Here is a 56,178-nt window from a genome sequence, read left to right on the forward strand (position 1 = left end):
CCAGTTGCGCCAGTTGCGCCAGTAGCACCAGTTGCACCTCTTGGGCCTCTAGGACCTCTTGGGCCATGACCATGACCATGACCACGTGGGCCATCGTTAGGGGCGCAATCGTTATTGTTGGAACCGCTGCTGCTATTGCTGCCGCTGCTGCTATTGCCGTTCAGCAATTGCTGGATAAGCTGGTTCAGTTGATTCAGGGCATTGTTGGTGGTGTTGCCAGAACCATTGGAACTGCCATTGCCACCAGTGGATGGATTATTCTGGCTGTTTTGGCCACCTTGGCTATTTTGATTTCCCATGCTGTTAAGCAGGGAGACCAGAATGTTCAGAACACTTCCGATAACTTGCTGAAGCTGCTGGTTGTTACCATTCAAGGCAGAACCAGAGGACGAATTGTGACTGCTTGAACTTCCCTGACAAGTGTTACAGGACGATCCTGTCCCGTGCACCGTCGAGGTGTTGTTGTTGATTCCGTATAAGGACATTATTTGATGCTCCTTCGTTTCATTTGAAGATACGGCCGAAGTCATTTCAGCCGGTTTTTTCATCTACTGGCGGTGCACATGACCATTAACGGTGCTCAGGCGTGCGTTCCAGAATCCTTTCAGGAACAGAAGTCATGAGAGCCTCCAGCAAGACAAAATCGTTGTATGAGCAGTGATATTTTTGGGGGTTTGCAGCTCATTTAAGTTGCATTGGAGTATGGGGCAGGCTTTTCTGGCTTGTTTCCCTGTCAGGGATGAGTGAGCTGTAACACCTTACAAACGGTTCGTAAGGTATTCCCCTTCCACTTGTCTGAAAGCCAATAGGGGATTTTGCCAGCACTGCGGATAATGGCTGGCATGACTAATAACAGGCGACTGACGCTATGCAGCTTCCTCACAGTATTAATATGGATGATGAACTGACCCAGGCCGTTTGGCGTTTCAATTTCAGACCTGACACGTACCTGCACTCAAGTTGGCTGTCGGCGATGGAAGAGGGTGCAGTGCTTGCCGCTATTGGCGGGACGCAACGCGGCGCTGGCAGGTTGGCACAGCATCTGCTCACCCGTTTGGGGGTCGCGGAAAATGTTTTTTTTGATTTTCGCAGCCCCCTTGCCCAGATTGCCTTGTGGAATGGGGAAGACATTGCCCGTCTGGCAGAACAGATTGGTGCAACCCTGTATTGCTCCCTGGTAAAACGGGTGATTGCTCGTGATGACATCATACGTTTACGGCATGAACTGGGTGAGGATTTGTATGCCTTCATGCACCAGCGTGCCCCCGCTCTGACCCACAAACTGGGCAAGCTGCCGGTGTTGCCACGCAACTTGCCCCTGCGCCAGCGTATCATCCTGACGGGTTTGTTATGCCTGCACTCTGCATTCAGTCGATTTCCTGCTGCCTTCTGGAAACGTTTGATGTTCAAGCTGGATCGGGACTGGTATATCCAGTGGAAGCGTTATGCCAAACAGGGTGTTGTTCTGGAAGCCGTTTCTGGGGAATGCGCTGTGCTGGCGCAGAAAGTTGCCATCGAAATCAAAATGAGTGTCGGACATGACGGGAAAATTCTTTTCAGTTAAATCGCTCGGCTCACCGCTGGGTGCTGACCAGCGCGTGGTGAAAGCGGCTGATTACGAGCAACTGGTGCAATACGAAACGCTGTTGCAGCAGTTGCAGGAACGCCACCAACACAGTGAAAAGGTTATGTCGGCGGCAATGGGCAAGTCCATCCAACGCGGTATGGCGCAAGGCATGGAACGTGCCAATCAGAAAGCGGCAGAGCAGATGCTGCTGTTTACGGCAGCGATGGATGATTACCTGCAACGGGTTGAGCAGGAACTGGTGGAAGTGGTCATTTCTGCTGTGCGGCGTGTTTTTCACAGCTTTGACGATGCCACGTTGGTGCAGCAAGTGGTGCAGTCGGGGATGGAAATGGTGAAGGGCAGCCGCAAGTTACATATCAGGGTACACCCTACCGTGCAGGTGGAGGTGGAACAGCGGCTGGAGGCTGTCCGGCAACGTTTTGCCCATCTGGAAGTGATTGGTGATGGCGACCTGAATGAGACAGACTGTATCCTGGAATCCGACATCGGTATTGTCAATGCCGGTTTGTGGGCGCAACTGGAGGTTATTGAGCAGACTCTGCGGGGGTTGGTTGCGCCTCCTGTTTGATAATGATTTCCTTCATTTTTTCCAGCTTGAGGTTGGCGGCACGTGATTGCTGTCGTGCCTGCTCCACCTGTTTTTCGGCATCCGTCACCGCTTGCTGGGCCTTTTGCAGTTCCTGACGCAGGTGTTCTTCCTGCAAGCGCAACTGTTCGAGCGTTTCCTGATAGGAATGCCAGGAGGTGGTAGCAAATGGTTTGCTTTGCAGGTCGGCAAACAGGCTTTCCTGCTGTTGTAAACGCCAGCGCTGGAACTGGTATAGGGTGGTTGCCTGTTTGTCCAGTTCGGTTTGCCAGTTTGTCAGGTTATGGCGAGTGGCTTGCAGTTCGACAAAGCGCTGTTCCATGCGCCGCTGACGGAGTGCTTGCAGTTTTTCCAGACTCATCGGTTGTTACCCGCTTAGTTGCATTAACAGTTGTACTGTCTGGTCGAGTGTCATGTAGTCGTCAGGGGCTTGTTTGAGGAAAACCTTGATCGCGTCCATTTTGCGGATGGCTTCGTCTGCCAGCGGGTCGGAACCGTGCTGGTATTCCCCGACACGCAGCAAAAACTCAACTTCCTTGTATTTGGTGAGCAGGTTGCGCAGGTGAGAAGCGGCGGTGCGGTGTTGTGGCGAAGTCAGGCGCGGCATGATCCGGCTCAGGCTTGCCAGTACATCAATCGCCGGATAATGGTTGGCGGAAGCCAGATCGCGTGAGAGTACGATGTGCCCATCCAGTAGCGAACGTACTTCATCGGCAATCGGGTCATTCATGTCGTCGCCTTCGATCAGGACGGTATAGAACGCCGTGATCGAACCTCGGCTGGAATTGCCTGCGCGTTCCACCAGTTTGGGCAGTTCGGAAAAGACTGAGGGTGGATAACCGCGCCGGGCAGGGGCTTCCCCGGCTGCCAGACCAATTTCACGCTGGGCGCGGGCGAAACGGGTGAGTGAATCCATCAGCAGCAGTACCTGTTTGCCCTGATCGCGGAAGTATTCAGCGACCGCAGTGGCAACATAGGCAGCCTTAAGGCGTTCGATGGCGGGGCGGTCGGAGGTGGCAACCACCAGAATGGTTTTTTCCATACCCTCTTCACCGAGGGATTCTTCAATGAACTCGAGCACTTCGCGTCCACGTTCGCCAATCAGGGCGGCGACGTACACATCCGCATCCGCATGTTTGACCAACATACTGAGCAGGGAGCTTTTGCCCACGCCAGCACCGGCGAAAATGCCGATCCGTTGCCCAACACCGCACGTGACCAGACTATCCAGTGAGCGTATGCCTAGCGACAAAGGTTCCATCACTCGTCCGCGTGCCAGTGGGTCTGGCGGGTTGGCGTAAATCGGGTAACGTTCTTTCAGTAACGGTAACACGCGCTCGGCATCTTCCTGGATGTTGCCCATCCCATCCAGTACGTGGCCTTTGAGGGCTTCGCCGACCGGGACTTCCAGCACTTTGCCGGTAGCGGATACCTGAGTATGGGCAGAAACGCCCTGCATGTCCCCAATGGGAGCCAGCAAGGCAATATTCTGCTCAAAGCCGATAACTTCAGCCGGAATTTCGCGCAGTTCGCCGGGGTTGCGCAACATACACAATTCGCCCAGTTTGACACGCGGCACAATCGCTCGTACCACTGTGCCAGTGACTTGCACAATACGCCCGTGCAAGACCAGCGGTTGGCAGTTTTCCACAGCAAAGCGTAACCGCTGTGTGGATGGCAAGCGGGCAGGCAGTTGTTCAAGGGGCAGGCCGGGAATGTTCATGTCAGGCGAATCTCCCCGGCTGGTTGCAGGGATACGTTTGCGGTCAGTTCCTGCGGTGACATGACCGGGATGTCAGCAAATTCAGCCGCAATATGACGGCGCAAATGGCGGCGCAAGTCCAGACCGGTCAGGATCACGGGGCGGGCAGGCAGTTGCTTGTCTTGCTGCGCGGCTTCCAGTTCCCGCAACTGGCGGGAAAGGTTTTGGGTGGTTTCTGGGGTAAAGGCGAAAAACACACCGCCGGGGCTTTGCCGCAGGCTGGTTTGCAACAGTTTTTCTGTTTCCGGTGCCAGCATGTAAACAGGCAGGATGCCCGTGCCGTTGGTAAAGGTGTAGGAAAGCTGGCGTTTCAGGCTGATGCGTACCCGTTCTGCCAGCATTCCCAGATCTTTTTCGGTTTCGCCATATTCTGCCAGTGTTTCCAGAATCTGCCGCAGGTCGCGGATGGAAACGCCTTCGCTGAGCAGGCGGCGCATGATGTCAACGGACTTGCTGGTGGATACAACCCGCTGGGCTTCACGTACCAATTCCAGATAACCAGCTTGTTCCAGTTTGCTGTACAGAGCGTGGAGTTCCTGTATGCCGATGAATTCAGCAGAATGTCGGTGTAATACAAACAGCAAGTGACGGGTAATGGTCTGGATGTTGTCCGGTGCGGTTTGCCCGGTGGACACCAGATTACCGTTATCTGACTGTCCAGTTGTGGTATTGCCCGGCAGGCTGGCAGGTTTGAGCTGGCCCTGGGCAACCGGGATGCCGCGCACGGAAATGCGGTAAGTATCAGGTGCAAGCTGGCTGGTCAGGCGCAGGCTGATACCGGGCAGAGGAACGCCAAGATTCAGATACAGGTTGCGGCGGGTACTGGTGAATTCCTGATTGAGTGCTTCCAGTGAAAACAGGGTTTTAACCTGTTCAGGCAGTTCAACCAGCGCTGGGGATAGCGGCTGCATGTCTTCCTGTAAGCGCTTGTTTTCCATCTGTGCCAGTTGAGCCGTTGCAGGGGCGTGGCTTTCGTTGGCGATCAGGGTGGTTACTTCGGCAGCAGCAAACTCCTGACGTGTCTGTGCCTTGCGCAGGGTTATGCCGGTAAAAGCCAGCAGACTGCCCAAAAACAGGAACACGGTGGTGGGGAAACCGGGTACTGCCCCCATGGCAGCCACAATGGCGGCGGCTGCCAGCAGGGCACTGGGTTGCGCGAGTATCTGTTTACCGATGTCGCTACCGAGGTTGCTGTCATCATCAATGGTCACGCGGGTAACGATAATACCGGCAGTGATGGAAATGAACAGGGCAGGAATTTGTGTGACCAGACCGTCACCAATGGTGAGGATGGAATACAGTTGCACCGCAGAACCCATGTCCATGCCGTTTTGCATCGTCCCGATCGACAGGCCACCGACGATGTTGACGATGATGATGATCAGACCGGCAATGGCATCACCCTTGACGAATTTCATCGCGCCATCCATCGAGCCATACAACTGGCTTTCCTTTTCTAAGCGTTCACGCCGGTGGCGGGCTTCTGCCAGCGTAATGACGCCCGCCCGCATGTCGCTGTCGATGCTCATCTGTTTGCCGGGCATGGCATCCAGCGAGAAACGGGCGCTCACTTCCGAAATGCGTTCCGAACCCTTGGTGATGACGATGAACTGGACGATGGTAATGATCAGGAATACCACTAGACCGACCACCAGATTGCCACCTACCACAAATTCGCCGAAGGTCTGGATGATCTTGCCTGCATCAGCGTGCAACAGGATCAGGCGGGTTGAAGCAATGCTCAATGACAGGCGGAACAGGGTGGTCAGCAACAAGACAGATGGAAATGCTGAAAACGACAGTGGTGAAGGAATGTAGATGGCCATCATCAGCAGCAGGATGGAGATGCCAATGTTCAATCCCAGCAGTATGTCCAATACTAGGGTGGGGATGGGCAGTACCATCATGAAAATGATGGCAACCAGCAGGATGGCAAGGGCTATGTCGCCGCGCTGTGCCAGACGGCTGGAAAAGTCCTGTAAAGCGGTAGCTTGCATTCAGGCTTCCTCGTTAGGGTTTGACTGGCGTGACGTAGAGTGTCCGGTCGCTCAGGGCAATGATTTTTACCTGTTTGTCAGCCGTGCAATCCATGCCTGACAGTTGCCATGTCTGGTTATCCAGACGGATTTCACCTTTGCCATCGGTAATGGGGGTGGTCAGGGTAATGATTTGCCCGATGAGCTGTTTGCCAGGGTATTCGGTAAACGGCTTCTTCAGGGCGCGGTAAATGTCGGCAAGGTACGGAGCCAGCAGTACGGCAACAATCACCAGCGGAATTTGCCATCGCCACAACCCGTCAGGGTTCAGCAACAGTAACAGGCCGGTGAAGCCTGCACCCATTCCCAGCCATTTGTCCCACTCATCCATGAAACGCTTTTTATATTGGGCAACCGACTGGTTGCGTTGCTTGATGCGTTGGGTTGCCTGAAAAATGGCGTAATGCAACTGTGCCTGCGGATTGGATTGTCTAAAACCCTTCCACATGCCTTGCAGGCGGGCACGTGGAGAGCTGTCTTGATTTTGTTGTTCCATAATACAGCCATTATAGGTGCGAGGGGGAACAGGCTACAGGACACCTATCGCGTAATTGCTTGCGTTTGTCTTGTCAGGGCGATTTGGCAGTTTTACGCAAGGCGTCAGCAATTTTCGGGATGGTGGATTCAGGGATGTACTGGTCAATCTTGCCTTCGTCCGCCAGTTTTTGTGCCAGAGTCGGGTCGCTGACGATGGGGACATGTTCTTTCTGGGCAATTTCAGCCATTTTGCGTGCCATGTTGCCTTTGCCGATGGCAACGATGATGGGCAGCGGTGTTTTGTCCTGCTCGTAATGGATAGCGATTGCCAGTCCCATGTCCAGCACCAGCAGGCGTGAGGTGCGGATACGTTTCTGGATGTCCTGTTCCGCCATTTCCCGGCGGATGCCTTGGCGTGCGCCGCGTACATGCGGGTCGCCGAACTGTTCCTTGAATTCCCGCTTGATCTCTTCCTTGGTCATGCGTTGCTGTTTCATGAACTGGGCACGCTGGAACAGGTAGTCAAGTACCGCCAGTGCAATCAGCACTGGCAACAGGTACAGGATCAGCCTGCCGAGCATGTATTCGGTGATGTCCTGCTGGCAAGCCACATGGCATTGTTCGATGGCGTGCAGCAGTTCTTTCATGCCCATACGCAGCACAATCAGCAACACCAGGCCAACAATCAGGGTTTTGGCGAGTGACAGCAGGGTTTGCACCACTTGGCGCATGGAAAAAATCCGCTTGGCTCCTTCTGCCGGATTAATCTTTTCCGGTTTGGGCATGATGGGGTCGAGGGAAAACAGGAAACCAAACTGAAGGATATTGCCCAGAATTCCGGCAATCACCAGAAACATGGAAAACGGGATGGCCCAGGTGAACAGGGCGTCCACTAGGATGGTTTCGATGGCGGCAGGCAGTGTCTGATGGAAGTCCTTGCCCAGCAGTTGTGGTGTTACCAACAGCATGGCCTTGAAGGATTCCACCATCGAGTCCCAGCTTAGCCACAGGTAGAGTGTGGCAAACAGCAGCGTCAGGGTGGCAGGGATGTCATTGCCGCGCGGTACTTGCCCCCGCTTGCGGGCTTCGCGGAGCTTTTGCGGGGTGGCATTCTCGGTTTTTTCGCTGGAATCACTCATCGCATCAGCTTATCCAGCAAGGTCAGGCTATTGCCTAGTTGCAGGAACTGCCCCTGGATGTATTGGGCAATGAACAGGACATACAGAGCCAGCACAAAGAAGGTCACACCGGATTTGACCGGCATGGCCTGCATGAAAATGTTCATTTGCGGCAGGAAGCGCCCGATCAGCCCCGCACCAATGTCTATCAGCAGAGTGATGCCGATCAGCGGGCCTGCAATCAGCACGGCGATATACAGCAATGCATCCAGTTGTTGCAGGAAAAAGCTGACGACTTCCTGATTGATGACCGGAAAAAAATTCGGGATAGGCCAGGTCTGGTAGCTGAGGAACAGGCTTTCCAGCAGCAGCAGGAAAGCACCGGATGCAAACAGCAAAGCAATCATCAGGTTGGCCAGCAGACTGCCGATCGGGGAGGTCATGTCCTCGGTTGGTTGGGAAAAAAACACCGCACTCATGGCACCCCGTTGGGAGTCCATCAGGAATCCGGCAGCCTTCACTGCCCAAAACGGGATGCTCATGGCGTAGCCCAGCATGAAACCCAGTACACATTCCTTGACCACCAGCGTCAGGATGGTCAGGAGGTCGAGTTCGATGGGGCGGGTCTGCTCATAAGTCAGGGGTAGCAGGAACAGGGCAAGAATGATGACAATCCCGTTGCGTAACTGGGCAGGCAGAATGGAGGACGTGAGTGCTGGCAACAGGGCGAATGCCACAATCACACGCGGGATGGTTAATCCCCATGCAATCAGCCAGTACTGGATGTCGAGTGGGTTCATCTAGCGATACCGGATGAGCGGAATCTGTTCAAACAGGTTGTTGGTAAAGGTCATCAGCTCTGGCCCCAGCCAGCGCACAGTGGCAGCTAGGGCAAAAATGATGGCAACCAGCTTGAAGCCATGTGGCAAGGTCTGTTCCTGGATGGAAGTCAGTGCTTGCAACAGGCCGATGATCAGGCCGACGATAGTGGCAGCAGCAATGGCAGGCAGTGACAGGTACAACACCAGCTCCATCGCTTGCGAAGTCAGGTGGACGATTTGCTGGGTGTCGTTCATGGCTGGTAACTCAGGATAAGCCCGTGCAGCAGGCGTGACCAGCCATCGACCAGTACAAACAGCAGCAGCTTGAAGGGCAGGGAAATTGTCATGGGCGACACCATGATCATCCCCATGGAAATCAGGATGTTGGACACGATCAGGTCAATCACGATAAACGGCAGGAACAGCAAAAATCCCACCTGGAAAGCGGTCGTCAGCTCGCTGACCATGAATGCCGGGGTCAGCACCAACAGATGGTCGGTGGTCATGTCTTTGGCGTATTTTTCCGGCCAGAGTTTGTGGGCAGTCCGACTGAAAAACTCGCGCTCACTTTCACTGGAATGCTGGGTAAGGAACTTGCGTAAGGGGTCGCTGCTGGCTTTGAGGGCTTCTGGCAGTTGCGGATTCTGGATGTCGCTGATCTTGATCTGGTAGCCGTTGAAAATTTCATGTGTTTCCATTGCCACCGGCGCCATGATGTAAATCGACAGGATGATGGCGATGCCACTGATGGCAAGGTTAGGCGGCTCCTGTTGCAGGCCGAGCGCACTGCGCACCAGATGCATGACAATGACCAGTTTGATGAAGGAACTGGTCATGATGGCAATGAATGGCGCTAGCCCCAGAATGACAAAAGCTATCGCCAGTATGATGGGATTGGCAAAAGTGGTTTCCACGGTTTAGCCGCCTTTGCCTTGTTTACCAAACAGTTTGAGGATGCGTACCCCGACTCGCCCGTTGATGTCTACCAGCTCGCCGCTACCGACCAGTCGGTTGTGAGAGCGGATTTGCACCAGTTCCGGCAGGGACGCGGACAGTTCCAGAATATGACCGGGGCGCAATTGCCGTACTTCGTTGAATGAGAGGGTCTTTTCCCCAAGGTCGAAGGACAGTTGCACGGGAAGCTGGGCAATATGGTTGATATTGGTTTTGGTTTCGTTGTCTGACATGGCATTCCACTCGCTTGTTATGGTTAGTGCATTTTTATCGGTAGAGGTGAAACGGGCTGAACAGCCAACACCGGAATCAAGGCGCAGGCGGATGATGCCGTATTCGTGGAAAGCGGCATCCGGCAACAGCAGGATGTCCGCCAACTGCAACTGGTTGATTTCCGCCATGCTGAAAGACTGGCGGCTGATCTCGAAATGGACGCTGGTGGTGTGGGCATCCCAGTCCTCGTTTTCTGTTGAAGGCCATGCCCGCAGGCGTTCCTGCAAATGTGGGTACAGTTGCGGGTCAATCACCAGCAGGCCGCTAATGCTGGCATGGACTGTTTGGGTTGCAGGATCGGTTTCCTGCATCTCGAAACCGAATGGCAGGGTGTATAGCGGGGTATTCGGTTCGGCAAACAGCGATTGCAGGCTGATGCGTAGTTGCAGGGCGCGTTCTGCCTGTTCCAGCAAGGGAGCCTGACTGCTCTCGATCACGCTAAGAGCAAGGTTTTCAGGCAGTTTTTCCAACATGCCATCTGGCAGCAGTTGGCGGATGCGTTCTGGTTGTGGCCAGGCAGACAGCCATAATCCAGCGGTGGTATTGCCCAGACTGATGGTCAGACCGATAGGGCATTGTGCCAGGGTCTGGATGGAGCCAGGCAGCAGACGGAGGCTGATCAGCTTGCCGTTTGCCAACGCAAAGCTGTGAGCCTGTGTCTTGTTCATTAACAGGTTATTAAGCCGCACAGACGGCACATCCAGCTTGGGGATGGGTAGCGGCTTTAGTGCGGCCTGCGAGTTTTTTATTATGACTGACATTGGCTCGCCATGCGGTGATAGGGGTTTCATGCGTAAATGTTAAGGGTTAATGCTGTCAGGTTCGAGCTTGTCTAGACAAGTGGGGGGTAATGCCTGATAACCCGTGTGAGGTGTTTTACAGGGGGAATTTCCGGTTTTTCATGGACTTGTTTTGATTTTTCCCGCTGGGTGGTCTTTTCCATACGCTTGTCTTGTTGCCGCTGGTAGTGCTCGCCTGAGTCGCTACATTAACAGCATGTATCGCTGAGGATTTTGACACGATGAGCTGGAAAGCTGCCTTGCTGGGTGCGGTTATGTGCGCCGTTGTTTCCCTGCCCTTGTCTGCGGCATCACTGCCGTGGGAGGGCGGTGTTTATTCGCATTTTTCCGATCAGGAGCCATTGAGTGAGGTGCTGAAAACCCTCGCTGCGTCACAGGATACGCCCATAGTGGTCAGCCCTGCGGTCAAGGAAATCGTCAGTCTGAAACTGAAAGAAGTCACGCCCAAAGCCATGTTTGACGAACTGGTGCGGACATATGGCCTGATCTGGTATTACGACAAGGAGTCCTTGTACGTCTACAAGGAAGAGGAAGCCCAGACGGCTTCGGTTAGTCTCAAGAATCGCTCGCCGGAAGAATTTACCGCCACCCTGAAGCGGCTAGAAGTGCTGGATGAACGCTTCAAGTGGAATGTCTCCGAAATCGACAATCTGGTCTACTTCACTGGGCCTGAGCGCTTCATCAGTTCGGTGCTGGAACTGGCGCAGGTAACGGATACCCAGCGTCTGGCGCGGCAACGGGTATACCGCTGGACAGACCGTAACGGTGTCACCAATTTCAGTTCCGAGCAGCCTGTCAGTGCCAAGGCGGAGGAAATCGACGTTCAGGCTGAAAAAAAGCTGCCAGGGTTTGAAGTGGTTGATGTGGTTAAAAAATCAGGAAAATAAAGCATGACAGTACATCAGACCGTGTTTATTTTACGTGTCCTGCGTGGCACGAATGCCGGGGCGGCTGTACGGCTCAAGACAGGTTCGCTGGTTATCGGGCGCTCCATGAGCAGCGACATTATCTTGTATGACGAAGACATTGCCGACAAGCACGTGCAGCTCACCGTTACGCCCAGCGTTGTCACCCTCAAGCCACTGGTGCAGCCTGTGTTTGTGGGTGGGCAGGAGGTCGGGGTGGATGAAATCAGCTTGCCGCTTGCCCTGCCTGTCCGTGTGGGGAATGCCGAATTTGTGGTGGTGGATAGCCGCGCTGCCAATGACCGGCGTAGTGGTTCGGCATCGGCGACTGCTGCGGTTGGCAAGGTTGCTCCTGTCCATGCAGATGGGCAAGCATCAATATCTGGCGAGTCACAACCAACCGTAGCGCCACCGCTCGTCCGCAAGCCCGCCACCCGTAAACTGGCGCCTTGGCTAGGAATCGGTCTGGGTTTACTGATTCTGGGTAATCTGGTGTTTTTTGCCCCTCGTCTCCAGCCGTTTATGCAGGGAATGGGGCTGGGTTCTTCCAGCGAACAACAGGCTGAAGCCCTGATGCAAAAACTGGGGCAGGAAGACTTTGCCCTGCAACAACTGCCGGATGGTTCCCTGACGCTCAAGGGTTATGTGGATACGGTTGCCCAGCGCAGTGAGCTGATGCGTGAGGTGCAGAAAGCAGGCATCAAAGCCAACATGAGCATTTGGGCACAGGATGAGTTGCTGGATAGCGCTGAAATGATCAGCCGTACCTTGGGTGAGCCAGCCATCCGTCTGCGTGGCGTGCAACACGGTCATCTGCTGGCGGATGGCTTTGTCAGCAGTGACCAGGCATGGGAACGGATCAAAACCAGCATTATGGAAGATGTGACTGGGGTTAAGGACATTGCGGATGACAATATCCAGACGCTGGAGCGTTATCAGGCGACCTTTGCGCAGTTCATCGGTAAAAACGGTCTGTCCAACCGTGTCAAACTTTCTACAGAGAACAACGCGGTTATAGTGAAGGGCGAATTGACTCAAAAGGAAATTGAGCAACTAACAACCTTGCGGGAAGAGTTTATAAAAAGTTATGACGGGACAGTGCCGGATATTCTGCTCAAGGTTCGAGATGTCAGGGATAGCATCAAGCTGGCAATACGTAGCGTCAGTGTTGGCAAAGTTCCTTTCATTGTATCCAAAGAGGGAAAGAAGTATCAGGAAGGCGCCAATCTGGGCGAAAACTACTTCATAAAATCCATCAAGCCCGATTTCATTTTGCTGACCAGTAACGGCGTGGAAATTCCACTGTATTACGGCATTGAGGAGAACAAAAGCCATGTTGCAGATCGAACAAAACTTGAAAAATGATGCATCCGGTATTTACAAGGCAGAGTTGCTGGAACGCCTCGGCCAAGAAGCATCAACAGTCCGCTTTGAGCTGAACCAGGGTGTAGACCCGGTAGAATACGAAAAACTCAACCGCTTGTTGCAGGCATTGGAAGCCAGTGCAGAAGTGGTTGAGCAGGTGTGGTTCCAAAGCCACTAAGGTAAGTGTTAACGGAAGGCATTGAACGCATGTCTGCTCAGGAAATCATGATTCCCTCGCGTTTGGTTTTGAATCGGGAATTTTTCGGAGTTTATGGATGAATCATGTAAGGAGATATGACGATGGGTGATACAGCCGCTACTGGGGCTTCAACCTCGGCTAATTTGATATCTAGCTTTAGCCCTAGCGATATTTTGAGTCAATCTGAAACCCAGGCAAATGAAGCCATGCAGTTTCAGGCAAAGATGAGTGATCTGAACCGCAAGTTTCAGATGCACCGTGCCTTCTATCAGTTCCGGGATGCTATGTCTCAGGCTATCGCAGGCATTATGCAGAGCCAGTCACAACAATTGGGTCGTGCAGGCTAATTTGTCTCATTGATTTACTGTGTTTATGGAGTGATGCCATGGTTATCCATGGCATCCAGTTTGAGGGAGAAAATAATGCAAGTTAATAATGAATTACTCCAGTTACTCTCCGAAGTCAGCTATCTGGCTTGTTTCAAGGGGGATATGCAGCGTTCGCAAGTCATCATGGATGGTGTCGATGCGCTGGGTGGTGAACAGATTCCGGTCAAAATGGGTGTTGCCATCACCAAGGTTTATGCCGGTGATTACGCACAGGCCATTGTGATCCTGCGTGACCAGATTCTGGTGCGCGAACCCGAGCACATGAGTGCCAAATGTTTTCTGGGTATTGCCCTCAGCCAAACCGGCAGTGCTGATGAGGCCAAAAACCTGTTTGAAGAAGTCATTCAACACGGCAATCAGGATGAGAGGACTATTGCCTCGGCATACCTGAATAGTTGAGGTATCTATGTTTGATGTCAGTGCGCTGGTTAATCCTGATGTTATGGCTGGGGGAGCGGTTGCCAAACAACTGCCACCGCCGCCGATGGAGAATATGTTGCGTTTTGAAAGCATCATGAACGGTGGTGGCGATGCGATAACTGATCTGACCGGTGGGCTAAATGCCTTGATGCGTGATACCCCTGTTTTGCAGGTTCAGCCCCAGGAGAGTGATGCCAGCAGCACTGGTTCTGCGGTCATCAAGCAGGTTACTAGCATGGATCAGGCTTACCAGCGCATGTTGGGACAATTTACCAATATGCCGACGTTTAGTGAATTTGTTTCACAGGAACCTGCACAGGCGGCTGCGGGAATGCGTTCCTATCCAGAAGTGAATGCGGGTACAGGTGGCAAGGATGTGGGTAATCAGTTGAAGAAAATGTTTGATGCCGAATACCAGCGCACAACTACCGTAATGGAATACCAGGGTCAGTTGTCCCACTGGCTAACAAATTCGCAGATGCTGATGTCAAAAATCCGCATCATTTCTGCGGCGGTTGGGCAGGCGGCTGATGGTTTCAAAACCCTGTTCCGTGCCGGAGGCCAGTAAATCGCCCCCGGACAGATATTCTTTACACGAGGCGCACGATGACAACCATAACGAAAAAGTTTTGCCAGACAGCCTGTCTGTTGGCAGTCATGCTGCTGGCAGGTTGCAAGACAGAGTTGTACAGCAATCTGGATGAACAGGATTCTAACGCCATGCTGGCTATTCTGCTGGATAACGGCATTGATGCCGCCAAAACAGGTGACAAGAAAGCCGGAACCTATTTCCTGCATGTGGCGGATTCCAGCATTCCACAAGCCATCAATCTGTTGAAAGAACACGGCTACCCCCGTGAAAAAGCCGCGACCATTGGTGAGTTGTTCAAAAAAGATGGTCTGATTTCTTCCCCGCTGGAAGAGCGTGCCCGGTTCATTTTCGCCTTGTCACAAAGTGTACAGGAAACCCTCAGCCAGATTGACGGGGTGCTAATAGCGCGGGTGCATGTGGTATTGCCGGAAAACAATCCGTTGGGTGATCAGATTACGCCGTCTTCTGCCTCGGTATTCATCAAGTACAACCCTGAATACAAGCTGGAAGATATGAAGTCCGACATCAAGCTGATTGTGGAAAAGAGTATTGAAGGCTTGAGCTACGACAAAGTGTCGGTGGTGATGGTTCCGGCGCAATTGCCTGCCCGTTCCAGTCTGTAAGGTGCGTTTAGTAGAGCTTGGCTTCTCTGGCTGGGCGGGTACGGAATAGCTTCAGCGTCCACATGTACTGGTGGATGCCACGTCGGATCAGGTGTTCCAGCTCTGCATTGACCCGCGCCGCATTATCTTGTTCGTCGTTGCCCGGAAAATCAGGCATGGCAGGTTGTAGCACAATCTCGTAGCAGCCATCGTCAGCATTGAAATAGGCCATCACCGGAATGGAAGCCGCCTTGCCCAGTTTGGTTAGACGTGCCGGAGTCGTCAGGGTTGCCTTGGGGATGTTGAAAAAGGGGGTAAAAACCGAATTTTTGAGGCCATGATCTTCATCCGGCATGAAAAATACTAGCCTGCCCGGCTCCAGTACTCTCACCAGTTTCATCATGCCATCGGCACGGGTCATCAGCACATCGGCGTCCCGCCAGCGGCTACGGGCAACTAGCCAGTCAGCCACGGGGTTGGGCAACGGTTTGTAAAAGCCCACCATGCGGTAATGTTGCCCCAACGCTGCACCAGCGAATTCCAGCCAGACGGAATGGGCTGCCTGCAAAATGATGTTTTGTCCGGCGGCGATGGCGTTATCAATATGCTCTTGCCCCTGAATCCTGCAACGTTGGTATAACCAGCGACGTGAGCGGAAGAACAACAAGCTGTAATCCAGCAGGGCATGGGCGTACTCCTGAAAATGCTGCTGTGCCAGTTGCTCGCGTTGTGTCTCCGCCAGATCCGGGAAACACAGGTGCAGGTTGATCTGCACAACCTTGCGCCGCTTGGCGTGATAGGTATAAAACAGTTTGCCCAGTTGCTTACCCAGCCAGCGACGGGTTCGCCATGGCAACCAAGCGAGGATGGCGAACAAACCAATTCCCAGCCAGGCAGGCCAGTGACGTGGCGCAAGCAACTGGCGCGGCAATGCCTGATTCACGGCAGGCGTTCGCAAGCGATATTGTCAGCCTGCATCCGTGCTTCAAACCAATCTGCCGCAGGCTGTACTGCACTGGTTTTACCTTTCAGGCCGAAATCAATCTGGCGGCGGATAGTGGTGCTGGGCAGGCTGGACAGGTGCACATCGGGAAAAGTGCGCAGCAGTTCTTCCATCATCGGGATCAGTTCGCTTTCCAGTGCTTCACGCAACAGCCAGCGTTGTTCCACGGGTGGGGTGGTGTCGAAATGTTGTGAATAAAAGGTGTCCAGTGCCCATTCCACCATCGGCCAAGCCATGTCGGGAAAGCCGGGGACAAAATGGTGGTTGCCAAGCTTGAATCCGGGCATTTGGTTGACCGGGTTGGGCAGCAAGATACTGCCATCCGGCAGTTCACCCATGCGGATACGGTTGGGGTAAGCACCTTCGCCAAAGCGGCCTTCGATCAGGGCAACCGCTTGCGGGTGACGCAGCAAACGCCGCCCGGACGCTGTGGCGGCTGCTTGTCGGGTCAGGTCGTCCGGGGTTGCACCAATGCCACCGAAACTGAACACGATCTCCTTGCGCTGCATGGTTTCGCGCAGGGTTTGCACCAGCAAGTCCCAGTCATCGCCGATCATGCGTACCCATGCCAGTGACAGGCCGCGAGCCTTGAGGAATTCGAGGATTTTGCCCATGTGCTTGTCCTGACGCAGGCCGCTTAGGAGTTCGTCACCGATCAGGATCAGTCCGACTTTCATTTGTTTGCTCCCTTGTCGGTGGCGCGTTGCAGGACTTGTTCTGCCTGTTGTTGCTGTACGGATTCCTGCCAGTCTGCGGCGGTTTCAGGCCAGCCCTGGGTGTGTTGCTGGATGATGTCTGCCAGCGCGTGGATGTGTTTGGTGTTGGTATTGAGTGCCGGGATGTAGTGGTAGTTTTCCCCACCTGCGTGCAGGAAATATTCACGGTTTTCCACCTGGATTTCTTCCAGCGTTTCCAGACAGTCAGCCGCGAAACCTGGGCAGATCACATCCACCTGCTTGATGCCCTGACCTGGCAGGGCTTGCAGGGTTTTGTCGGTATACGGTTGCAGCCATTCGGCCTTGCCAAAACGCGATTGGAAGGTGACGCGGTATTCCTCTGGCTTGAGGTTGAGTTCTGCTGCCAGCAGGCGGGCAGTCTTGTGGCATTCGCAAAAATACGGGTCGCCGAGGGTCAGGTTGCGTTTGGGGATGCCGTGGAATGACATGAGCAGTAATTGACCGCGCGGTTGTGTTTCCCAGTGTTCCAGCACGCTGCTGGCGAGGGCTTCGATGTAGCCGGGGTGGTCGTGGTAATGGTTGACCAGCCGCAGTTCCGGCATCCAGCGCCAGCGTTTGAGTTCGTCAAACACCTTGTCGAAGGTGGTCGCATTAGTGGCGGCACAGTATTGCGGGTACAGCGGCAGGATCAGGATGCGCCGTGCACCGGCTTCCTTGAGCTTGAGCAAGCCGGAAGCAATCGACGGATTGCCGTAACGCATCGCTAGTTCGATTTTGACTGGGCCAGAAAAGCGGATTTCCATTTCTTTCTGCAAGGCTTTCTGCTGTTGCAGGGAAATGGCTAGCAGGGGCGATCCGTCGGCTGTCCACACGCTTTGATACTTTTCCGCACTGGCAGCCGGGCGCTTGTTGAGGATAATGCCGTACAGGATCGGATACCAGACGATACGGGGGATTTCGACCACGCGCGGATCAGACAGGAACTCCTTCAGGTAACGGCGCAGCGATGGTTTGTCGGGCGCATCCGGCGTACCCAGATTGACCAGCAATACGCCAGTACAGGCTGATTTGCCGTGGAAATAGTCTTTGTCGTTGAGAAATCGGCTCATGGTATCATTCCTTTTTTCGGCATGAAGGATAAACCATGTTGCCAGACCTGCAAACACTCGCACAGGCGCTACGTGATATTGCGCGGGAAGAAATCCTGCCGCGCTTTGAGCGTGTGGGTTATTCCCTGAAACAGGATGGCAGTGTGTTGACTGAGGCTGATCTGGCAACTGACCGGCGTGTCCGCGCTTTCCTGCATGAGCACTGGCCTGACATCGCGTTCCTGAGCGAGGAAATGGAGCGGGAAGAGCAGGAACGCTTGCTGCGTGAGTCGGATGCCTTGTGGTGTCTCGACCCGCTGGATGGAACCAGCAATTTCGCGGCAGGCATTCCCCTGTTTGCCTCGTCACTGGCGTTGATCCGGCAGGGTGAGGTGGTGCTGGCGCTGAGTTACGATCCCTTGCGTGATGAAATGTTTACCGCGCAACGCGGGCAGGGGGCGTGGCTGAATGGCAGACGCCTGCAATGCCAGTCAACCGGTTTCAAACTGCGCAATGCGGTTGCAGTGGTTGATTTCAAACGTCTCGGGGATGAACTGAAATGTGCCTTGATGAAACATCCCCCCTACGGTTCGCAACGCAATATCGGTAGTTGCGTGCTGGAATGGGCATGGATGGCAGCCAACCGGGGGCAATTGTACCTGCATGGCGGGATGAAGCTGTGGGATTTGGCAGCGGGTACGCTGATCCTGTCTGAAGCTGGTGGTCATGCTTGTACCTTGCAGGGCGAGCCGGTGTTCAAGGCTGCGATGGAAACACGTTCGGTGGTGGTTTCACCCGACCCGGAACTGTTTGCGGCCTGGTTGCATTATTTGCAGGAACACAGCTAAGCCATGCCCAGCCAGCAAGCGATTGGGGTGTTTGACTCCGGGCTGGGGGGGATTTCGGTCTTGCGGGAAATCCACCGTCTGTTACCCAATGAGCACCTGATTTATGTAGCTGATTCCGGTCACGCGCCGTATGGTGGCAAAACCCCTGACTATATCCGTGAGCGTAGCAAGCGGGTGGCTGATTTCCTGCTGGAGCAGCAGGTCAAGGCGCTGGTAGTGGCCTGCAATACGGCGACTGTCCATGCAGTGGATTATTTGCGGGAGGTATTGCCGATTCCGGTGGTGGGCATTGAGCCTGCGGTCAAACCGGCAGCACGCCTGACCCAGACCGGGGTGGTGGGGGTGCTGGCGACTCAGCAAACAGTGAACAGCCCACGTTTGCACCGTTTGATCCGTGAGTACGCCAGTCACGTACAGGTGATTACCCAAGCGTGTCCCGGTCTGGTCGAACATGTCGAAGCCGGGGATTTCCACAGTGATGCTGTGCGCCAGTTGCTCAAGCACTATACCTTGCCCTTGCTGGATGCGGGGGTGGATACGCTGGTGCTGGGCTGCACCCATTACCCCTTTCTGGCAGAAGCTATCCATGATGTGACCCACGGCAGGATGACGGTGCTGGAAACCAGTACGCCAGTCACGCACCAGCTTATGCGGGTGCTGGAACAGCATGATTTGCGCCAGATGGAAAATCTGGAAGGAGACATCCGCTTTTTTTCCAGCAAGCAGGGCGAGCAACACCATCTGAGTATGCAAGTGTTGTGGCAAAAGCCGCTTGAGCTAGTAGTACTCCCAGCGCCTTATGTCTGAAAAGATGCATTGTGCCCTGCAATATGTCTGATTTCGTACTAGATTAACGGGTTTGTAGTGTACCCGAGGGGCTGCGTTATGCTGAAAAAATATACTGTTTTTGTATCTGCCAGTGTCTTGTGGCTGGTCATGGGGAGTGGTGTCGCCGTACACGCGGAAGACAAGGCGGAAGACAAGGCGGAAAAAGAGGCAGCCGCACCTGCTGCTGCATTGCCTGCCACACCGGATGCGGTGCGTGACGGGGTGGTTTGCCTGCTGCCTGAGCTTTATCACCGCAATCTGAACAGCACCTTCTGGTTGCTGACCAGGCTGAATGATGAAGTCCCGCCGGAAAAGCTCGCCATTACCATGACTTTCCATAACGGTACGGTATCCGGTTATTCCGGCTGCAACAGCTATGCGGGGACATTCGTCAACCCCAACGATACCCTGTTTGGCATCAAGGACATTGAAACCACCCAGCGTAAATGCGAGGAGGCGGTGTGCCCGACCTTTGTGGATGGTGGCAACTGGGAAGAGAAATACCTAGCAGCCTTGCCCAGCATGGCAAAACTGGACAAGAGCGACAATGAGCTGAAGTTGTTTGACGGGGAAGGCAAGCTGGTGATGGTGTTCAGGAGCCTGAAGTAGGGAGAATCCCTACTCCAGACCAGCCGTGTTTACACTACGGCGAATGCCTGTTCCATATCGGCAATGATGTCGTCGATATGCTCGATACCGATGCTCAGGCGGATGGTTTCCGGTGTGACACCTGCCCGCAGTTGCTCTTCCGGGGTGAGCTGGCGGTGAGTGGTTGAGGCGGAATGTGATGCTAGGGTTTTGGCATCACCGATGTTCACTAGACGCTTGATCATCTGCAACTGGTCGTAGAATTTCACGCCTGCTTCAAAGCCCCCCTTGATGCCGAAGGTCATCAGCGCGGCTGGTTTGCCGTTGAAGTATTTCTGCGCCAGCGAGTGATACTGGTCGCCTTCCAGACCGGCAAATTTCACCCATTCCACTTTCTCATGGTTTTTCAGGTAATTAGCAACCGCAAGGGCGTTGTCGCAGTGGCGTTCCATGCGCAGTGCCAGCGTTTCAATCCCTTGCAGAATCAGGAAAGCATTGAAGGGTGAAATGGCAGAACCGGTGTTACGCAGCGGTACGGTACGGGCGCGACCGATGTAGGCGGCAGGCCCCAGTGCTTCGGTGTATACCACGCCGTGGTAGGAAGGTTCCGGCTGGGTCAGGGTAGGGTAACGCTCGGCGTGTTCCGCCCACGGAAATTTGCCGGAATCGACAATGATGCCGCCCAGCGAGTTGCCGTGACCTGCCATGTATTTGGTCAGCGCATGTACTACGATGTCAGCCCCGTATGCGATAGGGTTCATCAGGATTGGGGTGGCAACGGTGCTGTCGACGATGACGGCAACACCATGCCGGTGGGCGGCAGCGGCGATGGCTTCGATGTCGGCGATGTTACCGGCAGGGTTGCCGATGGTTTCGCAGAAAACAGCCTTGGTCTTGGCGTCGATCAGTTTCTCGATGTCTTCCGCGCTGTCACTGGCGGCAAAGCGTACTTCGATGCCCTGTTGCGGCAGCATGTGGGCAAACAGGGTGTAAGTACCGCCGTAGAGTTGCGGGGTGGCAACGATATTGTCGCCGATTTGCGCAATGGTCTGGATGGCGTAAGTAATGGCTGCCATGCCGGAACTCAGTGCCAGGGCAGCGATACCGCCTTCCAGCTCTGCGACACGCTTTTCCAGCACATCTTGGGTCGGGTTCATCAGGCGGGTATAAATGTTGCCGGGAACCGCCAGATTGAACAAATCAGCACCGTGTTGGGCATTGTCGAATTCATACGCAACGGTCTGGTAAATTGGCACGGCAACCGATTTGGTGGTTGGGTCGGTGACATAGCCGCCGTGGATCGAGATGGTTTCTTTTTTCATGGATGCTCCTCCTTAATGGAATGGCAAGATATATCATAGCGTTTGTGATTTTGCATTGTTCGCATTTGTGCGGGTGCATAAACTTGCGCCTCTGAGTTTCAACAGAAAGGAAAAATCATGTCATACGAGTTCAACACTACGCTTCAGGGCGGTTTTGAAGAAGCCATCGAAAAAGTCCGGGCAGTTTTGCTGGAAGAACAGTTGGGCGTTGTCAGCGAAGTCAACGTGCAGGCCATTTTCAAAGCCAAAATGGACAAGGACATCCTGCCTTACCGTATTTTCGGTGCGTGCAACCCCAAGCTGGCATCACAGCTTCTGGAGGTGGAGCCGAATGCAGGCACCTTGCTGCCATGCAATTTCATCATGTATGAAACGGCTCCCGGCAGCGTCGTGGTCAGTTTCATGGATCCTGTCACGGTGCTGGGGCTGGCACAAAGCGATGCAGCACAAGAAGTGGGCAAGGTTGCCAAGGAAAAGCTGTTACGGGTAGTCAGCAAGCTATCGGCTTGATTTGTTTTACCTGGAAGCAACCATTTGCTACGGTTTCGGTAAATCTATCATGACCCAACGACAAAAACTGAGGAAGTACCGCCAATGGCTCTGATCACCTGCCCGGAATGCAACCAGCAAATCAGTTCCCGCGCCCGTTCCTGCCCTGCCTGCGGTTATCCGCTGGCATCGGCGCTGGATAAGCAAGTGACCTCGGTCAAGAAAAAGGCTGGTATCCTGATGACTGTGGTTGCTTTGCCATACACTATCCATGCTGCACTGGGTTCCATGAGTCCGGTGTGGCTGGAATGGCTGGTGCGGGGTTCCGTGGCGGACAGTTTCTGGCAAATTGCCATCCTGACTGCGCCATTGATTGTAGCGGTCATGCTGATTGCCTATGCCTTGCTGGAAGGCTGGATTGAAAATGGTGCCTTCACCACGCTGGTTAGTGCCATATTGCTGGGTGTGGCGGCTTATATCGCTTTCCTGCTGGCGGATTCCCCCCCGCTGCTTGCCCAAGACCCCATGCTGTATGCCTTGACCAATATGGCCCAGGAAGACATGTTCCTGCCCAAAGGCTGGTTGGCAGCGGTGGGCGCGGCACTCTACGCCTTTTTCATGCTGTATGGCTTGTGGAATTTCATTTCTGCCATCCTGATCGGTGGATTTTGCGCCTGGGTGTTGAACAGCAAAATCCACCAGCAACTGTGGGATGAGCGCGACGCCTGAGCGCTTACCCCGGCAGGAAATCCAGCAAACGGCGAATATCCGGCTGGAAGAAAAAGTTGGTGTGGTGCACCTTGTCGCCCTGAAATTTCACCACCTGGGTTTCCGGCAAGCGGAAATGGCGGTTATCGGCAACGCCGGTGGTGGGAACCACCAGATCGTTGGGTGACTCACCAAACAGACCATCCACGAAACGGTTTGCCCCGGTCAGTACTGTGCCACTGGCCTTGATGGCCTCGCGCAATTTGCCAGACACTTCATAATTGGCTTGGAATGCAAAGTAACGGGGAGCCTCGGCTTGTGAATCCGTCAATGCCTTGACGAGTTCACTGTCCGGTTGCTGATCATCCAGACCCGGTACATACGGCAAACCGGCTTCGGCAATTCCTGCCGCGAGCGACAGCAACATGCCGCCGCCAATGGTCAGCAGGCTGTCGGGGAAAATATTGACGTAATTTGCCAACCGTTCCAGCGCCTGCGGAATATTGCCGGGGCGAGCCAAGTCTGTGCCACCGTTCGGGGTTGCCACGAATACAATGCGGTCAATGCGGATTTTCACCGCTGCGGGACGTTGCCAGCCATCCAGCCGTTGTGCCAGAAAGGCATCCGGCAACCGGGTAAAGGCGCGTGACACCAACCCACCCCGGCTGTGACAGATGATGTCGAATGTGTATTCACCCGGATGCTGCTGGAACGCTTCATAAAACTGCCGCACATTGTCTGCCACGCCAATGCTCATGGTGTGATGGTTGAAAGCCAGTACCCGCCCGCCATAACGCTGGTACAGGGTATCGGCAACATCACGGTTGCCTGCTTCCAACAATCCGGCAAATGCACCGGCGGTACTGCTGCTGGTTCCATGCACGAACAGCAGGGCTTTTTTGCCACGAATGCTGTCCCATGCGCCAAACGGTTGCGGCTCGGCCTGCATCAGGCTGCTGAAATCCGCCCCGCCATGCAAGCCCTGAAATGCCCGCGCACTGTTTTCCCACTTCTGGATGGCCCAGTGCCCCAGTTTGCCGGTTTGAGTCCCCAGTAGCTTGCCGACCACAATCTTGACGATCTTGCTGCCGATGAAACCTAGTAAGCCACGTGAGCCTTCCGTGCCTTCCCCGCGAGCCTTGCGCAAGGGAATCTGGTAGCGGTATTGCAGTGGTGAGCCGAAAGCGCGGGTTCCGGTCGCATCGGCTGCCGTTTTTTGCGGGTAATGGAAAGAAATGGTGCCTGCTTCATCGGTATAAATGGCAAATTGCACTTCATCCGGCCTGCCTGCCACCTGCAACTGGATGGCATCGTGGGCAACCGCCTGCCCACCGGCACGGGTTGTACTGCCAAGCTGTGGTTCCGGGGTAGGGGCTTCCAGTATCAGGGTATGGCGGTCTTCCAGCCCGGCTTCTGCAATAGCCTTGTCCAGTGCATCGCGTTCGCCGCTCAGGGCGCGGGTTTGACCGGTTTCGCGCTTTCCGGCATAGCTGCCACGCCCGCGCAGGCCAGGGGCAATCAGGACGATGCCTGCCTCACGCAATTCAATGGGGGTGGGATTTTCCTTCAGGTCAAAAATGTTGCTGCTCATGGTGTTTCCTCGCGGTTGTCTAGTTGTTGGCTGGGCGGAAAAAAACCTTGGCCTGCGGATCGCCATACAGGACATAAGCCAGGAAGGTCAGGTGTTTTTTGTCTTCCCACTGGCGGTGGATGGTTTGCAGGATTTCCCCCAGGGTTGCACCGGGGTTGGCGAAAGCGGCTTGATAAAACTGCTCGGTAATGGCTTTGGCGTGCTCATCGCTGATGGTCCACAACGGGCTGATCACGGCACTGGCTCCGGCTTTGAGGAAAGCCCCCGGAAACCCCGCCATCAGCGATAGGGCTTGCCCGCTGGAGCCAAGCTGGCAGGCATTGAGGAACACCAGTGGATGTTCCTTGCCCAGACCGGTTTCGACTTCATTGGCTGAAATCACCGTGGGGCGCAGGTTGTCAGGGGAATCCTCCATAATCAACTGGCTGCGTAGCGGGTTGTGCTGATCCATCTGCCCGTGGCAGGCGAAATGCACGGCTTGCGCCGAACCAGTTTTGAGGAAATTCAGCACGTCTGCCGATTTCAGCGGCACGGTTTTGGCCTGATACTGCGTGCCCAGCCAGGCCAGCTCATCCTTGACCCACGGCAGGGTGGGGTAAACTGCATCGAAGCCCACGTAATCCGAGCCGCAAGCCACCATTTCCCTGACCGGAATCTGTTGTGACAGGCGCGAAGAACACTCCGCTACCCAGCGCCCGACCGCATGGCGTACCGACAGGAATTCCGCAGCAATGTTTGCACCACGCTGCTGGTCTGCCACCCGCATCAGTTCCCACGGGATAAACGGCTCATCGGTAATGAACAGGATGTTCTGGAACGCTTGGTTGTTGGCTTGCAAGTGGTTATGCAGTGCCCAGTAAGTGGTCTTGAACAGTTCCGGGGTGCTGTCGTAGATGTGTTCGCCTACCCCCTTGATTTCTTCAACCTTGACGCTGTTGAGGGTGGCGCGGGAATACTGCTCAAACAGGTCGTACACAAAATCAGCGGCATTTTCCGGCAGGCTCATGTCCGCAGGCAGGTTGCGGTCAAACTGCATGTGACGTGACAGGCATACCCAGCGATAGCTTCGTTCGCCGGTTTTGTGGATACGTACCAGCAGGTCGGGTGGTTGTGCGCCCTGTTCCAGCAGGATCAGGCTGCGCCAGTGGTTTTCGGCAGGTTTGGGCAAGCGGCGTAACGGCGTTACCGTGTCATCCAGACGCAGATCCAGGTAACGCTGGCCTTCGCCACACCAGCGGTTTTCATAATAAAAGTTGGCGACCACCAGCAGCTTTTCCCGTTCGGGGTAGTTGCCGCTGGCATCCAGTGCCACATCGGGGGCGGTGAAGGTGAAACTGGCGGCTTTGCCAGTACCCGCTGCCTGACTGTATTCAAGCGTGTCCCACAGGCTTTCCTTGCCGCACAACAGGTGGACTGTCAGCTTGAACACAAAATCGGGAGCCGCTGAGGGCAAGCCGACCGTACCGCTGGTTTCCGTGTCAGCCTGGGGTTTGAGGCTGATGCTGAGGGTCAGGCTTTCGCCAACAACGGGAGACTTGCTGGATGGCTCAATGGCGGGAAAAACTTCCTGCATCTTGTTGTCAGGGGGGGACAAGGTTTCAAACCCGTCACCTGCACTGGTGGTATCCGCACCGCTGGCAGAGCCTCCCGAACCGTCACGGGTAATGGAAGGGGAGCCGTAACTGCGGTTGAGGATGTCGCCCGGATTCGTGCTGCGGGTAGGGTGAGAGAGGATGCTGCTGGTCAGTGAGCCCCAGTCGAGTTTGCCGAAATCAACGCCCAACTGTTCCAGAATGGAAGGTTTGGCATGAGTGACGGGGCTAGCGGCAGGCGGTGCAGCAGACTGGGTGGGTTCCCATACACCGCTGGGTTGGTTGTCGCGCACCGCTACCGGGTATTGCGCAGCGTGCCAGTTGCCCCGCCCGTATTCATCTGTCCAGCGCGGCAACTGGATATTGGCGGGAACCACGGGTGCTGAGCCGCTTTCACGCAGTTGTGGCAGGCAATCCAGCAAGTGCGGGAAAGTGCTGCCGGATACTTGCCCAATACATTGCTGGATGCGTTGTAACAGCTCCTGGCTGGTAAACACGTAGAACCAGAAGCGGCCTGTTTCTTGCCGGGGGCGACGTAGCACGATGTAATCGGGTGATTTTCCCAGCAGTTGTAGGGTGATCTGCTCGATAGTCGTGTCTATGTCAAAGGTTGCGATGTTATTGTTCAGACGGACGCCCATGTGAATACTCCCTGCCTCGCTTGTCATCCCTGAGTTATAGCAGAGATTCATACGGTCGGGTTATCGGCGATTAAACAATTCATCTGAACGGTAATCGCGGCGTCTGGGGTCACGGAAATCGGTGTCAATGATGACCCGCAGCCGCCCGTCAGCCAAACGTTTGAAACGGATGTCACGTTTGGCAAAGCCCTGATCAATCGTGCCACGCTTCCAGCCACCGGCAATGTTGTTCGCTCCCACTTCCTGCCATTCACACGCGGTTGGGTGGCAAGCACCGTACAGCTTGATGTAAAACGGTTCGCCGGGTGGGTAAGGCTGGCCATTCAAAATCTGATCCTGACACTGGAAACGCACATCAGCCCGGACAATGCTACGGGTGTTGGCATCTACATTAGCCCATGACCCTTCTTCACCCGGTGTGACACACAAGGCAGCAGCCGGGGCAGCATAAAAGCCTGCAAAACCAAATAACAACAGTGCGTGAGCAATAATACTGGAACGTTTCATGGTGGTTTCTCCCTCTGGTTTCAATTCGCCTCTCGCCAAGGCTTGAAATCAAAGGTACAGCGAAACCCTGCCACGTTCTGTTAAATAGTACCGAAACCCGTTAGCTTATTGCTTGCCTGCCACCGCGTTGCTGCCTGCCCAATCCTGTGACCAGAACGCACCGTTGTGAAAGTAATGCACGTTGTTGCCGCTGATGATGCTGCGATCCCTTTCCGGGTAATGCCAGAAATCTTCCGGGGCTTTTTCGGTAATCAGGGGTGGCAAGCTGCGGATTTTGCGGGCGCTCTGGTCGATTTCAAAACGGTACAACCCGGTTTGGGTATGCCCGTAATAATCGGAAGGTTGCCCACTCATGCCGGGTTGGGGTGTTTCGTGCAACCTGACAGGCAAGGCGACCCGCAAGCTGTTTCCGGCCAAGGTTGTGACCGCATGGTGGTCATGCAGGGCAGCAGAATCCGTGCCCCGTTTGCCGAGGATCAGTTTGTTCACTTCCCGCAAGTTACCGGGATTACTGGTGTCGATCAGTGACAGTTTCAGCCCTTGATACCAAGCTCCCCGGAATTCGCCGTTTGCTGCGGGAATAGCGTCTTTGCCAATCCCTAGCAACAGGTGTTTGCCAACCGGGTGCAAATAATCGGAGAAACCCGGAATTTGCAGTTCCCCGGCAATGTAAGGGTCTTGCGGGTTGCTCATATCCAGCACATACAAGGGGTCGGTGCTCTGGAATGTCACCAGATAAGCACTGTCACCGATGAAACGGGTGGCGTAAAGCTGTTCATCCGGCTTGCCCAGATGGGCAGGGCGTTGGCGGTTGGGCAACTGGGAAACCAGTGTCAGACCGGATTCACCGCCTTCTTTAAGGATGCTGAGAATGGCAGGCGATTTGCCATACGGTGTGGTCAATACCGTGGTCGGGTTGGTAAAAGTGTCATTGTAGGTAATGACCCGCAGCAAACCATCCTGTTCACTTAGACGGAACGGGCGCTGGTCTTCCTTCCAGCCCAGATTGCCGGGAACGTCACCTGTACCGCGATAAGCAATGTCAGTCCCCGCAAAAGCAAACTTGTGGATGCCGGTACTGCTGCGCGAGCCTTGCACCGGGTCATGGTGATAATCGGTAGTTGCCACGTAAAGCGCCTGTGGTGAGGCGTACAGGGTTTCGGTTGAGCCGACAAAGCAGCGGCTGTTGAAACGCAGGCTGTTGGCGTTCAAATCCAGTGCGACGATGCTGACAATTTCATGGCGGGCGTGCTGTTCCTTGCTTTCCTGCTGGTTGATGTAGCAGTTGTCCGGGGCAACCAGTGGCTGGCTGGCAGCACCGTTGAGGCTATAGGTGGGTAACAGGTCGGCGACATTCATGCTTGCCAGTGCCTGTTTGTTTTTCGCCTTGTTTTCCTCGCTGCTGGCGTAGGGAACCCAGCCCAAACCTTCCATGCGCGGATAGCTGCGTAACACTAGGTACAGAGTGTTGTTGACGCGCCGACTGGCAATCAGGCTGCCATCCAGACTGACTTTCAGGGTGGGTTTGGCTGCTGCCGGGTTGCTGACATCCACGTACTGAAGGTCGGTTTTTTCCGGCATCAGCAGGTAGGGGCGTGGCATCCGCAAGGCTGGCATGGTCTGATTGAAACTGGAGCCGATACTCACCAGTTGCTTGTTGCCGGAAGCAAGGTACAAGCCGGTCATGGGGGAAAGTTTCAGGCGATTGACCTCGTTGAGACGGGCACCATCCTCACTGATCTGCATGATACGCAGGGTGTCTTCCACGTATTGGCTATCGTTCGGTACGCCAATGGCATAAAGATAACGCCCGTCGGTTTTGAGCAGGTCAGCTTCGTCAACCCCTTGTTCCTGCAAGTTGGTGGTGGAAAACGCGGGGCTGGCTTCGGCACTACGTGCTGCTCCGGCGGCATTGGGCATCAGGGAGGGCAAGGCAACGGGGCGTGGCTCGGCACTGAGCTTTTCTGTCAGATAGGCATGTAACCCGGCAGCGCTAGCCCGTTTCAGGCCATTGGTGGTGCTGGTATTGTCGCTGAGTGGCGTGACGGACGTGCAGGACACCAGTAGCACTGCCAACCATGCAGGCATTGTGCTCAAAAAATATTTTATCTTCATGATTTGTATGCCTTATTCGCGTTTTGTAGTTTATATTTCTATTACAACAGCAGTTTAGACCATGTAAATGAAAAATCGTTGACTGGTATCAAAGCAAATTGAATCTGCCCAGTAAGCTGCGACAATAGGGCGTTTATCCCTATCAGGAATACAGCAAGCATGTTGTCAGGGCTTTATGTGATCACGGATGGTTCCACCGGCAATACCCTGCTGGAAAAAGTGGAACAGGCACTTCTCGGGGGCGCAGCCCTCATCCAGTATCGCGACAAAACCAGCGATCCGCTGCGGCGGGAACAGGAAGCTGCCGCACTGCGCAGCCTGTGTCAGGCACACAATGCGCTGTTGATCATCAACGATGACATCCATCTGGCGAAAACCGTGCAGGCGGATGGAGTGCATGTCGGCAAGGATGATGCCGCACTGCTGGCTGCCCGCGATTATTTGGGGAAAAAATCCATCATCGGCGTGTCCTGTTACAATCGTCTGGAACTGGCAGAGGTCGCGGCGGCGCAAGGTGCTGATTACGTGGCGTTCGGCAGTTTTTTCCCTTCCCCAACCAAGCCGGAAGCAACCCGTGCCAGTCTGGCTTTGTTGCAAACAGCCCGTGCCCGTCTGAGTCTGCCTATCTGCGCTATTGGCGGCATTACGCTGGCTGAAGCACCTGTGTTGCTGGCAAACGGTGCTGACATGCTGGCAGTCATCACCGATGTGTTGGGAAACCCGGATATTCGCCAGCAAGCCAGCCTTTACCAGCAACAGTTTGTCAGGCAAGCAGGCTGACAGCAAATTGAGAAATGTTGCAAAGCAGCACAGGTTTTTTTATACCTGACTGGACATTAGTGGCTGGCTCATTGAAAATAAGCGATTATTAATATTTGCCAAGGATTCCCGCAGTGACCCGTTCCGAAGCCCTGTTCGAGCAAGCCAAGCAAACCATCCCCGGTGGTGTGAATTCACCCGTGCGGGCTTTCCGTAGCGTAGGGGGAACACCACGTTTCATTGCGCGTGCCCAGGGCGCTTACATGTGGGATGCGGATGGCAACCGCCTGATTGATTACGTCGGTTCCTGGGGGCCAATGGTGGCAGGTCATGCTCACCCGGAAGTGGTAGCCGCCGTGCAGGCAGCAGCCATCAACGGCTTGAGCTACGGCGCACCGACCGAACTCGAAATCACCATGGCAGAAAAAATCTGCGAGATTATGCCTTCCATTGAAATGGTGCGTATGACCAGCTCCGGTACGGAAGCCACCATGTCAGCCATCCGGCTGGCTCGCGGCTTTACCGGTCGCAATTACATGGTCAAGTTTGAGGGCGGTTATCACGGGCATGGCGATTCGTTGCTGGTGAAAGCCGGTTCTGGTGCCTTGACCTTTGGTCAACCCAGCTCGCCCGGTGTACCGGCGGAACTGGCGCAATACACCCTGACGCTGGACTACAACAACAGCGCACAGGTACGCGAAGTGTTTGCCGCACGCGGGCATGAAATTGCCTGCATCATCGTCGAGCCAGTATCCGGCAATATGAACTGCATTCCACCCGTGCCCGGTTTTCTGGAAACCCTGCGTGAAGTCTGTGACCAGTCGGGTTCAGTGCTGATTTTCGATGAGGTCATGACTGGCTTCCGTGTCGCTCTGGGGGGAGTACAAGCAGTTTATGGCATCAAACCTGACCTGACCACGTTGGGCAAGATTATTGGCGGCGGAATGCCGGTCGGCGCATTCGGCGGACGACGCGACATCATGTCCCATCTGTCCCCACTGGGGGCGGTATACCAGGCAGGTACACTGTCTGGCAATCCGATTGCCATGAGCGCCGGTTTGAAGATGCTGGAAATCATTGCGCGTGAGGGGTTTTATGCTGAACTCACTGCAAAGACCACAATGTTCGTCAAGGGGCTGCAACAGGCAGCCGATGCGGCTAGAATACCCTTCACTACGCAACAGGTTGGTGGCATGTTTGGGCTTTTCTTCACCACAGAACAGCGCATTGATACCTATCAGCAAGTGACCGCCTGCAATATTGCCCAATTCAATCGTTTCTTCCACGGAATGCTGAATCGTGGTGTCTACCTCGCACCATCGGCATACGAGGCCGGATTTGTTTCCATGGCGCACAGCGACGCTGATTTGGCGGAAACCATCGCCATTGCTAGTGAGGTTTTTGCCAGTCTGTGATGTAGTTTTTCTGGGGCGACTCCGGCTATAGCGCAGACTTAAATTTGCGCATTTTTATAATTACTAGCTTTTACAAGCGGGAAAACAGGGAATGTACCGTTTATTACAAAAAATCATACTGGCAATGTGTTTGCTGGGGCTTGCGGGGGCGGGGCTTGCCGAAACAGCCTCCTCTTCCATTTATCAGGATGCTGAGCAATCCATTTATCAGGTGCGTGTCATCAGCAAGCAGGGCGGGGAAAAAACCGCGATTGGTTCGGGTTTCATTGTGCTGGAACCCAACATCATTGCGACCAACTATCACGTGGTCAGCATGTTTGTAAATGACCCGGAAGAGTTCGACCTGGATTATCTTTCCACCACTGGCAAAACCGGCAGTCTGGAATTGTTGGCGGTGGATGTGGTTCATGACCTTGCGGTGTTGCGGGCTGATGCACCATTGGGTGCGCCCTTGGAACTGGCCGATGTGCCACCCAAAGGAGCGCGGCTGTACGCGATGGGCAACCCGATGGATCTGGGCTTTGTCATTATCGAGGGCACGAATAACGGTATCCTCAAAAATAGTGATGAAAGCAATATCCTGTTTTCCGGCAGTTTGAATCCCGGCATGAGTGGTGGCCCAACCCTGAATGAGGAGCGGCAAGTGGTCGGGGTCAATGTTGCCACCTCAGGCAATGAAATCAGTTTTCTGGTGCCTGCCCGCCATCTTGGGGTGATTCTGGGGCGGCTCAAACTGACGGGTTTCAAGCCGGATACTGACATCAGTGAACGGATTGCCGAACAGATTCATTCCCATACAGGCAAGTACTTCGAGCGCTTGCTTGATGCCAAATGGAATGTCCGTTCGGTTGGCAAATTCGGGGTTCCTGGCAGTATTGACAATTTCACCCGCTGTTGGGATGAAGTCAGCAAGCCGGACGAAGAGGAATTGCTGCGGATACGGGATACCAGTTGTGCCAATGATGCCGCCATTTACCTGGATGATGGTCTGGAAGTGGGGCAAATTGCCTACGACTACCGCTGGTTTACCAGTGATGCAATGATTTCCCCACGCTTTTACAACAGCTATCAGGAACGCAATGTCAGCGTTTCCAACAGCGAGGCAGACAAAAACGACGTTACCAACTTTGACTGCCACGCCGGTTTCACTCGCATAGCGGAACAGGAGTTCAAGATGACCGTTTGTCGCCGTGACTATCACAACTATGCAGGCTTGAGCGATGTCATGGTGACGGGGGCGATGGTTGGGCACAAGCAGCAAGGGATGATCTTTAACCTGGATCTGAAAGGCGTTGCGTTTGAGCAAGCCATGCAAGTACTCAAACGTATGCTGGGGGAATTCAAATGGCAAAACTGATCCTCGAAATCCAGAAGCGCGGGTTGCACCAGTATCAGCGTCTGGAACAGTTCCCGGTCACGATTGGGCGGGCGCTGGATAATGATGTCATTCTTTCGGATGTTTCCGTTTCTCCCCATCATTTGCGCATCGAGCAGGATGAAGCGGGCGAGTTGTACCTGCACAACCTGTCAAAAGAAAACGGCACACGCATGAATGGGGCTTTGCTAGGTGAACTGCCAGCCCGTTTACCTGTTCCCAGTCGCCTGTTGTTGGGTAGTCGCCGCCTTAACCTGCTGACTTCCGATACGCCGGTTACGCCTACCAATATGCTCAAGTTCGGCAGTTTTTATTCCATCATGGCCAACCCTGTGTGGGTCGGGGTGTTGCTGGTGTTGGCTGTGGTCGGGCTGTTTTCTGAAAATTACCTGCATACCTTTGTGGAACAAGGGGTATGGTATTATCTGAGTGACATCCTGCTCAATCTGGTGGTGATGGCGGTTATTGCCTTGTTTATCGCCGGGGTCAACTGGCTGGTGTCGCACCGCTGGGTGTTCAGTTCGGCGCTGGGAATTGTGGCTTTACTGACTTTGTTGAAATCCCTACTGGGTGTGGTTGGTGATGGGCTGGATTACTTTTTTACCTCCGATACCCCGCAGAATGTGTTGCTGACCTTGTACAATATCCCGCTGGTAACGTTGCTGCTGTATTTCTTTCAACGCTGGGCAAGTTATTTACGCCCTTGGTCTGCTCTTGGTATCGCAATCCTGTTGAGTTTGCCGCTGGTTATTCTGGAGGTGGTCGGTTTAGGTGATGAAGCCAGCTTTGGCGAAGGGTTTTCACCGAATCCGGTTTACAACCAGACCTTGAGTTCATTCAATATCCATGCAGCACCTACCTTGCCGTTGAACGAATTCCTGCAACAAGTGGAAGAGGCCTTGCCGAATAGCGTGGAAAAATAAGCGCAAATAGCTGGTCAGATGTCGCCGTAACGGTGCTGGAGCAATGCCAGTGCCGTCGTGCTGGCAGTCTCTGCACGCAGGATGCGCGGCCCAAGTGATACGGCAACGACGCCAGCCTGTTGGCACTGCGCCACTTCCTCGTCTGTAAATCCGCCTTCCGGCCCAATCAGCAGGGCAAAGGGTGAGGGCAAATCCAGCGGCAGGGCATTGATGCGTGGGAATAACCCAGGAGCAAGAATCAGGCGCGTGCCTGCGAAGGGCTGTTGCAACCATTGTTCCAATGTCAGTGGGGTCAGTACCGGTGGCAAGCAGGTACGCCCGGACTGTTCACAGGCTGCCTGTACCACGCCTTCCCAATGCTGAACCTTTTTATCGGTTTGTTCTTTGCCAATCCTCACCACGCTGTGTTGGGTGATCAGTGGCTGGAGGGTGGCAACACCCAGTTCCACCGCTTTTTGCAGGGCGAAATCCATCTTGTCAGGTTTGACGATGGCCATGACCAGCGTCAGGTGCAATGGGGATTCGCTATTAAGCGGAGAGAAACCTTCAATCAGGGCAGCAGCAGTACGTTTGCCTGCCAAGACAAGCCGCGCTTGATATTCACCACCTTGTGCGTTGAAAAGGATGAGTGATTCGCCTACTTTCAGACGCAAGACCTGCATGGCATGACGGAACGTACCCTCAGGCAGGGTGAATTCCTGTCCGATGCTGAGTGCTTCCGTGACGTAAAAACGGGGGATACGCATCAGGTTGCTAGCTGATTAATGGTTGCGGTTGATCGCAAACCATGCCAGTGATTCCAGTGCTTGCCGGTAGTCGCTATCCGGCAGGCATTGCAGGCTGGCAATCGCCGCTTCGGTTTCACCCTTGGCGCGTTCCAGTGTGTAATCAATCGCCTGGGTGTTGGCAATCGCCTGCATAATGGCATCAATCTGTTCCAGCCCACCCTGTTCGATCGCTTGGCGCAGCAAGGCCGCTGTTGCCGCATCGCTGCGCTGGATGGCAATGATCAATGGCAGGGTTGGTTTGCCTTCTGCAAGATCGTCCCCGACATTTTTGCCCATTTCTTCGGCATCGGCGGTGTAGTCCAGCACATCATCCACTAACTGGAACGCAGTGCCGAGGTGCATCCCGAACCGAGCCATCGCCTGTTCCTTGTCTGCATCCAGCCCGCTCAATACCGCACCCAACTGGCAGGCCGCCTCAAACAGCTTGGCAGTCTTGGAATGGATCACTTCCATGTAACGTTGTTCGGATGTGTCGGGGTCGTGGCAGTTGAGCAGTTGCAGCACTTCGCCTTCCGCAATCGTATTGGTGGTGGTGGAGAGGATTTCCATCACCCGCATACTGCCCACATCCACCATCATTTCAAAGGAACGCGAATACAGGAAGTCGCCAACCAGCACGGCAGCCTGGTTGCCCCACACATTATTGGCGGTTTCCTTGCCCCGGCGCATGTCGGATTCGTCCACCACATCATCGTGCAGCAGGGTGGCGGTATGGATGAACTCCACAATCGCCGCCACGTCCACGTGTTTTTCACCCTGATAACCACAGGCACGGGCAACCAGCAACGCCAACAACGGGCGCAGGCGTTTGCCGCCGCTGCCGATGATGTAGTGGCTTAACTGGTTGATCAGCACGACTTCGGAGTGCAGGCGGCGCTGGATCAGCGCGTTGACAGCCTGCATGTCGGCGTCGGCGAGTTGGCGAATTGCGTTGAAATCCATGATAATGTGGGCTGCTGAAAGTCCCGAATGCTAGGAACAGCACCCCAGCATGTCAAGCGATACCCTCAAGTAGCGTCAATATTTATTTCGCGTTTGCTTTTAGTGCGGGCTACAGGTAGAATCTTGCGGCTCTTTAACAGGACATTTTTGGAGAATCGTAAATCATGTATGCGGTCATCGTAACAGGCGGTAAGCAATACCGCGTCGCTCAAGGCGATACCCTTCTGGTTGAAAAACTGGATGTGGAAGAAGGCGCAAGCATTGATTTCGATAATGTCCTGATGGTCGGGGAAGGTGATTCCGTACAAATCGGCACACCTTACGTTGCAGGCGGTAAGGTGACTGCAAACGTTGTGGCCCAGACTCGCGGCGAAAAAGTGCGGATCATGAAATTCCGCCGCCGTAAGCACCATCAGAAATGTACTGGTCATCGCCAGTACCTGACACAGATCGAAATCACTGGCATTTCAGCGTAAGGGGATACAGCAATGGCACACAAAAAGGCAGGCGGTAGTACCCGCAACGGTCGCGACTCAGAATCCAAACGGCTTGGCGTCAAGCGTTTTGGCGGTCAGTTCGTACTGGCTGGCAACATTCTGGTACGTCAGCGTGGCACCAAATTCCATGCCGGTGAAAACGTCGGTATCGGTAAGGATCACACCCTGTTTGCAAAAGCAGATGGCGTGGTGGTTTTCCAGCAGAAAGGTGCGCAAAACCGCAAGTTTGTCAGCATCCAGCCAGTTGAAGGCTGCTCTGCGTAAGGCAAGCGTCCCATAAGGACACTTTGCGAAAAGCCCCGCTGGTCGGGGCTTTTCGCGTATGTGGGCAACCCGTTTGCCCAAGGTAATGTGATATGCAGTTTGTTGATGAAACAGTAATCCGCGTCAAGGCGGGCGATGGTGGCAATGGTTGCGTCAGCTTCCGCCGCGAAAAATACATCGAGTTCGGCGGGCCGAATGGTGGTGATGGCGGCGATGGCGGCGACGTGTATCTGGTTGCCGAGCGCAATTTGAATACCCTGATTGATTTTCGCCACGAGCGTTATTATGAAGCGCAACGCGGTGAAAACGGTTCTGGCAATAACATGACCGGCAAGCGAGGCGATGACCGCGAAATCCGCGTCCCGATCGGTACGGTGGTGTATGACGAGGAAACCGGCGAACTGATCGGCGATCTGACCCAACCGGAACAGCGGCTGATGGTGGCAAAAGGCGGTTGGCATGGGCTTGGCAACCTGCGCTACAAGAGTTCGGTTAACCGTGCGCCGCGCCAGTCCAAGCCGGGGACGCCGGGTGAATTGCGCGTGTTGCGGCTGGAACTGAAACTGCTGGCGGATGTGGGCTTGCTGGGCTTGCCGAATGCGGGCAAATCCACCCTGATTAGCGCCGTTTCGGCTGCCCGCCCCAAGGTTGCCGATTACCCGTTCACTACCTTGTACCCCAATCTCGGTGTGGTACGGGTTGGTGCATTGCAAAGTTTCGTGATGGCGGATATTCCCGGCCTGATCGAAGGTGCAGCGGAAGGGGCAGGGCTGGGCATCCAGTTCCTGCGCCACCTCGCTCGCACCAGCCTGTTGCTGCATGTGGTGGACGTAGCGCCGATGGCGGAGGAAAATGAGCCAGTGCGAGCCGTGCGCACCATTGAGCAAGAGCTGGAAAAATACAGTGATGAACTCGCCGCTTACCCGCGCTGGCTGGTGCTGAACAAGATCGACATCCTGCCATCGGAAGAACGTGAACCCCGTTGTCAGGAAATCGTTGATGCACTGGGCTGGACAGGGCCGGTATTCCGCATTTCCGCCGCTACCAGCGAAGGCACGCAAGACCTGTGTTTCCACATCATGCAGTATCTGGACGAACATGCAGAACAACAATCACCGCAGTGAATTTCTACCCAAGACCCAGCGTTGGGTGGTCAAAATTGGTAGCGCCTTGCTCACCCGTGATGGTGAGGGGCTAGACCGTGAAGCCCTGGCAGATTGGGCGGGGCAAATGGCGCGTTTGCATAAATCCGGCGTTGAAATCGTGCTGGTGTCTTCCGGTGCAGTCGCCGAAGGTATGAGCCGCATGGGCTGGAAAACCAAGCCCAAAGCCCTGTTTGAGAAGCAGGCTGCCGCTGCCATCGGGCAGATGAGCCTGATCCACGCCTATGAAATGGTGTTCCAACAACACGGTTTCCACTCCGCACAAGTCTTGCTGACCCATGACGATTTGGCTAACCGCCGCCGTTACCTCAATGCCCGCAGTACCCTGACCACCCTGATTGAACTCAAGGTCATTCCGGTGATCAATGAAAATGATACGGTGGCTTTCGAGGAAATCCGTTTGGGTGACAACGATACGCTGGGGGCGTTGGTGGCGAATCTGGTGGAGGCGGATGTGTTGGTCATTTTGACCGACCAATCCGGCTTGTATGACAAAGACCCGCGCAAGTTTGCCGATGCGCAACTGATCAGCGAAGGCCGCGCCAACAACCCCGATTACGTCGAGTTTGCCGGTGGGGCGGGAACCCTGATCGGTAGCGGTGGGATGCGTACCAAGGTGCTGGCAGCGCAGCGGGCTTCGCGTTCCGGCTGTGCCACGGTGATTGCTTCCGGGCGGGAAGCGCTGGTGTTGGAACGCCTGCGTGCTGGCGAGCAGCTAGGCACGTTGTTGCTGCCGGATGCCGCCCCGATTGCTGCCCGCAAGCAGTGGATTGCTGGGCAACTGGCTGCCAAAGGTACGTTGTGGTTGGATAGTGGTGCGGCTGATGCCATTCTCAATACCGGGAAAAGCCTGTTGCCTGTTGGTGTAACTCGTGTGGAAGGTGTGTTTGATCGGGGTGAAGTCGTCAGTTGCGTCAGCGAAGACGGTCGTTTGATTGCCAAGGGTCTGGTCAACTATTCCAGCGAAGAAGCCAACCGTATTAAACGCCAGCCTAGCAAGTCAATTGAGCAGGTATTAGGCTATGTGGATGCCCCGGAGCTGATTCACCGCGATAATCTGGTATTATTGTAAGAAAGAAACCGCTTTAGTCGGATTTTGTTGTCGAATATTTCAAAAGTGCTATATGTTCTGGCACAGAGTGTTTGAGGAACGGTTTTTATGGAAGCTGAGCGCTACAAAATCCAGGTGTCGGTTGAGTCCCATTTTATTGAGAAAGAGTCTGACCCTGATCAGGCAAGGTATGTGTTTGCCTACACAGTGACGATGGTCAATCAGGGGAGTATCGCTGCCAAATTATTAACCCGGCACTGGATCATTTCCGATGCGGATGGGCGTACCCAAGAAGTCAGGGGTGAAGGCGTGGTTGGGGAAAAACCGTATTTGCAGCCGGGGGAGGGTTTCCGTTATACCAGCGGAACCATTCTGGATACCCCGTTGGGTGTGATGCGTGGCACTTACCAGATGTTGGCAGACGATGGCGAGCGCTTTGATGCGGAAATTTCTCCATTTCGTCTGGTTGATCCGCGTATTTTGCATTGATTACCGTTAGTCTACAAAAAAGGCTCGCGCACAGGGTACGCAAGCCTAGGGTGCGGTATCACCATCCCTATGAATACCCGCGCAACTGGCATTTCAGCCAATTGCAGTTAAGTGTAGAACAGCATGGAAAAATTTCAACTTCGCCGCTTGTCTGGATGCTGCTGGACAAGCCAGTAAGTCGGTGATTATATTCAGACAAAAGATTTGTTGGATGATTATGATAAAAAGAGTGTAGTACGGTGTTGATCCGTATTTTTTCCAGTAAGTCAAATATCAATAAAAATAATGTGATAATAATGAATACACCCAAGTATCCTCGTCACGCAAAAAGTATGTTGGTACTGTCCGCGCTGTGCGGTGCAGGCTTGTGTGCCCAGTCAGCAGAGGCGGCTGTTTATACCTATGTGGATAAACAAGGAACCCGTTGGCTGACCAATACCCCAAAAAAAGGTAACAAATACAAACTGGTTGCCAAATACGGTGCTCCCCAGAAAAACAAGCCGGTCAAAAATGCGTATGTGCCACCTGCACCTGGGGCAGTTTTTGCGCCGATGCCCACATCTTTGCCCGTGACTGGTGTCAGTCGCAGCCATTGCGGTGGGCAAAGTCATGCCCAACTGGAGCGCAAGGCCGCTGTGCACATGGATGACATCCGTACTTATGCCAGCATGTATGGGGTCGACGAAAATCTGGTAAAAGCGGTGATGAAACAGGAATCCTGTTTCAATCCGGGGGCTTTGTCCAGCGCTGGGGCGATGGGACTGATGCAGCTCATGCCAGGTACGGCTGACCAAATGGGGGTTGCAAATGCTTGGGATAGCGGGCAAAACATCAAAGGCGGGGTCAGGTATCTTTCGCAGATGTTGCGCGAGTTCAATGGCAATACGCATCTGGCATTGGCAGCCTATAATGCAGGGCCGGGCGCTGTGCGCAAGCACGGTGGGATCCCACCATACAAGGAAACCCGCAATTATGTTGCGAAGATCATGGCAGAGTACAATCATTTGGGTAATCGGGGTGGGGGTATACAGCAAGCTGAGGTAGGTTTTCAGCGCAATGCTCGGGTGACAACAGCGGCTGCCCGTGGCTCCGGCTGGGCAAAACCAGTACAGCAATTTACGGTCTTTCAGGGGCTTGACCCTGCCCGATACTAGATTTTTTTGCTCCACAACCCCCAGTGGGCAAAGGTTTTCTCCAGCCCTGACGGTGTATGCCGCAGGGCTTTTTTTTGCATTTCACGGGCTGGCAACAAATGTATGCTGCGTGTATGCTTCCCGTTTGATTTTGATCTGTGGAGATAAGCAATGTCGATGTCTGACCGCGATGGTTTGATTTGGCTGGACGGTGAAATGGTGCCGTGGCGCGAAGCCAAAACTCACGTCCTCACCCATACCCTGCATTACGGCATGGGTGTGTTTGAAGGGGTGCGGGCATACAAGACCGATCAAGGCACTGCTATCTTTCGCTTGCAGGAGCATACCGACCGCCTGTTCAATTCCGCCAAAATTATGCGGATGCCGATGCCGTTCAGCAAGGAACAACTGAATGAGGCGCAGCGTGCAGTCGTGCGTGAAAACAAGCTGGATTCCGCTTATATCCGACCCATGTGCTTTTACGGTTCAGAAGGTATGGGGCTGCGTGCCGATAATCTGGCAACGCACGTGATGGCGGCTGCGTGGACTTGGGGCGCATACCTTGGTGCGGAAAACATGGAAAAAGGTATCCGTATCAAGACTTCTTCCTTCACCCGCCATCACGTCAATGTCACTATGTGCAAGGCGAAAGCCAACGGCAACTACATGAATTCCATGCTGGCATTGCGCGAAGCACTGGATGACGGTTACGACGAAGCACTGGTGCTGGACGTGGACGGCTATGTTTCCGAAGGTAGTGCGGAAAACTTCTTCCTCGTCAAGGAGGGTGTGATTTATACGCCGGATCTGACTTCGGCACTGGACGGCATCACCCGCAAAACCGTGGTAACACTGGCGCGTGATTTGGGTTTTGAAGTGCGTGAAAAGCGAATTACCCGTGACGAAGTATACGTTGCTGATGAAGCCTTTTTCACTGGCACTGCGGCGGAAGTAACCCCGATCCGTGAACTGGATCGTCGTGCCATTGGTTCAGGCTCACGTGGCCCGGTGACGACGCAATTACAGACACTGTATCTGGATATTGTGCATGGTCGTTCCGATAAGTATCGTCACTGGCTGACTCTCGTGTAACTGATTGCTGGAGGTTTTATGTCTGCACCAAGCCTTGCCGATTACAAACGTCTGAATGAAACCCGCGAAGTGGTGGTAAAACAGCAGAATTTGCCACTGCATTGCCCAACCGACGAATCTGCATTGTGGTGTTCACATCCGCGTGTGTTTCTGGCGATTGAATCCAGTGCGGACAGAACCGCTCGTTGCCCGTATTGCGGTACGCTCTACCGGTTGCTTGACTAAAACACATGGCGTTTAACCCCCAACGTTGCCTGATCGTCGGCCCTTCCTGGGTTGGCGATATGGTAATGGCGCAAAGCCTGTTCATGGCTTTACAGCAACGTTTTCCCCATTTGCAGATTGATGTGCTGGCTCCCAAGTGGAGCAAGCCAATCCTCGCGGCGATGCCACAAGTCCACCATGCGATTGAAATGCCGGTAACACACGGCGAACTGGCCTTGCGCAAGCGTTTCCAGGTGGGCAATGCATTGCGGACGAATGCCTACGACTGGGCAATTGTGCTGCCGCGCTCCCTCAAGTCTGCGCTCGTGCCGTTTTGGGCAAGGGCGCAGGTACGTACCGGCTACAAGGGGGAAATGCGCTACGGTTTACTGAATGACATCCGCCCGCTCGACAAATCGGTGCTGACCATGACGGTGCAACGGTTTGTGGCGCTGGGCTTGCCAGCGGATGCGCCGTTGCCACCGGCAATTGAGCCGCCGCAATTGGTGGTGACTGAGGCGCAGCGGGAAGCAGTACGGCAGAAGTTTTTGGGAGAAGGGCAGAATATTCTCGCCCTCTGCCCCGGCGCGGAATACGGCGGAGCCAAGCGCTGGCCTGCTGACTATTTTGTGGAAGTTGCCCGCTATCACCTTTCACAAGGCGGGCAGGTTATTCTGCTGGGTTCCGGCAAGGATGCGTCTGTCACCGCAGACATTGCATCTGCTGCCGCTTCTCCCGCTTGTTTTGATTTGGCAGGCAAAACCAGCCTTCAGGAAGTGCTTGCCTTGCTGTCATTGGCAGACAAGGTGGTCAGCAATGACTCCGGTTTGATGCACGTCGCTGCTGCCGTGGGTACGCCGGTGATTGCCCTGTATGGTTCTTCCGATCCCCATTACACCCCGCCATTGAGTGACAAGGCAAAGATTCTCCATTTGGGGCTGGAATGCAGCCCGTGTTTCAAGCGCGAATGTCCGCTGGGGCATCTGGATTGCCTTCACAAGATTTCCCCGCAACAAGTGATTGCCTGTCTGTAAGCGGTGATCAGGCTGCTTGTGATAATGACGTTTTGGTGGAAATCGGCAGTAATACCTGAGAATTGCCCCGGAACAAATCCAGTAGCACTGCCTTGATGACCGGTACAGAGACGGAGTTACCAAACTGCCGGTAAGCATTGGTATCCTGCGGATGCAGGAGGAAGCTGTCAGGAAAACCTTGCAGGCGGGCGCACTCACGCGGTGTAATCCGCCGTATGTGTCCATTGTGTACCACCCCCAGTTTGTGGGCATCACTGCTGACCAGCGTGATGGAAATGCTGTCTGGGTCAAGGAACTTGAAGACTTCAAACGACATATTGCCTGCTACCGGGTTGAATTTGCCGCCGTGGTCTTTCAGGTAGCCCTTGTTCAGCAAGCCGCGCATGATGTTGTCTAGGTCGGGTGGGTTGAAGAAGGTTTTGATCTGCTCCAGCGTCAGCTTTTTGCCGTCCTGTTCTGCACCGAAATGTTTTTTGCGGCGGTTGGCAATCAGGGCATTCATGAAAGCTATTTCATCTTCAGTGCATTCCCCCTTGATACCTAGTTCCCATGAATGGATGGAGTTGCCATTGCGGTGGTCGATCATGCGGATTCCATGCAGGTTTTCGGCTTTGCCATCCACCATACGCAACAAACGCTGGGTAAAATCCACGGAGCAGTCGTATTTGCTGGCTGGGCTGGGTTCAAGGATGTCGCGCACAACCCGTAACGGATAGGAGGTTTCAAACAGGCTGGATTGTGTCAGTTTGTCCTTGAATTTGTGGGAATCTGCCGCTCCCAAGTCTGACTGGATGGCTAAACGTGGTGTGTCTTGATAAATGCCCACGATATAGACCCTTACCCGGTTTTGTGGAATGCCAAAGCTGGAGCCATTCAATAGCAGGTATTCAACCCCATAACCCAAGGCTTCCAGATGTTGGAGGATGGTTTTGAAGGTTCGCCCCTTGTCGTGGGTCGTCAGGCCACGCACATTTTCCAGCAGGAAACCTTTGGGTCTATGCTCACGCAATATCCGCTCAATTTCAAAAAACAACGTGCCTCGCGTATCACCGAAGCCTTGCTGTTTACCTGCATAAGAGAAAGGTTGGCACGGAAACCCGGCCAGCAGGAAATCAAATTCGGGGAATTGCTGAATGCCGTAAATGTCACCCTGTGGTGTTTCGCCAAAATTTAGGGCGTAGGTTTCCTGTGCAAATTTGTCAATTTCAGAAGAAAGTACACAGTGGCAGGGTATTCCCAGTTCCTGCATGGTCTGCTCAAAACCAAGACGGATACCGCCAATCCCGGCAAACAAATCCACAAACCGCATCATCTCTCCTGTGTAATGTGTCTTACGGATGGCAGACTGCCCGATTTTCCTCGCTTTACTGGAAAAAATCACGTCTGGGCAGGCTACTTTCTTGCTATAAAGCAACTAAACACCGCGTAAAATCCGTTATGCTGTGCTGCAACAATTTTTTTGTGAAAGGTATGTCGTATGGAACTTGAGCAGATCAAGGTGCGTAGTTATTTGGCGAAATGTTCACCGTTGAAGGATTTGCCAGCGGAGTGGCTGGATCGTCTGGCGGAAGCGGTGTCATTTAAATGCCATGTGTCAGGCGATGATGTAATGAAAGTCGGTGAGCAGAATAATCAGGTGCTGCTTGTCCGCCGTGGGGCAGTGGATGTGTTCCTACCAGATGGTGAACTGTACGGGCGTTTCGGCAAGGGCGACTGGGTAGGCTACCGTTCGGTGATGCGTGGCGGCGTGGTGGGCATGAATGTCAAAGCGTTGGAAGACTGCCTGTTCTTCGCTGTGCCGGGTGCGTTGTTCCTGGAACTGGTGGATAGTTTCGAGCGCGTTTCCCAATACTTCTCCGAACGCAAGCCGGAACGTCTGCGTAGTGCGATCAAGGAAATGCGCGGTTCCGATGACTACGCCATGATCACCCTGCATGTGCGTGACCTGATGAAGCCACCCTTGCTGCTGGGGCGCAATGAGCCGGTACAGTCGGTTGCCCAGCAGATGATGGCTGGCAAAAGCCGTACCGCCATTATCACGGGCGATGATGCCAGCCTGCTAGGTATGGTCAGTGATACCGATTTCCGGCGGGTGGTGGCAGAAGGGTTGAGCGTGGCCCAGCCGATTGGCGACATCATGACCCGTAAGTTGTATACGTTGTCAGCCAGTGATCAGGCTTCCGAAGCCTTGTTGTTGATGGCTCGTTTCAACCTGCGTCATGTGCCAGTGGTCATCGGTAGTGAAGTGGTAGGGGTCATTTCCGCCACCGATTTGCTGCGTGGGCAAAGTCAGAATGCCATCTACATGGTCGGTGACATTTTTACCGCGCCAGATGTGGCGCGTTTGGCGGAACTCAGCAAGGGTTTGCCGCGTGTGCTGGTGGGGCTGGTCAAGCATAACCTGCCTGCCAATGACATCGGTCATGCCATTACTTCCATCGGTCAGGCCATTGTGCGCCGTCTGCTGGTAATGGCGGAAGAGCAGTTCGGCAAGCCACCAGTCCCTTACGCTTTCATTGTGGCAGGGTCGATGGCACGGCGCGAACAGACCGCTCATTCCGACCAGGATAACGGCATGATCCTGTCGGATGAGTACAACGAAGCCGAACACGGTGAATACTTCCGTAATGTTGCCAAATTCGTCAGCGATGGCCTGAATGACTGCGGCTATGTGTATTGCCCTGGCAATGTAATGGCGACCAATGACCAGTGGCGGCAACCGCTGTCGGTCTGGCGTGGTTACTTTGAAACCTGGATCAACAAGCCAGAGCCGATGGCGCTGATGTACGCCAGTATTTTCTTTGACCTGCGCTGCTTGCACGGTGATGAAAGCCTGCTCGACAGTTTGCAGGAAGAAGTGCTGTTGAAAACCAGAGCCAGTACCTTGTTCCAGGCATTCATGGCTGGCAATGCGCTGAGCCACAAGCCGCCGGTCGGCTTCTTCCGTGGCTTTGTGCTGGATAAGGATAGCAAGGATGACAAAGCCGACAAGGGTATGGACATGAAAAAGCGCGGGGTTGTGCCGGTTATTGACATGGCTCGCCTGTATGCGCTGGCAAGTGGTTTGAAACCGATCAATACGTGGGAACGTCTGGATGCGATTGCCGAGGCGGGTGGCATTTCCCGCTCGCTCATTGATGATTTGCGGGATGCATTCGAGTTCATTAGTACGGTACGCTTGCAACATCAGGCACAGCAGATTGAAAAAGGCCAGAAGCCCAACAACTATGTGCCACCTGAAGAACTGTCGGCGTTGGAACGGCGTCACCTGAAGGATGCGTTTGAAGTGGTTTCCACCATGCAGGACACCATGACCACGCGCTATCAGGCTAACCAGTTCAGATAAAAAGAAACTGCTGGAGGAGAATGACAGATGTGTTGCATGTACACCTGACCGAGCTTGCCTGCCCGGCTTTGACTGTGGCAGAACATGAAACCATCCAGACTGTTGCTGCCCGCATGACAATGGCGGGCAGCCGGGCTGCGCTGGTATTGGATGCTGCTGGTAAGCTGCAAGGCATTGTCACGGATATGGATTTGCGGGCGCGAGTGCTGGCTGTTTGGTTTGACCCCGGCCTGCCGGTCAGCCACATCATGACGCCTGAGCCATTGGTCATTTCTGCTGGGTTGATGCCTGCTGAAGCCCTGTTGTTGATGGCAAGGCGCAATATCCGTCATGTTCCTGTTACACTGCCCGAGGGCAATTTCGGCATTGTGTCGATGTTCGACCTGTTGCGTCAGTATGACTATCATGCAGCTTGGCTGGTCGGTGACATCCATGTCGCCCCGGATGTAGAGGCTTTGGCACGTCTTAGCCAACATTTGCCGCCTGCTTTGGTACGCATGGTGCAAAATGGCACGCCTGCCCATGACATTGCGCACTCCCTCAGTTTGGTCGGGCAGGAAATTGTGCATCGCCTGCTGACACTCGCGGAAAACCGTTTCGGTGCACCGCCCGTTCCTTATGCGTTCATCGTTGCCGGTTCGATGGGGCGTTACGAGCAAACCATCCACACCGATCAGGATAATGCCATGATTCTGGACGACAGTTTCGTGGCGGAATTGCATGACAGTTATTTCCAACAAGTGGCGCAATTTGTCAGTGACGGGCTGGCTGCCTGTGGTTATGTGTATTGCCCTGGCAACATCATGGCAACCAACCCGCAATGGCGGCAACCGTTGCACGTGTGGCGCGAGTATTTCCGTCATTGGATTGATACCCCCGAACCGCAAGCCTTGGTGAATGCCACCATCTTTTTCGATCTGCGCTGCACTTATGGTGCTGACAGTCTGTGGCTGCGGCTGCGTGATGACTTGCTGCGGCGTACCCGTGCCAGTAGTCTGTTTCAGCGCTTGTTGACAGAAAACGCGCAGACCTTCTCACCGCCGCTGAATTTTTGGGGCAGGTTTGAGAGTGAGCGCAATGCAGTAGGTGAAAAAGTAATCGACCTAAAAAAGCGTGGGGTTGTGCCGGTGATTGATATGGCACGGGTGTATGCGTTAGCGCACGGTTTGCCGCCGGTGAATACGGTGGAACGTTTGCAAGCCTTGGCAGAAGCCGGAGCGTTGAACCGCGCTGATGTGGGGGAATTGCTGGAGGCGTTGGAGGTGATTAGCCGTTTGCGTTTGCAGCATCAGGCTCGGCAGGTGCAGGCGGGGGTAAAGCCGGATAATGCACTACCGTTGGCGAGTGTGTCGTCGTTGGAGCGTAATCACTTGAAGGGTGCTTGTGAGGTGGTGGCACGCTTGCAGCAGGGGATGTTCCGGGCGTATCGGAGTGGGGGATGAGGTTCGCCTGAGAAAATGGAGTCGCTAACGCCAAAAAACATTATAAAATGGCGTTACGAACTCCATTTTACGGTGATGCAGATGTACAGCCGACGGGGCGTGCTTTGCAATACCACTTTTTCCCGCTGACGGTGCAGGAAGTGGGCAGTGATTTTGTGCTGGAGCGAGCCTTGCGCTACGGGATGCTACCGTCGGTATTCAGCGAAGAGAATCCCAAACACTACTTGCAAGCCTACCTTCAAACCTATTTGGAGCAGGAGGTGCAGCAAGAAGGCTTGACCCGCAATATCGGCGCCTTCAGCCGCTTTCTGGAAGTCGCCAGTTTTTCCCAAGGCGAATCGCTGAACATCACTGAAGTGGCACGCGAAGCCAATATCAACCGCAAGGTGGCGGAAAACTATTTCACCATCCTCGAAGATTTGTTGATTGCCTACCGCCTGCCGGTCTTCAGCAAACGCGCCAAACGCAAACTGACCCAGCACCGCAAGTTTGATCTGTTTGACACCGGCATTTATTACCATGTACGCCCCAAGGGGGTACTGGATAGCCCGGAAGAACTGGAAGGCGTGTGTTTGGAATCGCTGGTGTTGCAGGAAATTCGCGCCATGAATGCCTACCGTGACTGGAGCTATGACCTGTCATTCTGGCGCACGGCGACTGGGATTGAGGTGGATATTGTCTGCTACGGCGAACATGGGTTTTATGCGCTTGAGGTCAAACGCACTCGGCAGGTTTCCAGCAAACACTTGAGCGGGCTGAAAAGTTTCCGTGAAGATTATCCGCAAGTGACGCCGTATCTGCTGTATGGCGGTGATGATGTGCTGGAGGTGGATGGGATTAAGGTGATTCCGGTTGTTACGTTTTTGAAGGGGATGGACAGATACTTGATGCCTGAAGGGTGTTGCTAAACACAGTGGCTTTTAGTCAGGTGGTCTGGTATGTGCTACCATTATGGGTAACATTGAAAACGGGAAATCTATTATGCAAACCTTTTCCATCCGTGATTTGCGCGAACGTAGCGGTGAATTGAGCCGTGAGGCGGAAGCAGGGCGGCTTTCCCTGATTACCAAACGCGGTGCGCCGATTCTGGTCGCCTTGCCGTTTACCGATGCCGTATTGGGCAAAGGGGTGCAGGTGGCTATGGCGGAATATTTGTTCAAGGAAGGTATTTTGTCTTTGGGGAAAGCTGCCAAAGTCGCCGGAATGTCTTACGTGTTGTTCATCGAACACCTGAGTCGGGAGGGGATACCAGTCGTCGATTATCCGCCAGAGGATCTGGAAGATGAACTACGGGTTGCCAGCCTGTGAGTGTGCTGATTGTTGCGGATACCGGGCCGCTCGTCATTCTGTCCAAACTCGATCACTTGCACTTGTTGCGCCAGCTTTATTCGGAAGTGCGGATACCCGAAACGGTTTTGCTGGAGTCCACCGTGTTGGTACATCGACAGGATGCCAAGCGCATTAGGGAATTTGTTGCACAGTATGTCAAGGTGTGTCCTGATCTTGACCCGCATGATCCTGCTTATCTGGATCATGGCTTGGACGAAGGTGAAACCCAAGCCATTTCATTGGCAAAGCAGGCGGGTTGCCCGGTGTTGCTGGATGAGCGGCGTGGCAGGTTAGCCGCCAAACAGGAACACCTTGAGGTATTGGGTACGGTCGGTTTGTTGCTCAAAGCGAAACAGGCGCAGTTGATCCCGCAGGTCAGCGGTTTGTTGGATAACATGCTGGCATGTGATTATCGGCTTACGCCGGAGTTGGTGCGGCGTGCCAAGGAATTGGCGGGGGAATGATGGTTGTTTTCGACTGCGCTCAGGCAACGGCACGTGCGCTGGCTGAGCACAGTCGAAGCCAGGTTCAGGCAATCACTCCAGTTCTTTCAGCAGTGAGGATTTGCCCGCACCTGCATGAATTCAAACCCGCACCACTGCGAAGCCAGCCAATGATCACTCAGTAGGCAAATCAGCGCGTGGCTACGCTGGATTTCACGGTACAGCTCTTTTTCCCACTCGCTGCCCGCCGCAATGCCATGCCGTGCGTCAGAATCGAGGAACAGCGATTCAAAGCCGTGGCTTTCCAGCCAATGCATGAGCTGGAGTGCTTCCGCCTTGTCTTTGCTGGAATGGCTGAGGAAAACGAGTGCCACAAGCAAGCGCTTGTGTGGTTGGGGATGGCTGTTTTTATAGCCGCAATGGGTTGTAAAGTCCAGTAAGGTGCTAGAATCCGCTACACTGTAAACACAGTCATCTGACGGATAGCAACAGCATGAAAATCCCCTACGGCGAAAGCAATTTCAAAAAAGTCATTACGGGTGGTTATGTCTATATCGACAAGACCGCCTACATTGCCCAACTGGAAACCGCAGGCAGCTACCATTTTCTGTTGCGCCCGCGCCGCTTTGGGAAAAGCCTGTTTGTGTCGATGCTGTGGCACTATTACGATATGGCGCATCAGCATGAATTTGAGGCACTGTTTGGCAAGCTGCACATTGGGCAATGCCCCACGCCACTGAAAAACAGCTATCAGGTACTGCTGATGGATTTCAGTGGGATTGCCACAGCTACCCCCGAACGGGTATATGACGGTTTCGCTGCTTCGGTCAATACCAGTCTGGGGGACTTTTTACACCGTTATGGCTACGCGCCTGAGGTATTTGCCCGTATTTCAGGAAAAGCTGCACCTGAAGAAAAAATCCGTATTTTCTTTGAAGCGGTGAAAATGGCGGGGCAAAAAATCCTGCTGCTGATCGACGAATACGACCATTTCGCCAACACCTTGCTGGCGGAAGACCTCTCATTATTCCAAAGCATCATGGGCAAGGGCGGTTTCGTGCGCAGCTTCTACGAAGTGCTGAAAAGTGCCACCATGACGGGCGTGTTAGACCGACTGTTTGTTACCGGTGTTACGCCCTTGATGTTGGATAGCCTCACCAGCGGTTTCAATATTGCTAAAAACCTTTCCATTCACGTCGGTTTCAATGCGGCGATGGGCTTTACCCATGAGGAAACGCACAGCCTGATTGACCCTGTTGCAGTGCAATGTGGGCTAAATACCGAGGCAGTGATGACGGATGTCACCGACTGGTACAACGGCTACCGTTTTCATCCAGAGGCTGCTGAAACCGTCTTCAATTCGGATATGGTGTTGTACTTTGTGATGGAGTTTAACCGTCAACACTGCACCTACCCTAAACGGATGCTGGATGAGAATATTGCCTCCGATTACCGCAAGATCATGGCGTTATTCCAGATTGGCGACCGTGATGCCAATTATCAGGTGCTGGACGATTTGATCAATAACGGTGACGTGTTGGCAGTACAGCAACGCAAATTTGAGCTGGATAAACACTTCGACCGCAACGATTTCATCAGCTTGTTGGCGTATATGGGCTTTGTCACCATCAGTGGTGAAACCATGACCCAGACCCGTTTTGCTATTCCTAACCACGTCATTCGCGAACTGTATTTCCAGTATTTCAAGGTGGAACTGGAACAACGCAACCAACTGAAACTGTCCAACCAAACGCTCCCTGTGGCGATTGAAACACTGGCATTGCAAGGTGATTTGCAACCCTTGGCAGTGGAAATGCAGCAGGTATTGGCAGGGCTTTCCAACCGCGACCTGATCAAGCTGGATGAAAAGCACATCAAAACCCTGCTGTTGACGCTGCTGTACCAATTTCCGATTTATTTCATCCATAGCGAACGCGAAATGGACAAGAAATACCCCGACGTATTGTTACTGGAACGTAGCCCATTTGCGGTCAAACACCAGCATTTGATTGAGCTGAAATACGCCAAAAAAGGCGATGGTGCAGCCGGTTGGGAAGCCAAAAAGCAGGAAGGAATTGCGCAGGTGCAAGGTTATTTACAATTGTCTGCGATTACCGCCTTGCCGAAGCTTCGTGCGTGGCTGATGCTGACGGATAGTGAGCGGGTGGAAGTGATCGCAATCTGATTCAACCATCCAATAAGGAGGAACAAGATGTTAAAAAGCAGCATGACCACGCAACGCTTGTTGGCTCTGTTTGCCGCCGGGGTTGCTTTCCTCAACTTTCCGCTGTTGGCATTGTGGAATCACAACGTGCAGGTATGGGGCATTCCGCTGTTTCCGCTGGGCTTGTTTACGGTGTGGGCGGTGCTGATTGTGCTGCTGGCACTGATCATGGAAACGGGTGAGGATTAAGCCATGTTGTCACCCGTGCTGGTTATCGGTGTTACCTTTGCCTATCTGTTAAGTCTGTTTGCGGTGGCGTATCTGGCGGATAAACGTGCGGAAGTCGGGCGTTCGGTGATTGCCAACCCGTGGGTGTACGCGCTTTCCATCGCGGTGTATTGCACGGCGTGGACGTATTTCGGCAGTATCGGGCGGGCTGCCAGTGGCGGGGTGTGGTTTCTACCGATTTATCTGGGGCCGATGTTGGCAATGGTGCTGGCCTGGTTGGTGGTGCGCAAGATGATCCGCATTGCCAAAACCTACCGGATTACTTCAATCGCTGATTTTATTGCCAGCCGTTACGGTAAAAGCCCATTGCTGGCGGGGCTGGTCACGCTGATTACGGTGGTGGGGATCGTGCCTTACATTGCCTTGCAACTGAAAGCGATTGCCAGTGGTTATGCGGTGCTGACCCTGCCACTCGGTGAGAAACTCGCCACGCCGACCGATTGGTGGGCGGATAGCACCCTGTACATCGCGCTGGCACTGGCGGGTTTCACCATTATGTTCGGCACGCGCCATTTGGATAGCAGTGAACGCCACGAGGGCATGGTGGCAGCCATTGCGTTTGAGTCAGTGGTGAAATTGTTGGCATTCCTGCTGGTCGGGCTGTTTGTTACGTATGGCATGTTCAATGGCATTGGCGATATTTTCGGGCAAGCATTGAATGCTGAACACTTGCGCAAACTGTTGACCTTTGACCAAGGGCAGCAGCCATTTGTGTATACGCAATGGTTTACTTTGACCTTGCTGGCGATGCTTTCGGTGATTTTCCTGCCACGCCAGTTTCAGGTGATGGTGGTGGAAAATGTCGATGAACGCCATTTGCGCCGCGCGGTGTGGGTGTTCCCGTTGTATTTGTTGTTGATCAACCTGTTTGTGTTGCCGATTGCCTTGGGTGGTTTGCTGTATTTTGGGGTGGGAACAGTCAACCCGGAAACTTTCATCCTGTCGTTGCCGCTGGCGCAAGGGCAAAACACCTTAGCACTACTGGCATTTGTCGGCGGAGTATCAGCAGCCACCGGCATGGTAATCGTGGAAGCCATCGCGGTATCAACGATGGTGTGCAACGATCTGGTGATGCCTTTGCTGTTGCGTACCCGGCGTTTCGGCGAGCGTTCCGGCGGTGATCTGACCCAAGTGCTGCTGCGCATTCGCCGCATGGCTATCATTGTGATTTTGCTGCTGGGCTATCTGTATTTCCATTTGGCAGGTGAAGCCTACGCCTTGGTCAGCATCGGTTTAATCAGCTTTGCAGCAGTAGCGCAATTTGCCCCGGCAATGCTGGGCGGCATGTACTGGAAAGGTGCGACCCGTAACGGCGCACTCGCAGGCTTGCTGGCAGGCTTTCTGCTGTGGGCATACACGCTGATGCTGCCGTCGCTGGCAAAATCGGGCTGGATGTCGGCGGATTTCCTGCAACACGGCTTGTTCGGGATTGCGCTGCTGAAACCGGAAGCGCTGCTGGGCTTGAGTGGGTTGGATAGCATTACCCATTCGCTGTTCTGGAGCTTGTTTGCGAATATCAGTGTTTACGTGCTGGTGTCATTATGGCATCGCCCCAGCGCCCGCGAAGCCAGCCAAGCATTGCTGTTTGTCGATGTCTTCCAGCGCACCCATGCTGCCCACCCGGTATTCTGGCAGGGGCAAGCCAAAGTCACCGATTTATTGCACCTGACCGAGCGTTTTCTGGGGCGCGAAAAAGCACAAAATTTGTTCAGCAATTACGCCCGCCAAGTGGGTGTTCATGATATAGGGCAAATACCGGCTGACGCCAAACTGGTACACTTCGTAGAAACGCAACTGACTGGCGCAATTGGCAGCGCGTCGGCGCGGGTGATGGTGGCTTCCGTGGTGGAGGAGGAGGTGCTGGAACTCGACGATGTGATGCGCATTCTGGAGGAGGCATCGCAATTACGCGCCTATTCGCAAGCACTGGAGGAAAAATCGCATTCCCTGCAATTGGCAACCGATGAATTGCGGGCAGCCAATGACAAGCTGAAAAGCCTTGACCGGTTGAAAGACGAATTCATGTCATCCGTTACCCATGAATTGCGTACCCCGCTGACCTCGATCCGAGCCCTGACCGAACTGATGCAGGACGACCCGGAAATGGAAGTTGAACAGCGCCAGCAATTCCTTGGCATCGTGGTGGCAGAAGCCGAACGCCTCAGCCGTCTGGTCAATCAGGTGTTGGACATGGCAAAAATTGAATCCGGTCACGTCGACTGGCATGAAACCGAGGTCGACATGGCAGATGTGGTGCAGCAAGCGGTGAATAGCGTGGCAGCCACCTGCCGCGAACGCAGCATTACGCTGGATACGCAATTGCCGGAACAGGTGATGCCAGTGCGGGCAGATCATGACCGGCTGGTGCAGGTCATGCTGAATTTGCTGTCCAATGCCATGAAATTTGTCCCGGCACAGGCTGGCAGGATTGCAGTGTGCTTGCAGGACAGCGCCGCAGGCGTTACGGTCACGGTGACAGACAATGGTGTCGGCATTCCAGCCGACAAGCACGCTTTGGTGTTTGAAAAATTCCGGCAAGTGGATAATGCTTCCGGCTCACAGCAAGGCACAGGATTAGGCTTGCCCATTAGCCGCGAAATCGTGGAACATTTCGGCGGACGAATGTGGCTGGAATCCGAAGCAGGCGGAGGAGCGTGCTTCGGCTTTTTCTTGCCGAGATAACAACAGAGAGGAGAATAACATGACTAAAACCGTACTGATCGCGGATGATGAACCCAACATCCTGATCTCACTCGAATTTCTGATGAAGCGCGAAGGTTATCGCGTGCTGCTGGCGCACGATGGGCAGGAAGCCTGCGACCTGATTATGACGGAACGCCCGGATTTGTTGCTGCTGGATGTGATGATGCCGAAAAAGACCGGCTTCGATGTCTGCCACGAAGTTCGCGCCCATGTCGATTTCAAAAATACCCCGATCTTGTTGTTGACTGCCAAAGGGCGTGATACCGATGTCGCCAAAGGGCTGGCAATGGGGGCGAATGCTTACATGATCAAGCCGTTTTCCACCAAGGAACTGGTGCAGAAAGTCCGTGAGATGCTGGGGGCTGCGGCATGAGACGCTTTGATAAACGTGTCGCCATTGGCGTTGCCATTATTGGCGTGATCTGTTTGCTGTGGTTGGGTGCTACTGGCGGTTTGATCTGGTCAACCTTGGACGAGAATGGGCGCACCATCCTGAAAGATACCGTGGGTGAGCGCATTGTGCTGCTGTTGGGGATGTGGGGTGTATCCCTGTTTGCGGTTGGTTCCGCCTTGCGTTGGTTGGTGGCTTATTTCATGACTGCCCCGGCACGGTTGGCTGAAGAAGCCCAGGTTCTGCTGGGAACTGATGTCAAACGTCAGCTTGTTCCCTCCGGCAGTATTGAAAACCGCCGCCTGACTGACTTGTTCAATCAGTTGGTGCAACAGCGTGAAGCCCTGCGCAACGAAATGGATGAGCGGGTTGCTGAAGCTGCCCACAATACCGAGCAGGAAAAAAACCGTCTCGCCGCGCTCATGTCGGAACTGACCAAAAGCGTGGTGGTGTGCAACCTTGACGGGCGCATTTTGCTGTATAACAACCGGGCACGAATGCAGTTCCGCAAGCTATCGCAAGCCCCTGGCGCTATCGGTGGCACAGAACTGATCGGTTTGGGGCGTTCGGTTTACGGTGTGTTTGACCGTAAATTGGTGGCACACGCGCTGGAAAACATCCAGCACCGTTTGCAACGCGGTGCGGCTGCGCCTTCCGCGCAATTCATCACCACTACCCCGTCGGGTCAGTTGTTGCGGGCGCAAATGGCACCGGTGCGTTCGCCGCAGGAAGGCAATGAACCAGCGAAAATGACCGGTTTTGTGCTGATGCTCGACAATATTACCCGCGAATTTGAGGCACAAGCGCGTCAGGACAGCATCTTGCACACCCTGACCGAACGCAGTCGCGCGGCGCTTGCCAATATGCAGGCAGCACTCGATGTACTCGAATACCCCGATCTCGAACCCGACATGCACGAACGCTTGCTGAAAGTGCTGCGCGAAGAAACCGAAGGACTGGGCACACGCCTGCGCGAAATCAAGTCTTCCGCTGTGGATGGCACGGTATTGCGCTGGCCGCTGGAAGACATGCTAGGGGCGGATTTGGTAGCCGCAGCGATTCGCCGTATCGAAACCATCGACAACTTGTCTGCCGTTGCTAATCAGGTAGATGATTCCCTGTGGCTGAAGGTGGAAAGTTTCTCACTGCTGCAAGCGCTGTCCTACCTTGCGGAACGCCTTAAGCAGGAATGCGTGATTACCACCCTGCAATTACGTCTGGGCATGGGTGATGGTCGGGCGCAACTGGATTTGTGCTGGCAACCTTCTGCGGATAAAGCCACCACGGAAGTGATTCCCGGTTGGGAAACCGACCCGATGCGTTCCGGTGGCGAAGACACGTCCCTCACCATTCAGGACGTGGTGGAACGCCACGGTGGAGCATTCTGGTTTGGGCGTGAATCCGAAGGCGGCACGGTATTTTTCCGCTTCCTGTTGCCACTGGCAGCCCCGCAGGAACACCTGGAAACCGCCAGTGTGGTGCGCAATGAAAGTCGCCCAGAATACTACGATTTCGACCTGTTCCAGAGTTCCGCACAAACCCGCTCACTGGAAGATAGCAAACTCAGCGAACTGTCATTCACCGTATTCGATACCGAAACCACCGGGCTTGACCCTGCCAACGGCGACGAAATCATCCAGATTGCGGCGGTGCGCATTGTCAACGGCAAGCTGCTGCGCCATGAAAGTTTCGATCAGTTTGTTGATCCAAAACGCAATATCCCCGCGCATACCATCCCCATCCACGGCATTACTCCCGACATGGTGAAAGGGCAACCAACTATTGATAAGGTACTGCCTGCGTTCCACCAGTTTACTCAGGATACCGTGCTGGTCGCGCACAATGCGGCTTTCGACATGCGCTGCTTGCAGGTGAAGGAAAAAGTCACTGGGCTGGTGTTTGACAACCCGGTCATGGATACCTTGCTGTTGTCTGCCGTTGTCCACCCCAATCAGGAATCACACCGGCTGGAAGCGATTACCGAACGTTTCAACATCAATATTCTCGGGCGGCACACCGCATTGGGGGATGCGATGGCGACGGCGGAAGTCTTCCTGCG

59 protein-coding genes (1 of these 59 cut by a window edge) are annotated in these 56,178 nt (G+C 54.2%); 38 read left to right on the plus strand and 21 right to left on the minus strand.

From position 1 onward, the window contains the following. Window positions 1-65: 65 nt before the first annotated feature. The 3 genes from B2U47_RS10750 to B2U47_RS10760 all read left to right on the plus strand — a co-directional run bounded on the left by B2U47_RS10750 (window position 66) and on the right by B2U47_RS10760 (window position 2,156). Window positions 66-407: a hypothetical protein gene (locus tag B2U47_RS10750; protein WP_296675421.1), complete on the plus strand. Its 342-nt coding sequence runs from the start codon at window positions 66-68 to the stop codon at window positions 405-407. 485 nt (window positions 408-892) lie between these two features. Then, window positions 893-1,564 (plus strand): SctK family type III secretion system sorting platform protein, encoded by a 672-nt coding sequence (locus tag B2U47_RS10755; RefSeq protein WP_296675424.1) that lies wholly within the window; start codon window positions 893-895, stop codon window positions 1,562-1,564. Next, window positions 1,539-2,156, plus strand: coding sequence for a FliH/SctL family protein (locus B2U47_RS10760; protein WP_296675427.1), 618 nt, complete (start codon window positions 1,539-1,541; stop codon window positions 2,154-2,156). The genes B2U47_RS10755 and B2U47_RS10760 overlap by 26 nt, the downstream gene beginning before the upstream one ends. On the opposite strand, the gene sctO is transcribed toward B2U47_RS10760, so the two are convergent. From sctO to sctQ, 9 genes are all read right to left on the minus strand, one after another. Further along, on the minus strand, window positions 2,113-2,535 hold the full coding sequence (gene sctO / locus B2U47_RS10765) for a type III secretion system stalk subunit SctO (RefSeq protein ID WP_296675428.1): 423 nt from the start codon (window positions 2,533-2,535) through the stop codon (window positions 2,113-2,115). The genes B2U47_RS10760 and sctO overlap by 44 nt on opposite strands. Window positions 2,536-2,541: 6 nt before the next feature. Further along, a complete protein-coding gene (gene sctN, locus B2U47_RS10770; RefSeq protein WP_296675431.1) occupies window positions 2,542-3,897 on the minus strand; it encodes a type III secretion system ATPase SctN in 1,356 nt (451 codons plus the stop codon). Then, window positions 3,894-5,933, minus strand: a complete 2,040-nt coding sequence (locus B2U47_RS10775; protein WP_296675436.1) for an FHIPEP family type III secretion protein — start codon at window positions 5,931-5,933, stop codon at window positions 3,894-3,896. Before B2U47_RS10775 ends, sctN begins: the two co-directional genes overlap by 4 nt. 13 nt (window positions 5,934-5,946) lie before the next feature. Next, on the minus strand, window positions 5,947-6,468 hold the full coding sequence (locus B2U47_RS10780; protein ID WP_296675438.1) for an NfeD family protein: 522 nt from the start codon (window positions 6,466-6,468) through the stop codon (window positions 5,947-5,949). 73 nt (window positions 6,469-6,541) lie between these two features. After that, window positions 6,542-7,588, minus strand: a complete 1,047-nt coding sequence (locus tag B2U47_RS10785; RefSeq protein WP_296675441.1) for an EscU/YscU/HrcU family type III secretion system export apparatus switch protein — start codon at window positions 7,586-7,588, stop codon at window positions 6,542-6,544. Further along, entirely contained in the window at window positions 7,585-8,367 is a 783-nt protein-coding gene (gene sctT, locus B2U47_RS10790; protein ID WP_296675444.1) for a type III secretion system export apparatus subunit SctT, read from the minus strand. The genes B2U47_RS10785 and sctT overlap by 4 nt, the downstream gene beginning before the upstream one ends. Further along, a complete protein-coding gene (sctS, locus tag B2U47_RS10795; RefSeq protein WP_296675448.1) occupies window positions 8,368-8,643 on the minus strand; it encodes a type III secretion system export apparatus subunit SctS in 276 nt (91 codons plus the stop codon). It lies immediately after the preceding gene. Beyond that, window positions 8,640-9,302 (minus strand): type III secretion system export apparatus subunit SctR, encoded by a 663-nt coding sequence (sctR, locus tag B2U47_RS10800; protein ID WP_296675453.1) that lies wholly within the window; start codon window positions 9,300-9,302, stop codon window positions 8,640-8,642. Before sctR ends, sctS begins: the two co-directional genes overlap by 4 nt. A gap of 3 nt (window positions 9,303-9,305) precedes the next feature. Further along, entirely contained in the window at window positions 9,306-10,376 is a 1,071-nt protein-coding gene (sctQ, locus tag B2U47_RS10805) for a type III secretion system cytoplasmic ring protein SctQ (protein WP_296675455.1), read from the minus strand. 260 nt (window positions 10,377-10,636) lie between these two features. Between sctQ and B2U47_RS10810 the strand changes: the two genes are divergently transcribed. From B2U47_RS10810 to sctJ, 7 genes are all read left to right on the plus strand, one after another. Beyond that, the gene (locus B2U47_RS10810) at window positions 10,637-11,302 is read left to right on the plus strand and encodes a DUF4124 domain-containing protein (protein WP_296675459.1); all 666 of its coding nucleotides are present in this window, start codon (window positions 10,637-10,639) and stop codon (window positions 11,300-11,302) included. Window positions 11,303-11,305: 3 nt separating this feature from the next. Continuing rightward, window positions 11,306-12,685 (plus strand): type III secretion system inner membrane ring subunit SctD, encoded by a 1,380-nt coding sequence (gene sctD / locus B2U47_RS10815; protein WP_296675465.1) that lies wholly within the window; start codon window positions 11,306-11,308, stop codon window positions 12,683-12,685. Further along, window positions 12,654-12,863 (plus strand): EscE/YscE/SsaE family type III secretion system needle protein co-chaperone, encoded by a 210-nt coding sequence (locus B2U47_RS10820; RefSeq protein WP_296675469.1) that lies wholly within the window; start codon window positions 12,654-12,656, stop codon window positions 12,861-12,863. Before sctD ends, B2U47_RS10820 begins: the two co-directional genes overlap by 32 nt. Window positions 12,864-12,985: 122 nt before the next feature. After that, window positions 12,986-13,231, plus strand: coding sequence for a hypothetical protein (locus B2U47_RS10825; RefSeq protein WP_296675470.1), 246 nt, complete (start codon window positions 12,986-12,988; stop codon window positions 13,229-13,231). 75 nt (window positions 13,232-13,306) lie between these two features. Next, window positions 13,307-13,672: a tetratricopeptide repeat protein gene (locus tag B2U47_RS10830; protein WP_296675476.1), complete on the plus strand. Its 366-nt coding sequence runs from the start codon at window positions 13,307-13,309 to the stop codon at window positions 13,670-13,672. A gap of 7 nt (window positions 13,673-13,679) precedes the next feature. Then, window positions 13,680-14,261 carry a hypothetical protein gene (locus tag B2U47_RS10835; RefSeq protein WP_296675479.1) on the plus strand — a complete coding sequence of 194 codons (582 nt, stop codon included), beginning with the start codon at window positions 13,680-13,682 and terminating at the stop codon, window positions 14,259-14,261. A 38-nt stretch (window positions 14,262-14,299) separates the two neighbouring features. Continuing rightward, entirely contained in the window at window positions 14,300-14,908 is a 609-nt protein-coding gene (gene sctJ, locus B2U47_RS10840; protein ID WP_296675483.1) for a type III secretion system inner membrane ring lipoprotein SctJ, read from the plus strand. Window positions 14,909-14,915: 7 nt separating this feature from the next. On the opposite strand, the gene B2U47_RS10845 is transcribed toward sctJ, so the two are convergent. Genes B2U47_RS10845 through hemH form a run of 3 tightly spaced genes read right to left on the minus strand, consistent with a single transcriptional unit; the run spans window position 14,916 to window position 17,676 of the window. After that, a complete protein-coding gene (locus B2U47_RS10845; protein ID WP_296675486.1) occupies window positions 14,916-15,845 on the minus strand; it encodes a lipid A biosynthesis acyltransferase in 930 nt (309 codons plus the stop codon). Next, window positions 15,827-16,567, minus strand: coding sequence for a competence/damage-inducible protein A (locus tag B2U47_RS10850; protein WP_296675491.1), 741 nt, complete (start codon window positions 16,565-16,567; stop codon window positions 15,827-15,829). The genes B2U47_RS10845 and B2U47_RS10850 overlap by 19 nt, the downstream gene beginning before the upstream one ends. Then, window positions 16,564-17,676 carry a ferrochelatase gene (gene hemH, locus B2U47_RS10855; protein ID WP_296675495.1) on the minus strand — a complete coding sequence of 371 codons (1,113 nt, stop codon included), beginning with the start codon at window positions 17,674-17,676 and terminating at the stop codon, window positions 16,564-16,566. Before hemH ends, B2U47_RS10850 begins: the two co-directional genes overlap by 4 nt. Window positions 17,677-17,711: 35 nt before the next feature. Here hemH and B2U47_RS10860 point away from each other — a divergent pair, with 35 nt between their 5' ends. From B2U47_RS10860 to B2U47_RS10870, 3 genes are all read left to right on the plus strand, one after another. Then, entirely contained in the window at window positions 17,712-18,503 is a 792-nt protein-coding gene (locus B2U47_RS10860) for an inositol monophosphatase family protein (protein WP_296675497.1), read from the plus strand. A 3-nt stretch (window positions 18,504-18,506) separates the two neighbouring features. After that, entirely contained in the window at window positions 18,507-19,310 is an 804-nt protein-coding gene (gene murI, locus B2U47_RS10865; RefSeq protein ID WP_296675500.1) for a glutamate racemase, read from the plus strand. Window positions 19,311-19,388: 78 nt separating this feature from the next. Beyond that, a complete protein-coding gene (locus B2U47_RS10870; protein ID WP_296675503.1) occupies window positions 19,389-19,940 on the plus strand; it encodes an META domain-containing protein in 552 nt (183 codons plus the stop codon). 29 nt (window positions 19,941-19,969) lie between these two features. On the opposite strand, the gene B2U47_RS10875 is transcribed toward B2U47_RS10870, so the two are convergent. Next, on the minus strand, window positions 19,970-21,241 hold the full coding sequence (locus tag B2U47_RS10875) for an O-acetylhomoserine aminocarboxypropyltransferase/cysteine synthase family protein (protein ID WP_296675505.1): 1,272 nt from the start codon (window positions 21,239-21,241) through the stop codon (window positions 19,970-19,972). A gap of 117 nt (window positions 21,242-21,358) precedes the next feature. Here B2U47_RS10875 and B2U47_RS10880 point away from each other — a divergent pair, with 117 nt between their 5' ends. Beyond that, entirely contained in the window at window positions 21,359-21,751 is a 393-nt protein-coding gene (locus tag B2U47_RS10880) for a DUF302 domain-containing protein (protein WP_296675508.1), read from the plus strand. Between the two features lie 84 nt (window positions 21,752-21,835). Beyond that, window positions 21,836-22,459, plus strand: a complete 624-nt coding sequence (locus B2U47_RS10885) for a zinc ribbon domain-containing protein (protein ID WP_296675511.1) — start codon at window positions 21,836-21,838, stop codon at window positions 22,457-22,459. Window positions 22,460-22,463: 4 nt separating this feature from the next. On the opposite strand, the gene B2U47_RS10890 is transcribed toward B2U47_RS10885, so the two are convergent. The 4 genes from B2U47_RS10890 to B2U47_RS10905 all read right to left on the minus strand — a co-directional run bounded on the left by B2U47_RS10890 (window position 22,464) and on the right by B2U47_RS10905 (window position 28,857). Continuing rightward, window positions 22,464-24,029, minus strand: coding sequence for an esterase/lipase family protein (locus B2U47_RS10890; RefSeq protein WP_296675512.1), 1,566 nt, complete (start codon window positions 24,027-24,029; stop codon window positions 22,464-22,466). A 19-nt stretch (window positions 24,030-24,048) separates the two neighbouring features. Then, entirely contained in the window at window positions 24,049-26,262 is a 2,214-nt protein-coding gene (locus B2U47_RS10895) for a CHAT domain-containing protein (protein ID WP_296675515.1), read from the minus strand. Window positions 26,263-26,322: 60 nt separating this feature from the next. Beyond that, window positions 26,323-26,769: a hypothetical protein gene (locus B2U47_RS10900; RefSeq protein WP_296675517.1), complete on the minus strand. Its 447-nt coding sequence runs from the start codon at window positions 26,767-26,769 to the stop codon at window positions 26,323-26,325. Between the two features lie 105 nt (window positions 26,770-26,874). Further along, window positions 26,875-28,857, minus strand: a complete 1,983-nt coding sequence (locus B2U47_RS10905; RefSeq protein WP_296675632.1) for a beta-propeller domain-containing protein — start codon at window positions 28,855-28,857, stop codon at window positions 26,875-26,877. A gap of 186 nt (window positions 28,858-29,043) precedes the next feature. Here B2U47_RS10905 and thiE point away from each other — a divergent pair, with 186 nt between their 5' ends. The 4 genes from thiE (at window position 29,044) to B2U47_RS10925 (ending at window position 33,356) form a co-directional block, all read left to right on the plus strand. Continuing rightward, window positions 29,044-29,664, plus strand: a complete 621-nt coding sequence (thiE, locus tag B2U47_RS10910; RefSeq protein ID WP_296675520.1) for a thiamine phosphate synthase — start codon at window positions 29,044-29,046, stop codon at window positions 29,662-29,664. Between the two features lie 113 nt (window positions 29,665-29,777). Beyond that, a complete protein-coding gene (gene hemL / locus B2U47_RS10915) occupies window positions 29,778-31,058 on the plus strand; it encodes a glutamate-1-semialdehyde 2,1-aminomutase (protein WP_296675523.1) in 1,281 nt (426 codons plus the stop codon). A gap of 91 nt (window positions 31,059-31,149) precedes the next feature. Further along, on the plus strand, window positions 31,150-32,415 hold the full coding sequence (locus tag B2U47_RS10920; RefSeq protein ID WP_296675524.1) for a S1 family peptidase: 1,266 nt from the start codon (window positions 31,150-31,152) through the stop codon (window positions 32,413-32,415). Continuing rightward, entirely contained in the window at window positions 32,403-33,356 is a 954-nt protein-coding gene (locus B2U47_RS10925; protein WP_296675526.1) for an FHA domain-containing protein, read from the plus strand. Before B2U47_RS10920 ends, B2U47_RS10925 begins: the two co-directional genes overlap by 13 nt. A gap of 14 nt (window positions 33,357-33,370) precedes the next feature. Here the strand turns inward: B2U47_RS10925 and B2U47_RS10930 are convergent, their stop codons facing one another. Further along, on the minus strand, window positions 33,371-34,102 hold the full coding sequence (locus tag B2U47_RS10930) for a 16S rRNA (uracil(1498)-N(3))-methyltransferase (protein ID WP_296675529.1): 732 nt from the start codon (window positions 34,100-34,102) through the stop codon (window positions 33,371-33,373). A gap of 15 nt (window positions 34,103-34,117) precedes the next feature. Continuing rightward, window positions 34,118-35,086 carry an octaprenyl diphosphate synthase gene (gene ispB, locus B2U47_RS10935; protein ID WP_296675531.1) on the minus strand — a complete coding sequence of 323 codons (969 nt, stop codon included), beginning with the start codon at window positions 35,084-35,086 and terminating at the stop codon, window positions 34,118-34,120. A 164-nt stretch (window positions 35,087-35,250) separates the two neighbouring features. On the opposite strand from ispB, the gene rplU reads away from it, so the two are divergent. From rplU to waaF, 9 genes are all read left to right on the plus strand, one after another. Continuing rightward, entirely contained in the window at window positions 35,251-35,562 is a 312-nt protein-coding gene (gene rplU, locus B2U47_RS10940; RefSeq protein ID WP_296675533.1) for a 50S ribosomal protein L21, read from the plus strand. A 12-nt stretch (window positions 35,563-35,574) separates the two neighbouring features. Continuing rightward, window positions 35,575-35,847 (plus strand): 50S ribosomal protein L27, encoded by a 273-nt coding sequence (gene rpmA / locus B2U47_RS10945; protein WP_296675535.1) that lies wholly within the window; start codon window positions 35,575-35,577, stop codon window positions 35,845-35,847. A gap of 92 nt (window positions 35,848-35,939) precedes the next feature. Then, window positions 35,940-36,971 carry an Obg family GTPase CgtA gene (cgtA, locus tag B2U47_RS10950; protein ID WP_296675537.1) on the plus strand — a complete coding sequence of 344 codons (1,032 nt, stop codon included), beginning with the start codon at window positions 35,940-35,942 and terminating at the stop codon, window positions 36,969-36,971. After that, a complete protein-coding gene (gene proB / locus B2U47_RS10955; protein WP_296675539.1) occupies window positions 36,946-38,082 on the plus strand; it encodes a glutamate 5-kinase in 1,137 nt (378 codons plus the stop codon). The genes cgtA and proB overlap by 26 nt, the downstream gene beginning before the upstream one ends. Window positions 38,083-38,169: 87 nt before the next feature. Then, the gene (apaG, locus tag B2U47_RS10960; RefSeq protein WP_296675542.1) at window positions 38,170-38,550 is read left to right on the plus strand and encodes a Co2+/Mg2+ efflux protein ApaG; all 381 of its coding nucleotides are present in this window, start codon (window positions 38,170-38,172) and stop codon (window positions 38,548-38,550) included. Between the two features lie 332 nt (window positions 38,551-38,882). After that, complete coding sequence (locus B2U47_RS10965; RefSeq protein WP_296675545.1) at window positions 38,883-39,704, plus strand: lytic transglycosylase domain-containing protein; 822 nt, start codon at window positions 38,883-38,885, stop codon at window positions 39,702-39,704. Window positions 39,705-39,854: 150 nt separating this feature from the next. Continuing rightward, window positions 39,855-40,775 (plus strand): branched-chain amino acid transaminase, encoded by a 921-nt coding sequence (locus tag B2U47_RS10970; RefSeq protein WP_296675548.1) that lies wholly within the window; start codon window positions 39,855-39,857, stop codon window positions 40,773-40,775. Between the two features lie 18 nt (window positions 40,776-40,793). Continuing rightward, window positions 40,794-41,000 carry a zinc-finger domain-containing protein gene (locus B2U47_RS10975; protein WP_296675555.1) on the plus strand — a complete coding sequence of 69 codons (207 nt, stop codon included), beginning with the start codon at window positions 40,794-40,796 and terminating at the stop codon, window positions 40,998-41,000. 5 nt (window positions 41,001-41,005) lie between these two features. Further along, a complete protein-coding gene (gene waaF, locus B2U47_RS10980) occupies window positions 41,006-42,013 on the plus strand; it encodes a lipopolysaccharide heptosyltransferase II (RefSeq protein ID WP_296675557.1) in 1,008 nt (335 codons plus the stop codon). A gap of 7 nt (window positions 42,014-42,020) precedes the next feature. Here waaF and B2U47_RS10985 read toward each other — a convergent pair whose 3' ends face one another. Beyond that, window positions 42,021-43,325: a DNA cytosine methyltransferase gene (locus tag B2U47_RS10985; RefSeq protein ID WP_296675559.1), complete on the minus strand. Its 1,305-nt coding sequence runs from the start codon at window positions 43,323-43,325 to the stop codon at window positions 42,021-42,023. A gap of 165 nt (window positions 43,326-43,490) precedes the next feature. On the opposite strand from B2U47_RS10985, the gene B2U47_RS10990 reads away from it, so the two are divergent. From B2U47_RS10990 to B2U47_RS11010, 5 genes are all read left to right on the plus strand, one after another. Next, entirely contained in the window at window positions 43,491-45,359 is a 1,869-nt protein-coding gene (locus tag B2U47_RS10990; RefSeq protein WP_296675562.1) for a putative nucleotidyltransferase substrate binding domain-containing protein, read from the plus strand. Window positions 45,360-45,379: 20 nt separating this feature from the next. Continuing rightward, window positions 45,380-46,801: a DUF294 nucleotidyltransferase-like domain-containing protein gene (locus B2U47_RS10995; RefSeq protein WP_296675564.1), complete on the plus strand. Its 1,422-nt coding sequence runs from the start codon at window positions 45,380-45,382 to the stop codon at window positions 46,799-46,801. Between the two features lie 47 nt (window positions 46,802-46,848). Beyond that, entirely contained in the window at window positions 46,849-47,709 is an 861-nt protein-coding gene (locus tag B2U47_RS11000; protein ID WP_296675566.1) for an ATP-binding protein, read from the plus strand. Between the two features lie 73 nt (window positions 47,710-47,782). Continuing rightward, entirely contained in the window at window positions 47,783-48,109 is a 327-nt protein-coding gene (locus tag B2U47_RS11005; protein WP_296675569.1) for a UPF0175 family protein, read from the plus strand. Further along, window positions 48,106-48,594: a DUF3368 domain-containing protein gene (locus B2U47_RS11010; RefSeq protein ID WP_296675572.1), complete on the plus strand. Its 489-nt coding sequence runs from the start codon at window positions 48,106-48,108 to the stop codon at window positions 48,592-48,594. The genes B2U47_RS11005 and B2U47_RS11010 overlap by 4 nt, the downstream gene beginning before the upstream one ends. Window positions 48,595-48,680: 86 nt before the next feature. Here B2U47_RS11010 and B2U47_RS11015 read toward each other — a convergent pair whose 3' ends face one another. Next, window positions 48,681-48,947 carry a toll/interleukin-1 receptor domain-containing protein gene (locus tag B2U47_RS11015; protein ID WP_296675574.1) on the minus strand — a complete coding sequence of 89 codons (267 nt, stop codon included), beginning with the start codon at window positions 48,945-48,947 and terminating at the stop codon, window positions 48,681-48,683. 119 nt (window positions 48,948-49,066) lie between these two features. Between B2U47_RS11015 and B2U47_RS11020 the strand changes: the two genes are divergently transcribed. The 5 genes in view from B2U47_RS11020 to B2U47_RS11040 are tightly spaced (at most 27 nt apart) and all read left to right on the plus strand, a layout consistent with a single transcriptional unit that may run on beyond the window. Further along, complete coding sequence (locus tag B2U47_RS11020; protein WP_296675577.1) at window positions 49,067-50,758, plus strand: AAA family ATPase; 1,692 nt, start codon at window positions 49,067-49,069, stop codon at window positions 50,756-50,758. 27 nt (window positions 50,759-50,785) lie between these two features. Continuing rightward, a complete protein-coding gene (locus tag B2U47_RS11025; RefSeq protein ID WP_296675578.1) occupies window positions 50,786-50,986 on the plus strand; it encodes a hypothetical protein in 201 nt (66 codons plus the stop codon). A 3-nt stretch (window positions 50,987-50,989) separates the two neighbouring features. Beyond that, complete coding sequence (locus B2U47_RS11030; protein ID WP_296675581.1) at window positions 50,990-53,707, plus strand: sensor histidine kinase; 2,718 nt, start codon at window positions 50,990-50,992, stop codon at window positions 53,705-53,707. A gap of 19 nt (window positions 53,708-53,726) precedes the next feature. Then, window positions 53,727-54,101: a response regulator transcription factor gene (locus B2U47_RS11035; protein ID WP_296675584.1), complete on the plus strand. Its 375-nt coding sequence runs from the start codon at window positions 53,727-53,729 to the stop codon at window positions 54,099-54,101. Beyond that, window positions 54,098-56,178, plus strand: partial view of a 3'-5' exonuclease gene (locus B2U47_RS11040; RefSeq protein WP_296675586.1) — the 5' portion only. Its footprint extends 94 nt past the window's final position; 2,081 of the gene's 2,175 nt are visible here — the first part of the coding sequence; the start codon lies at window positions 54,098-54,100; its stop codon lies beyond the right edge, outside the window. Before B2U47_RS11035 ends, B2U47_RS11040 begins: the two co-directional genes overlap by 4 nt.

This window comes from Thiothrix sp. UBA5583, assembly GCA_002425225.1.
GTDB classification, from domain to species: Bacteria; Pseudomonadota; Gammaproteobacteria; order Thiotrichales; family Thiotrichaceae; genus Thiothrix; species Thiothrix moscowensis.

Coding starts and splice junctions, on each gene's coding strand:
- B2U47_RS10880 (WP_296675508.1), top strand. CDS start 21,359: ATGTCATACGAGTTCAACACTACGCTTCAGGGCGGTTTTGAAGAAGCC.
- B2U47_RS10825 (WP_296675470.1), top strand. CDS start 12,986: ATGGGTGATACAGCCGCTACTGGGGCTTCAACCTCGGCTAATTTGATA.
- B2U47_RS10900 (WP_296675517.1), bottom strand. CDS start 26,769: ATGAAACGTTCCAGTATTATTGCTCACGCACTGTTGTTATTTGGTTTT.
- B2U47_RS10835 (WP_296675479.1), top strand. CDS start 13,680: ATGTTTGATGTCAGTGCGCTGGTTAATCCTGATGTTATGGCTGGGGGA.
- B2U47_RS10925 (WP_296675526.1), top strand. CDS start 32,403: ATGGCAAAACTGATCCTCGAAATCCAGAAGCGCGGGTTGCACCAGTAT.
- hemH (WP_296675495.1), bottom strand. CDS start 17,676: ATGAGCCGATTTCTCAACGACAAAGACTATTTCCACGGCAAATCAGCC.
- B2U47_RS10985 (WP_296675559.1), bottom strand. CDS start 43,325: ATGATGCGGTTTGTGGATTTGTTTGCCGGGATTGGCGGTATCCGTCTT.
- B2U47_RS10750 (WP_296675421.1), top strand. CDS start 66: ATGACCATGACCATGACCACGTGGGCCATCGTTAGGGGCGCAATCGTT.
- B2U47_RS10930 (WP_296675529.1), bottom strand. CDS start 34,102: ATGCGTATCCCCCGTTTTTACGTCACGGAAGCACTCAGCATCGGACAG.
- B2U47_RS10905 (WP_296675632.1), bottom strand. CDS start 28,857: ATGCCTGCATGGTTGGCAGTGCTACTGGTGTCCTGCACGTCCGTCACG.
- sctT (WP_296675444.1), bottom strand. CDS start 8,367: ATGAACCCACTCGACATCCAGTACTGGCTGATTGCATGGGGATTAACC.
- apaG (WP_296675542.1), top strand. CDS start 38,170: ATGGAAGCTGAGCGCTACAAAATCCAGGTGTCGGTTGAGTCCCATTTT.
- sctS (WP_296675448.1), bottom strand. CDS start 8,643: ATGAACGACACCCAGCAAATCGTCCACCTGACTTCGCAAGCGATGGAG.
- rplU (WP_296675533.1), top strand. CDS start 35,251: ATGTATGCGGTCATCGTAACAGGCGGTAAGCAATACCGCGTCGCTCAA.
- B2U47_RS11025 (WP_296675578.1), top strand. CDS start 50,786: ATGTTAAAAAGCAGCATGACCACGCAACGCTTGTTGGCTCTGTTTGCC.
- sctJ (WP_296675483.1), top strand. CDS start 14,300: ATGACAACCATAACGAAAAAGTTTTGCCAGACAGCCTGTCTGTTGGCA.
- B2U47_RS10820 (WP_296675469.1), top strand. CDS start 12,654: ATGTTGCAGATCGAACAAAACTTGAAAAATGATGCATCCGGTATTTAC.
- B2U47_RS10760 (WP_296675427.1), top strand. CDS start 1,539: ATGACGGGAAAATTCTTTTCAGTTAAATCGCTCGGCTCACCGCTGGGT.
- B2U47_RS10970 (WP_296675548.1), top strand. CDS start 39,855: ATGTCGATGTCTGACCGCGATGGTTTGATTTGGCTGGACGGTGAAATG.
- thiE (WP_296675520.1), top strand. CDS start 29,044: ATGTTGTCAGGGCTTTATGTGATCACGGATGGTTCCACCGGCAATACC.
- B2U47_RS10850 (WP_296675491.1), bottom strand. CDS start 16,567: ATGAAAGTCGGACTGATCCTGATCGGTGACGAACTCCTAAGCGGCCTG.
- B2U47_RS11020 (WP_296675577.1), top strand. CDS start 49,067: ATGAAAATCCCCTACGGCGAAAGCAATTTCAAAAAAGTCATTACGGGT.
- sctN (WP_296675431.1), bottom strand. CDS start 3,897: ATGAACATTCCCGGCCTGCCCCTTGAACAACTGCCTGCCCGCTTGCCA.
- B2U47_RS10810 (WP_296675459.1), top strand. CDS start 10,637: ATGAGCTGGAAAGCTGCCTTGCTGGGTGCGGTTATGTGCGCCGTTGTT.
- B2U47_RS10775 (WP_296675436.1), bottom strand. CDS start 5,933: ATGCAAGCTACCGCTTTACAGGACTTTTCCAGCCGTCTGGCACAGCGC.
- B2U47_RS10965 (WP_296675545.1), top strand. CDS start 38,883: ATGTTGGTACTGTCCGCGCTGTGCGGTGCAGGCTTGTGTGCCCAGTCA.
- B2U47_RS10755 (WP_296675424.1), top strand. CDS start 893: ATGGATGATGAACTGACCCAGGCCGTTTGGCGTTTCAATTTCAGACCT.
- sctD (WP_296675465.1), top strand. CDS start 11,306: ATGACAGTACATCAGACCGTGTTTATTTTACGTGTCCTGCGTGGCACG.
- B2U47_RS10920 (WP_296675524.1), top strand. CDS start 31,150: ATGTACCGTTTATTACAAAAAATCATACTGGCAATGTGTTTGCTGGGG.
- sctQ (WP_296675455.1), bottom strand. CDS start 10,376: ATGTCAGTCATAATAAAAAACTCGCAGGCCGCACTAAAGCCGCTACCC.
- cgtA (WP_296675537.1), top strand. CDS start 35,940: ATGCAGTTTGTTGATGAAACAGTAATCCGCGTCAAGGCGGGCGATGGT.
- B2U47_RS11000 (WP_296675566.1), top strand. CDS start 46,849: ATGGCGTTACGAACTCCATTTTACGGTGATGCAGATGTACAGCCGACG.
- rpmA (WP_296675535.1), top strand. CDS start 35,575: ATGGCACACAAAAAGGCAGGCGGTAGTACCCGCAACGGTCGCGACTCA.
- sctO (WP_296675428.1), bottom strand. CDS start 2,535: ATGAGTCTGGAAAAACTGCAAGCACTCCGTCAGCGGCGCATGGAACAG.
- B2U47_RS10830 (WP_296675476.1), top strand. CDS start 13,307: ATGCAAGTTAATAATGAATTACTCCAGTTACTCTCCGAAGTCAGCTAT.
- proB (WP_296675539.1), top strand. CDS start 36,946: ATGCAGAACAACAATCACCGCAGTGAATTTCTACCCAAGACCCAGCGT.
- waaF (WP_296675557.1), top strand. CDS start 41,006: ATGGCGTTTAACCCCCAACGTTGCCTGATCGTCGGCCCTTCCTGGGTT.
- B2U47_RS10870 (WP_296675503.1), top strand. CDS start 19,389: ATGCTGAAAAAATATACTGTTTTTGTATCTGCCAGTGTCTTGTGGCTG.
- murI (WP_296675500.1), top strand. CDS start 18,507: ATGCCCAGCCAGCAAGCGATTGGGGTGTTTGACTCCGGGCTGGGGGGG.
- B2U47_RS10995 (WP_296675564.1), top strand. CDS start 45,380: ATGACAGATGTGTTGCATGTACACCTGACCGAGCTTGCCTGCCCGGCT.
- B2U47_RS10890 (WP_296675512.1), bottom strand. CDS start 24,029: ATGAGCAGCAACATTTTTGACCTGAAGGAAAATCCCACCCCCATTGAA.
- B2U47_RS10975 (WP_296675555.1), top strand. CDS start 40,794: ATGTCTGCACCAAGCCTTGCCGATTACAAACGTCTGAATGAAACCCGC.
- B2U47_RS10860 (WP_296675497.1), top strand. CDS start 17,712: ATGTTGCCAGACCTGCAAACACTCGCACAGGCGCTACGTGATATTGCG.
- ispB (WP_296675531.1), bottom strand. CDS start 35,086: ATGGATTTCAACGCAATTCGCCAACTCGCCGACGCCGACATGCAGGCT.
- B2U47_RS10875 (WP_296675505.1), bottom strand. CDS start 21,241: ATGAAAAAAGAAACCATCTCGATCCACGGCGGCTATGTCACCGACCCA.
- B2U47_RS11035 (WP_296675584.1), top strand. CDS start 53,727: ATGACTAAAACCGTACTGATCGCGGATGATGAACCCAACATCCTGATC.
- B2U47_RS11005 (WP_296675569.1), top strand. CDS start 47,783: ATGCAAACCTTTTCCATCCGTGATTTGCGCGAACGTAGCGGTGAATTG.
- B2U47_RS10785 (WP_296675441.1), bottom strand. CDS start 7,588: ATGAGTGATTCCAGCGAAAAAACCGAGAATGCCACCCCGCAAAAGCTC.
- B2U47_RS10990 (WP_296675562.1), top strand. CDS start 43,491: ATGGAACTTGAGCAGATCAAGGTGCGTAGTTATTTGGCGAAATGTTCA.
- B2U47_RS10895 (WP_296675515.1), bottom strand. CDS start 26,262: ATGGGCGTCCGTCTGAACAATAACATCGCAACCTTTGACATAGACACG.
- B2U47_RS10780 (WP_296675438.1), bottom strand. CDS start 6,468: ATGGAACAACAAAATCAAGACAGCTCTCCACGTGCCCGCCTGCAAGGC.
- B2U47_RS11030 (WP_296675581.1), top strand. CDS start 50,990: ATGTTGTCACCCGTGCTGGTTATCGGTGTTACCTTTGCCTATCTGTTA.
- B2U47_RS10885 (WP_296675511.1), top strand. CDS start 21,836: ATGGCTCTGATCACCTGCCCGGAATGCAACCAGCAAATCAGTTCCCGC.